43 protein-coding genes are annotated in these 57,671 nt (G+C 37.3%); 18 read left to right on the top strand and 25 right to left on the bottom strand.

What is annotated here, in order from left to right; genetic code table 11:
- The first annotated feature begins 50 nt into the window (after positions 1 to 50).
- The 4 genes from lon to ICG50_RS07305 all read left to right on the top strand — a co-directional run bounded on the left by lon (position 51) and on the right by ICG50_RS07305 (position 5,739).
- Complete coding sequence (lon, locus tag ICG50_RS07320; protein ID WP_187660254.1) at positions 51 to 2,504, top strand: endopeptidase La; 2,454 nt, start codon at positions 51 to 53, stop codon at positions 2,502 to 2,504.
- A gap of 132 nt (positions 2,505 to 2,636) precedes the next feature.
- Entirely contained in the window at positions 2,637 to 3,668 is a 1,032-nt protein-coding gene (porQ, locus tag ICG50_RS07315) for a type IX secretion system protein PorQ (RefSeq protein WP_187660253.1), read from the top strand.
- Between the two features lie 51 nt (positions 3,669 to 3,719).
- The gene (gene cmk, locus ICG50_RS07310; RefSeq protein ID WP_187660252.1) at positions 3,720 to 4,415 is read left to right on the top strand and encodes a (d)CMP kinase; all 696 of its coding nucleotides are present in this window, start codon (positions 3,720 to 3,722) and stop codon (positions 4,413 to 4,415) included.
- Positions 4,416 to 4,482: 67 nt separating this feature from the next.
- Positions 4,483 to 5,739, top strand: a complete 1,257-nt coding sequence (locus ICG50_RS07305) for a nucleoside permease (RefSeq protein WP_187660251.1) — start codon at positions 4,483 to 4,485, stop codon at positions 5,737 to 5,739.
- Positions 5,740 to 5,785: 46 nt separating this feature from the next.
- Here ICG50_RS07305 and ICG50_RS07300 read toward each other — a convergent pair whose 3' ends face one another.
- Positions 5,786 to 7,018, bottom strand: coding sequence for a cation:dicarboxylate symporter family transporter (locus ICG50_RS07300; protein WP_187660250.1), 1,233 nt, complete (start codon positions 7,016 to 7,018; stop codon positions 5,786 to 5,788).
- 352 nt (positions 7,019 to 7,370) lie between these two features.
- On the opposite strand from ICG50_RS07300, the gene rpsA reads away from it, so the two are divergent.
- Positions 7,371 to 9,146 (top strand): 30S ribosomal protein S1, encoded by a 1,776-nt coding sequence (gene rpsA / locus ICG50_RS07295; RefSeq protein WP_187660249.1) that lies wholly within the window; start codon positions 7,371 to 7,373, stop codon positions 9,144 to 9,146.
- A gap of 54 nt (positions 9,147 to 9,200) precedes the next feature.
- Here the strand turns inward: rpsA and ICG50_RS07290 are convergent, their stop codons facing one another.
- From ICG50_RS07290 to recG, 7 genes are all read right to left on the bottom strand, one after another.
- Positions 9,201 to 9,746 carry an ExbD/TolR family protein gene (locus ICG50_RS07290; protein ID WP_187660248.1) on the bottom strand — a complete coding sequence of 182 codons (546 nt, stop codon included), beginning with the start codon at positions 9,744 to 9,746 and terminating at the stop codon, positions 9,201 to 9,203.
- A 125-nt stretch (positions 9,747 to 9,871) separates the two neighbouring features.
- Positions 9,872 to 12,292, bottom strand: a complete 2,421-nt coding sequence (pheT, locus tag ICG50_RS07285) for a phenylalanine--tRNA ligase subunit beta (protein WP_187660247.1) — start codon at positions 12,290 to 12,292, stop codon at positions 9,872 to 9,874.
- Between the two features lie 103 nt (positions 12,293 to 12,395).
- Positions 12,396 to 13,259 (bottom strand): bestrophin family protein, encoded by an 864-nt coding sequence (locus ICG50_RS07280; RefSeq protein WP_187660246.1) that lies wholly within the window; start codon positions 13,257 to 13,259, stop codon positions 12,396 to 12,398.
- Between the two features lie 31 nt (positions 13,260 to 13,290).
- On the bottom strand, positions 13,291 to 14,598 hold the full coding sequence (locus ICG50_RS07275) for a TolC family protein (RefSeq protein WP_187660245.1): 1,308 nt from the start codon (positions 14,596 to 14,598) through the stop codon (positions 13,291 to 13,293).
- A 6-nt stretch (positions 14,599 to 14,604) separates the two neighbouring features.
- Positions 14,605 to 17,691 carry an efflux RND transporter permease subunit gene (locus ICG50_RS07270; protein WP_187660244.1) on the bottom strand — a complete coding sequence of 1,029 codons (3,087 nt, stop codon included), beginning with the start codon at positions 17,689 to 17,691 and terminating at the stop codon, positions 14,605 to 14,607.
- Positions 17,692 to 17,693: 2 nt separating this feature from the next.
- Positions 17,694 to 18,752, bottom strand: coding sequence for an efflux RND transporter periplasmic adaptor subunit (locus ICG50_RS07265; RefSeq protein WP_187660243.1), 1,059 nt, complete (start codon positions 18,750 to 18,752; stop codon positions 17,694 to 17,696).
- Positions 18,753 to 18,863: 111 nt separating this feature from the next.
- Positions 18,864 to 20,972, bottom strand: coding sequence for an ATP-dependent DNA helicase RecG (gene recG, locus ICG50_RS07260; RefSeq protein ID WP_187660242.1), 2,109 nt, complete (start codon positions 20,970 to 20,972; stop codon positions 18,864 to 18,866).
- Positions 20,973 to 21,062: 90 nt separating this feature from the next.
- Between recG and ICG50_RS07255 the strand changes: the two genes are divergently transcribed.
- The 3 genes from ICG50_RS07255 (at position 21,063) to ICG50_RS07245 (ending at position 25,658) form a co-directional block, all read left to right on the top strand.
- On the top strand, positions 21,063 to 23,144 hold the full coding sequence (locus ICG50_RS07255; RefSeq protein ID WP_187660241.1) for a M1 family metallopeptidase: 2,082 nt from the start codon (positions 21,063 to 21,065) through the stop codon (positions 23,142 to 23,144).
- On the top strand, positions 23,144 to 24,049 hold the full coding sequence (locus ICG50_RS07250) for a patatin-like phospholipase family protein (protein WP_187660240.1): 906 nt from the start codon (positions 23,144 to 23,146) through the stop codon (positions 24,047 to 24,049). The genes ICG50_RS07255 and ICG50_RS07250 overlap by 1 nt, the downstream gene beginning before the upstream one ends.
- A gap of 73 nt (positions 24,050 to 24,122) precedes the next feature.
- Positions 24,123 to 25,658: a YifB family Mg chelatase-like AAA ATPase gene (locus tag ICG50_RS07245; protein ID WP_187660239.1), complete on the top strand. Its 1,536-nt coding sequence runs from the start codon at positions 24,123 to 24,125 to the stop codon at positions 25,656 to 25,658.
- 55 nt (positions 25,659 to 25,713) lie between these two features.
- Here ICG50_RS07245 and ICG50_RS07240 read toward each other — a convergent pair whose 3' ends face one another.
- The 8 genes from ICG50_RS07240 to panB form a co-directional block, all read right to left on the bottom strand.
- Complete coding sequence (locus ICG50_RS07240; RefSeq protein WP_187660238.1) at positions 25,714 to 27,063, bottom strand: hydroxymethylglutaryl-CoA synthase family protein; 1,350 nt, start codon at positions 27,061 to 27,063, stop codon at positions 25,714 to 25,716.
- Between the two features lie 158 nt (positions 27,064 to 27,221).
- The gene (gene ypfJ, locus ICG50_RS07235; RefSeq protein ID WP_187660237.1) at positions 27,222 to 28,079 is read right to left on the bottom strand and encodes a KPN_02809 family neutral zinc metallopeptidase; all 858 of its coding nucleotides are present in this window, start codon (positions 28,077 to 28,079) and stop codon (positions 27,222 to 27,224) included.
- A gap of 12 nt (positions 28,080 to 28,091) precedes the next feature.
- The gene (locus ICG50_RS07230) at positions 28,092 to 31,991 is read right to left on the bottom strand and encodes a PAS domain S-box protein (protein WP_187660236.1); all 3,900 of its coding nucleotides are present in this window, start codon (positions 31,989 to 31,991) and stop codon (positions 28,092 to 28,094) included.
- Positions 31,992 to 32,156: 165 nt separating this feature from the next.
- Positions 32,157 to 33,488 carry an aldehyde dehydrogenase gene (locus ICG50_RS07225; RefSeq protein WP_187660235.1) on the bottom strand — a complete coding sequence of 444 codons (1,332 nt, stop codon included), beginning with the start codon at positions 33,486 to 33,488 and terminating at the stop codon, positions 32,157 to 32,159.
- Positions 33,489 to 33,546: 58 nt separating this feature from the next.
- Positions 33,547 to 34,893: a DUF5723 family protein gene (locus tag ICG50_RS07220; RefSeq protein WP_187660234.1), complete on the bottom strand. Its 1,347-nt coding sequence runs from the start codon at positions 34,891 to 34,893 to the stop codon at positions 33,547 to 33,549.
- Positions 34,894 to 34,974: 81 nt separating this feature from the next.
- The gene (locus tag ICG50_RS07215) at positions 34,975 to 35,667 is read right to left on the bottom strand and encodes an RluA family pseudouridine synthase (protein WP_187660233.1); all 693 of its coding nucleotides are present in this window, start codon (positions 35,665 to 35,667) and stop codon (positions 34,975 to 34,977) included.
- 19 nt (positions 35,668 to 35,686) lie between these two features.
- Entirely contained in the window at positions 35,687 to 36,040 is a 354-nt protein-coding gene (locus ICG50_RS07210) for a four helix bundle protein (RefSeq protein WP_187660232.1), read from the bottom strand.
- Positions 36,041 to 36,089: 49 nt separating this feature from the next.
- The gene (gene panB / locus ICG50_RS07205) at positions 36,090 to 36,908 is read right to left on the bottom strand and encodes a 3-methyl-2-oxobutanoate hydroxymethyltransferase (protein ID WP_187660231.1); all 819 of its coding nucleotides are present in this window, start codon (positions 36,906 to 36,908) and stop codon (positions 36,090 to 36,092) included.
- 126 nt (positions 36,909 to 37,034) lie between these two features.
- On the opposite strand from panB, the gene ICG50_RS07200 reads away from it, so the two are divergent.
- The 5 genes from ICG50_RS07200 to ICG50_RS07180 all read left to right on the top strand — a co-directional run bounded on the left by ICG50_RS07200 (position 37,035) and on the right by ICG50_RS07180 (position 40,083).
- Positions 37,035 to 37,541 carry a hypothetical protein gene (locus ICG50_RS07200; RefSeq protein WP_187660230.1) on the top strand — a complete coding sequence of 169 codons (507 nt, stop codon included), beginning with the start codon at positions 37,035 to 37,037 and terminating at the stop codon, positions 37,539 to 37,541.
- Positions 37,542 to 37,630: 89 nt separating this feature from the next.
- Positions 37,631 to 38,794: a sigma-54-dependent transcriptional regulator gene (locus ICG50_RS07195; RefSeq protein ID WP_187660229.1), complete on the top strand. Its 1,164-nt coding sequence runs from the start codon at positions 37,631 to 37,633 to the stop codon at positions 38,792 to 38,794.
- Between the two features lie 67 nt (positions 38,795 to 38,861).
- Positions 38,862 to 39,482: a DEAD/DEAH box helicase gene (locus tag ICG50_RS07190; protein WP_187660228.1), complete on the top strand. Its 621-nt coding sequence runs from the start codon at positions 38,862 to 38,864 to the stop codon at positions 39,480 to 39,482.
- A 70-nt stretch (positions 39,483 to 39,552) separates the two neighbouring features.
- A complete protein-coding gene (locus tag ICG50_RS07185; RefSeq protein WP_187660227.1) occupies positions 39,553 to 39,768 on the top strand; it encodes a putative signal transducing protein in 216 nt (71 codons plus the stop codon).
- On the top strand, positions 39,769 to 40,083 hold the full coding sequence (locus tag ICG50_RS07180; RefSeq protein ID WP_187660226.1) for a hypothetical protein: 315 nt from the start codon (positions 39,769 to 39,771) through the stop codon (positions 40,081 to 40,083).
- A gap of 1 nt (position 40,084) precedes the next feature.
- On the opposite strand, the gene ICG50_RS07175 is transcribed toward ICG50_RS07180, so the two are convergent.
- The gene (locus ICG50_RS07175) at positions 40,085 to 41,308 is read right to left on the bottom strand and encodes an MFS transporter (protein ID WP_187660225.1); all 1,224 of its coding nucleotides are present in this window, start codon (positions 41,306 to 41,308) and stop codon (positions 40,085 to 40,087) included.
- A gap of 99 nt (positions 41,309 to 41,407) precedes the next feature.
- Complete coding sequence (locus ICG50_RS07170) at positions 41,408 to 44,644, bottom strand: reprolysin-like metallopeptidase (RefSeq protein ID WP_187660224.1); 3,237 nt, start codon at positions 44,642 to 44,644, stop codon at positions 41,408 to 41,410.
- A 115-nt stretch (positions 44,645 to 44,759) separates the two neighbouring features.
- Between ICG50_RS07170 and ICG50_RS07165 the strand changes: the two genes are divergently transcribed.
- Together ICG50_RS07165 and ICG50_RS07160 are read left to right on the top strand one after the other, a co-directional pair.
- Positions 44,760 to 46,394 carry an ABC-F family ATP-binding cassette domain-containing protein gene (locus ICG50_RS07165; RefSeq protein WP_187660223.1) on the top strand — a complete coding sequence of 545 codons (1,635 nt, stop codon included), beginning with the start codon at positions 44,760 to 44,762 and terminating at the stop codon, positions 46,392 to 46,394.
- A 51-nt stretch (positions 46,395 to 46,445) separates the two neighbouring features.
- Positions 46,446 to 47,582, top strand: a complete 1,137-nt coding sequence (locus tag ICG50_RS07160; RefSeq protein ID WP_187660222.1) for a hypothetical protein — start codon at positions 46,446 to 46,448, stop codon at positions 47,580 to 47,582.
- Between the two features lie 53 nt (positions 47,583 to 47,635).
- On the opposite strand, the gene ICG50_RS07155 is transcribed toward ICG50_RS07160, so the two are convergent.
- The 5 genes from ICG50_RS07155 to ICG50_RS07135 all read right to left on the bottom strand — a co-directional run bounded on the left by ICG50_RS07155 (position 47,636) and on the right by ICG50_RS07135 (position 53,077).
- Positions 47,636 to 48,343, bottom strand: a complete 708-nt coding sequence (locus ICG50_RS07155; RefSeq protein ID WP_187660221.1) for an SIMPL domain-containing protein — start codon at positions 48,341 to 48,343, stop codon at positions 47,636 to 47,638.
- A gap of 134 nt (positions 48,344 to 48,477) precedes the next feature.
- A complete protein-coding gene (locus ICG50_RS07150) occupies positions 48,478 to 50,667 on the bottom strand; it encodes a VWA domain-containing protein (protein WP_187660220.1) in 2,190 nt (729 codons plus the stop codon).
- Positions 50,668 to 50,696: 29 nt separating this feature from the next.
- Positions 50,697 to 51,593 (bottom strand): hypothetical protein, encoded by an 897-nt coding sequence (locus tag ICG50_RS07145; protein WP_187660219.1) that lies wholly within the window; start codon positions 51,591 to 51,593, stop codon positions 50,697 to 50,699.
- 2 nt (positions 51,594 to 51,595) lie between these two features.
- A complete protein-coding gene (locus ICG50_RS07140; protein WP_187660218.1) occupies positions 51,596 to 52,096 on the bottom strand; it encodes an RNA polymerase sigma factor in 501 nt (166 codons plus the stop codon).
- 156 nt (positions 52,097 to 52,252) lie between these two features.
- A complete protein-coding gene (locus tag ICG50_RS07135; RefSeq protein ID WP_187660217.1) occupies positions 52,253 to 53,077 on the bottom strand; it encodes a DUF6929 family protein in 825 nt (274 codons plus the stop codon).
- A 129-nt stretch (positions 53,078 to 53,206) separates the two neighbouring features.
- Between ICG50_RS07135 and ICG50_RS07130 the strand changes: the two genes are divergently transcribed.
- Complete coding sequence (locus tag ICG50_RS07130; protein ID WP_187660216.1) at positions 53,207 to 54,082, top strand: PPK2 family polyphosphate kinase; 876 nt, start codon at positions 53,207 to 53,209, stop codon at positions 54,080 to 54,082.
- Between the two features lie 46 nt (positions 54,083 to 54,128).
- On the opposite strand, the gene ICG50_RS07125 is transcribed toward ICG50_RS07130, so the two are convergent.
- Complete coding sequence (locus ICG50_RS07125) at positions 54,129 to 54,677, bottom strand: hypothetical protein (RefSeq protein WP_187660215.1); 549 nt, start codon at positions 54,675 to 54,677, stop codon at positions 54,129 to 54,131.
- A gap of 217 nt (positions 54,678 to 54,894) precedes the next feature.
- Here ICG50_RS07125 and ICG50_RS07120 point away from each other — a divergent pair, with 217 nt between their 5' ends.
- Both ICG50_RS07120 and ICG50_RS07115 read left to right on the top strand, forming a co-directional pair.
- A complete protein-coding gene (locus ICG50_RS07120; RefSeq protein WP_187660214.1) occupies positions 54,895 to 56,271 on the top strand; it encodes an MATE family efflux transporter in 1,377 nt (458 codons plus the stop codon).
- Between the two features lie 22 nt (positions 56,272 to 56,293).
- The gene (locus ICG50_RS07115; RefSeq protein WP_187660213.1) at positions 56,294 to 56,521 is read left to right on the top strand and encodes a hypothetical protein; all 228 of its coding nucleotides are present in this window, start codon (positions 56,294 to 56,296) and stop codon (positions 56,519 to 56,521) included.
- A 65-nt stretch (positions 56,522 to 56,586) separates the two neighbouring features.
- On the opposite strand, the gene meaB is transcribed toward ICG50_RS07115, so the two are convergent.
- Positions 56,587 to 57,669: a methylmalonyl Co-A mutase-associated GTPase MeaB gene (gene meaB / locus ICG50_RS07110; protein WP_187660212.1), complete on the bottom strand. Its 1,083-nt coding sequence runs from the start codon at positions 57,667 to 57,669 to the stop codon at positions 56,587 to 56,589.
- Positions 57,670 to 57,671 lie beyond the last annotated feature (2 nt).

Genomic DNA, 57,671 nt, shown 5'->3' with positions numbered 1-57,671 from the left:
GTCAAGCATTATTTATTTTTTAATGTCAATTTGACTAATTCAAGTACCACATGTCAAACCACAATATTTTAACCCTTGACAGTCTGTCATTGCAAGAGTTCGACGAACAAACCGATTTAATTCCGCTTTTAACACCCGAGGATGAAGAGGAAATGAATAAGGAAGAATTACCCAATTCATTGCCTATTTTGCCCTTAAGAAATACCGTTTTATTTCCTGGAGTTGTAATTCCAATTACCGCCGGAAGAGATAAATCAATTAAATTAATCAACGACGCCAATGCCGGAAATAAAATTATCGGTGTTGTAGCTCAAAAGAATGAAGATGACGAAGATCCAACCAAAAATGATATTCATACCGTTGGAACTGTAGCCCAAATTCTAAGGGTTTTAAAAATGCCTGATGGTAACATTACCGTTATCTTGCAAGGGAAAAAGCGTTTTGAAATTAATGAAGTAACCACTGAAATTCCTTATCTAAAAGCGACTATCAAAGAAGTGGAAGAAAAGCGTCCGACCAAAAAAGACACTGAATTTCAAGCCATAGTCGATTCTATAAGAGAATTGGCTATTGAGATCATTAAGGAAAGTCCGAATATTCCAACCGAAGCAACATTCGCCATAAAAAATATCGAAAGTCAATCCTTCTTAATCAATTTTGTTTCTTCTAATATGAACCTTACGGTGAAAGAAAAGCAAGATTTGTTAATGATTAATGTTTTAAAAGATAGGGCTTTGGAAACCTTGCGCTATATGAACGTAGAATTGCAAAAATTGGAATTGAAAAACGATATCCAATCGAAAGTGCGTTTTGATTTAGACCAGCAACAGCGTGAATATTTCTTGCAACAACAAATGAAAACCATACAGGAAGAATTAGGTGGCGTTTCGAATGAGCAAGAAATCGAAGAAATGCGCGTGAAAGCCAAATCCAAAACTTGGGACGAAAAAACCGCCAAACATTTTGAGAAAGAAATTTCCAAAATGCAGCGTATGAATCCGCAAGCACCCGATTTTGGTATCCAAAGAAATTACCTGGAGTTGTTTTTAGAATTGCCATGGAATCATTTTTCTAAAGACAATTTCGATTTAAAACGCGCGATTAAAATATTAGACCGAGACCATTTTGGTTTAGAAGATGTCAAAAAAAGAATCATTGAGCATTTAGCCGTTTTGAAATTGCGAAACGACATGAAATCGCCAATTATCTGTTTGACCGGACCTCCGGGTGTTGGTAAAACGTCTATCGGAAAATCAATAGCCGAAGCTTTAGGGAGAGAATATGTTCGAATTTCGTTAGGCGGTTTGCGTGACGAAGCGGAAATCCGTGGTCATCGTAAAACCTATATCGGTGCCATGCCAGGCAGAATTATCCAAAGTTTGAAAAAAGCGGGAACGTCTAATCCGGTATTTGTGTTGGATGAAATCGATAAATTGTCTAACAGTCATCAAGGCGATCCATCATCGGCTTTGTTGGAAGTTTTAGATCCGGAACAAAACAATGAGTTCTATGACAATTTCCTCGAAATGGGTTACGACTTGTCTAAAGTCATGTTTATCGCGACTTCCAATAATATGTCTGCCATTCAACCGGCCTTAAAAGACAGGATGGAAGTCATCAAAATGACCGGTTATACCATTGAAGAAAAAACCGAAATCGCTCGCCAACATTTGTTGCCAAAACAATTGAAAGAACACGGGTTGACCACTAAAGATTTAACGATTGGCAAAAGACAACTGGAAAAAATTGTTGAAGGATATACTCGTGAATCGGGTGTGCGTAGTTTGGAAGCCAAAATCGCTCAGGTAATTAGAAATGCTGCCAAGTCAGTAGCCATGGAGGAAGAGTATAACAAAAAAGTAACTGACGAGGATATAGTAACCATTCTTCGGGCACCAAAATTGGCCCGAGACAAATCTGAAAGTAATGATGTGGCCGGAGTAGTTACAGGTTTGGCTTGGACGTCTGTCGGCGGCGATATTTTATTCATAGAATCTTTAATATCAGCCGGAAAAGGAACTTTAACCTTAACCGGAAATTTAGGAACGGTAATGAAAGAGTCGGCGACGATTGCTTTAGAATATATTAAGTCTAATGCGGAAATTTTTGGTCTCGACCCAGAAATGATTGGCAAATACAATATTCACTTACACGTTCCGGAAGGCGCTACGCCAAAGGACGGACCAAGTGCCGGAATTGCGATGCTGACTTCTTTAGTGTCATTATATACCCAAAAGAAAGTCAAGAAAAACTTAGCCATGACCGGAGAAATTACGCTGCGTGGTAAAGTACTACCGGTTGGTGGTATCAAAGAAAAAATATTGGCAGCGAAAAGAGCCAACATCAAAGAAATCATTCTGTGTCACGAAAACAAAAGCGATATCGATGAAATCAAACCGGAATATATCGAAGGTTTGACCTTCCACTACGTAAAAGAAATGAGTGAAGTGATTGATTTTGCCCTAACCAACCAAAAGGTGAAAAATGCCAAAACACTGAAATAAATCTCAAAATAAATAGGTATCGAAAAGGCATGAGCAAAATAACGCTGATGCCTTTTTTTATTAACTTTTTTCCTCCGATATAAAATAATATCTTCGCAATTCCGTTATAGTAATAGCCATAAGTCTATTTTGATGTTTAGAACAACAGTTTGTATTGTATTTTGCCTTGCCAATTTGGTCTCTTATGGACAAGTTGGAGGAAAGTCAGTATACCAATTTCTAAACTTAGTGACTTCACCAAGGCAAGCAGCTATTGGAGGAAAAGTGATTACTTTTTACGACCATGATGTCAACCAAGCCCATTTTAATCCGGCGTGTATTAATGCGGAAATGGACAATAAACTGTCGCTGAATTACGGCAGTTATTTTGGAGAAGTGACTTATGGAACGGCTTCTTACGCCTACACTTATGACCGACATGTGCAAACGTTTTTTGGCGGTGTAAATTATGTCAACTACGGAAAATTTGACGGTTATGACGAAAATGGCCAGCAAACGTCAGACTTCACGGGAAGCGAAATTGCCTTGTCTTTTGGTTACGCTTATAATGTTCCGTTTACCGATTTTTATATTGGTGCCAATGCCAAACTGATTTCTTCGACTTTAGAAAGTTACAATTCTTTTGGTGCAGCCGTTGATATTGGGGCTTTGTTTATTGATACCCGGAACGATGTCAATTGGGCCATTTCTATCCGAAATATTGGAACCCAAATTACGCCTTACGCAGAAACCCGAGAAAAATTGCCTTTAGAAGTATTGATTGGGGTGTCCCAATTAATGGAAAACGTGCCGATTCGTTGGCACCTGACTTTAGAAAATATGCAACAATGGCAAGTCGCTTTTGCTAATCCGAATAGAGCAGAAGGCAATTTGGATGGTGGTTCTACGCCTGAGAAAGTCTCTTTTTTTAATAACGCTTTACGCCACGTAATTGTGGGAGCCGAATTGTTTCCCGAAAAAGGATTCAACATTAGAGTGGGTTATAATTTCAGACGTGCCGAAGAATTGCGTATCTTAGAGCAGCGAAATTTCTCCGGAATCTCGGTTGGTTTCGGTTTGAAAGTCAATAATTTAAAATTCAATTACTCGTATTCCCGATACACTTTGGCGGCCAACACCAGCTTATTTGGCTTGACCATTGATTTTTCAGGAAACCGATATTAAAATACAAATAAAACCGAAGGTTTACGAACACCAAAAAATAATTTTAAAATTGTGAGTAATAAAATTACCATTGCCATTGACGGATTTTCCTCCACCGGAAAAAGCACTTTAGCCAAACAATTGGCCAAACACTTAGGCTATGTTTATGTCGATTCCGGAGCGATGTACCGCGCAGTAACTTACTTTGCCATGCAAAATGGTTGTATAACCAATGAGTTTTTTGACAAAGAAACGTTAATCAATAGCTTGCCGTTTATTAAATTACATTTCGAATTTAATCCGGAGTTGGGTTTTGCCGAAATGTATTTGAATGGTCTTAATGTCGAAACGGCCATCAGGACAATTGAAGTGTCAAATTTTGTTAGCAAAGTAGCTGAAGTATCTGAAGTCCGAGCCAAATTGGTGGAACAACAACAAGAAATGGGTAAAGAAAAAGGAATTGTAATGGACGGACGCGATATCGGAACCGTAGTTTTTCCGGAAGCTGAGCTCAAAATATTCATGACTGCCAGTCCGGAAACACGAGCACGTAGACGCTATGACGAGTTACAAACTAAAGGACAAAACGTGACTTATGAAGCGGTTTTGAAAAACGTGGAAGAGCGCGACCACATAGATACTCACCGAGATGATTCCCCTTTGGTTAAAGCTGATGGTGCTATTGAAATCGACAATTCATCGCTAACCCGCGAAGAGCAGTTTGAAGAAGTTTTGGCTTTAGTATACAAAGTTTCTAAATCGTTGTAACTATTTGTTTATCTCAATATAAATAGTAGATTTACGGGTTGATATTATAAAACCAAAAACCACTATTATGAGTATAAAAAACAGATTAATCGCCATGAACTTCTTTCAGTTCTTTGTTTGGGGTGCTTGGCTTATTACGATTGCCAACTTTTGGTTCGGAACCAAACAATGGGATGGAACACAATTCGGGTTGGTATTCGGAACAATGGGAATTGCCTCTTTGTTCATGCCAACATTAACCGGAATTATGGCTGACCGTTGGGTTAACGCCGAAAAACTTTATGGTGTTCTTCATATATTGTATGCCTTAGTTTTATTTTATCTTCCTCAAGTCACTACACCGGATAATTTTATATATGTGATGCTTTTGGCGATGTGTTTTTACATGCCAACGATTGCTTTGTCAAATTCTATTTCCTACACCGCATTAAAAAACAGTACAGACAGTGATGTCGTGAAAGATTTTCCACCGATTAGGGTTTGGGGAACGATTGGTTTTATTGCTGCCATGTGGTTGACTAATTTATCAGGCAATAAAGCCACCGCTTACCAGTTTTACATAGCCGGAATTGCCGCTATTTTGTTGGGATTGTATTCTTTTACGTTGCCTAAATGTAAACCGCAACATACCAAAAGCGATAAGTCTTCTTTTGTAGAATCTTTAGGATTGGAAGCCTTTAAATTATTCGGGACATATAAAATGGCGTTGTTCTTTATCTTCTCCATGTTTTTGGGTGGCGCTTTGCAGTTGACCAATGCTTATGGAGATGTTTTTTTAGATGAGTTCAAAAATGTTCCGGAATATGCTGATTCCTTTGTAGTGAAATATTCTACCATCATTATGTCGATTTCACAAGTTTCGGAGACGTTGTTTATTTTAGCGATTCCATTCTTTTTAAAGCGATTTGGAATCAAACAAGTGATGTTGATTTCTATGTTTGCTTGGGTTTTGCGTTTCGGATTGTTTGCTTACGGTAATCCAACCGATGGATTGTGGATGATTATCATGTCTTGTATCGTTTACGGAATGGCCTTTGATTTTTTTAATATCTCCGGTTCATTGTTTGTGGAAACTTCCACGGATGCTAAAATTCGTTCGTCAGCCCAAGGATTGTTTATGATGATGACCAATGGTGTTGGCGCGATACTAGGAAGTTTTACTTCAGGATGGGCGATTGAAAAGTTCTTTACTCATGATGGTGCGAGAGATTGGCACAGCATCTGGTTGGCTTTTGCCGCTTATTCGCTAGTAATCGCCATTGCATTTGCCGTTTTGTTCAAACACAAACACGACCCGAATGCGGTGGCGAATGTCACTCATTAAAAATACAAGCCTTTCCAATTTTGAAAGGCTTTTTTTTATTTGTCAATTAATCCAAATCCATAGGATGTTCCGGGTCAACAAATTCATTTTCGTTTTTAGAGATAACAATGGCAGCCACGCCGTTTCCTATAAAATTGGTGATGGCTCTGGCTTCGCTCATGAATTTGTCGACGCCTAAAAGAAAAGCCAAACCTTCCAACGGAATTTTGTGAATAGCAGTTAGCGTAGAAGCCAAAACAATAAAACCACTTCCGGTGACGCCTGCTGCGCCTTTGGAAGTAATCATTAAGAGTCCGATTATGGTAAGGATTTCCATGAAACTCAACTCAACGTTATACAGTTGTGCCAAGAAAATTATCGCCATCGAAAGATAAATGGCTGTTCCGTCTAAGTTGAAAGAATAACCCGTTGGCACCACCAATCCGACTACCGATTTACTGCAACCCATGCTTTCGAGTTTGTTCATTAAATTGGGCAAAGCCGGTTCTGAAGACGAAGTTCCGAGGACAATTAATAGCTCGGCTTTTAGGTATTTGATAAAATCCCAGATGCTTATTTTGTAGTAGCGAAGAATACTTCCGAGGATGACAAAAATAAAAATCGCCATGGTAACATAAACGGTCAGCATTAATTTCCCCAGTGGAATTAAAGTGTGCAAACCGAATTTTCCAACGGTGTAAGCCATTCCTCCGAATGCGCCCAGTGGAGCTAAATACATCACTATCTTTAAAGCCCTGAAAACGATTTTTGACACTTTGTACAAACCGGCAACAACGGTTTCTCGTTTGCTGTAATAATTTAATAGAATACCACAAATGATGGCGACTACTAATACTTGAAGCGTAAAGTTGCTCAGAAAAAACTCGAGCCAATTGAATTCAGCAGAAGCGCCTGAAGTATATTTACTGGCATCTTGAATATCTAAACCCGATTTGTCTATTTTTCCGGGTTGGATGATATAAGCGGCAACGACACCGATAGCTAATGCTAAAGTAGTTACGATTTCAAAATAAATTAAAGCTTTGATTCCGATGCGTCCGACTTTTTTTAAATCGCCTATTCCTGCAATGCCTAAAACGATGGTTAGAAAAATAATCGGTCCGATAAAGATTTTGACCAATTGGATAAACGAATCGCCTACGATTTTCATTTCTTGTCCGGTTTCGGGTTGGAAATGACCTAGTAATACACCACAAACAATAGCAATTAATACCCAAAAGGTGAGATTGGTTACGATGGTGAATAGAACGGATTCTTTTTTTGTTGTGTCGTTTGTCATTGGTTTTGTTGTTGGATTAAAGATACTATTTATTCATTACAAATCTAATCTAGCCCTGATTGTAGTGAAAATCAACTTTGTCAAAGTTTTGAACTTTGACAAAGTTATTGCAACGGAAAGCAGGAAAATGGAAACCAATGATTCCCAAGCCTTTCGCTCCTGAATAAAATACTTTTTTAGAGTAACTTTTCTGCTGTTAATTGTTTTGTAATTAAGAAATTATGTTTACTTTTGCAGTCCTTTTGGCGGAGTAGAGTTTCCATTAGGGAGTAAACAATTTATAGCTAACACTGTTGTGTTATCTTTCGCATCAAGAAACTCGAGAAGCACAGCATACAAATTTTTTATCAGCATGTCTGAATTAAACAAAGAACAACAAGCGTTTTTAAACGAATTTAACTGGCACAATTACGCAGAAGGAATTGATGCAGTAGATCAGAAAAACTTACAAGAGTTTGAAGATTTAGTAACTAAAACTTTCATCTCTACGGATCAAGAAGAAGTAGTAGAAGGTGTGGTAGTTAGAATCACTGACAGAGACGCCATCGTTGACATTAACGCGAAATCAGAAGGAGTTATCTCTTTAAATGAGTTCCGTTACAACCCGGCTTTAAAAGTGGGTGACAAAGTTGAAGTATTAATTGACGTTCGTGAGGACAAAACAGGTCAATTGGTATTATCACACAGAAAAGCTAGAACTATCAAATCATGGGATAGAGTTATTTCTGCAAATGAAACAGGAGAAATCGTTAATGGTTTCGTGAAATGCAGAACTAAAGGTGGTATGATTGTAGATGTTTTCGGAATTGAAGCATTCTTACCGGGATCACAAATTGATGTGAAACCAATCCGTGATTATGATGTATACGTAAACAAAATGATGGAATTCAAAGTGGTAAAAATTAACCACGAATTCAAAAACGTTGTTGTTTCACACAAAGCGCTTATCGAAGCTGACATCGAAGTTCAGAAAAAAGAAATCATTGGTCAATTAGAAAAAGGACAAGTATTAGAAGGTGTGGTTAAAAACATTACTTCTTATGGTGTGTTTATTGATTTAGGTGGTGTTGATGGATTAATCCACATTACTGACCTTTCTTGGTCAAGAATCAATCACCCAAGCGAAGTGCTTGAATTAGACCAAAAATTAAACGTGGTAATCCTTGATTTCGATGATGAGAAAACAAGAATTCAATTAGGTTTAAAACAATTAAACGCTCACCCATGGGATGCTTTAGACTCTAAATTAACTATTGGAGACAAAGTAAAAGGTAAAGTAGTTGTAATCGCTGATTACGGTGCATTTATCGAAGTGGCTGAAGGTGTTGAAGGTTTAATCCACGTTTCTGAAATGTCTTGGTCAACTCACTTAAGAAGTGCTCAAGATTTCGTTAAAGTGGGTGATGTCGTTGAGGCAGTTATCTTGACTCTTGATAGAGACGATAGAAAAATGTCTTTAGGTATCAAACAAATGACACAAGATCCATGGACAGATATCACATCTAAATATCCTGTAGGTTCTAAACACACAGGTATCGTTAGAAACTTTACTAACTTCGGTATATTCGTTGAGTTAGAAGAAGGAATCGATGGTTTAGTGTATATCTCTGATTTATCTTGGACTAAGAAAATCAAGCACCCATCAGAATTTGTGAACGTAGGAGACAAATTAGATGTAGTAGTATTAGAATTAGATGTTGATGGTCGTAAATTATCTTTAGGTCACAAACAAACTACTGCTAATCCTTGGGACAAACATGAAGATGCTTTCGCTGTTGGAACTGTTCACACCGGAACTATCGCTGAAATTGTTGACAAAGGTGCTACTGTAGATTTCGGAGATGATGTTGTTGCGTTTATCCCAACTCGTCACTTAGAAAAAGAAGATGGTAAGAAATTGAAAAAAGGTGAAGAAGCGGAATTCAAAGTAATTGAGTTCAACAAAGAATTCAAAAGAGTGGTTGCTTCTCACACGGCTATTTTCAGAGAAGAAGAAGAGAAAAATGTTAAAGCGGTTGCTGAATCAGTAGCTTCTAATAACAATGCTCCGGCTTCCACTTTAGGAGATAACAATGACATTCTTGCCGGATTAAAAGCAAAAATGGAAAAAAGCGAGAAAAAGAAATAATTCTTGTTTTTAGATAAATGAAAAGCCCCGAGAAATCGGGGCTTTTTTTATGGTTTATTTTGACGCTAATAATTTTACTTCTTCTGGAGTATAATCATTGATAATGGCATAAGTTTCAATTTTGGTTATAGCCATTTCATCCAATATGTCTACCAAGTTGCCGTAGTTGCATTTTTTGCTGGGTTTGATGATGACAATCAAACCTCTATTACTGAAATCGGAGTCTTCTTTAATTGTTTTGTTTTTGGATATTAGTTCTTTTCGAATCCCATCTTTACCAAAATTCAATTTTTTAGGTTTTTCATTAGGATAATCTAGCAATCCGAAATAGCTAATTACTTTATTATCATCATCTAAAAGCAAAGTTAATGTTCTTTCAAATCGTGGGCCGCAATAAATTGTTCCCGAATCGCTTTCATCACCACAACTGGGCAATCCCAAATCCATAGCTTGTGGTTTAGACAGTTCATTAGTTACCATAAAGAAAATGATTAACAAAAAGGAAACACTAACCATAGCGGCTAAATCAATTTTAGGATGTAGTTTTTTGCTTCTGGGTTTGTTTCTGATTAGCTTAAAATCGTTGTTGTCTTCACTCATAATTTCTTGCTTTAGGATTAGACTCTTAATTATAACGCAATATTGAGTGTTTATATTGTATAAAGTTCAAAAAAAAGACCTCTAATGATATATTAGAGGTCGATTATTATATAATGGGGAAATTATTATCTCAAACTCGCACCCAATTCATTTTCCATATTCTTCTGCAACTTGCTCATGATTTTGTCAATCTGCTCATCAGTTAAGGTTTTGGAATTGTCTTGTAAAGTGAAACTCACGGCGTATGATTTCTTGCCTTCCGGCAGATTTTTACCTTGGTACACATCAAATAAATTAATGTCTTTTAAGAGCGATTTCTCTGTTTGACGAGCAATGTTGTAAATCGCATCAAAAGCCACTGAGTCGTCTACCAAAAGCGCTAAATCTCTGCGTACTTCAGGATATTTTGGAATATCAGTGAATTTGATTTTGCTGCCAATCAGTTTTAAAATTAAGTTCCAATTGAAATCAGCAAAGAATACTTCTTGTTTGATGTCAAAATGTTTCAAAATCGATTTCTTCACAGTACCGAATTCCACTAAGGTATCATTGCCCGAAGCCATTGCCAAACCTTCAGCAAATACATCCGAAGTTACCGGTTTGTTTTGCACTTTAGTAATGCCCAATCTATCCAAAACCGAATTTACATAACCTTTAAACAAAAAGAAATCGGAAGGTTTTTGAGCATTCGTCCAACTTTCTTCATTGCGGTTTCCGGTAACGAATAACGTTAAATGTTTTGGTTCATTGTAACCATTAAGTTCTTTATGATAGGTTTTCCCTAATTCGAATAATTTCAAATCACCATTTCTGCGGTTGATATTATACGAAACAGCTTCTAAACCGGAGAATAGCATCGACTGACGCATAGCCGACAAGTCATTGCTCAACGGATTCAACATCATGACATTGTATTCTTCTTTCAGCATTTCGGATAGACCAACATAATCAGGCGTAGTCAATGAATTCGCCATCATTTCGTGGAAGCCTAAGCCGTTCAATTGTGACGCGATAATATTTTGTACTTTATAATCTTCTGTTCTGGCCGAATTGGAAACAGTAGCGTTTAATTTTTTCGTAAAATTGATATTGTTATAACCGTAAACTCTCAAAATTTCCTCAATAACATCCACTTCACGTTGCACATCCACACGGTAAGACGGAATGATTAATCCCAAACCGGCATCAGAAACACTGTTCACTTTAATATCCAAAGAAGCCAAGATTTTCTTGATGGTTTCTTTCGGTAATTCTTGCCCGATGAGTTTAGTCGTTTTATCAAAATTCAAGAAAACCGGGAAGTCTTCAATTTTTTTAGGATAAATGTCTACTATGTCCGAAGTGATTTCGCCACCGGCCACTTCTTTGATCAAAAGCGCGGCACGTTTCAAAGCAAATTCGGTAATATTAGGATCGATTCCTCTTTCAAAACGGAAAGAAGCGTCAGTATTCAACGCATGTCTTTTGGCCGATTTTCTAACGTTAACCGGATTAAAATAAGCACTTTCCAAGAAAATAGAATTCGTAGTTTCAGAAACGCCTGAACCTTTTCCGCCAAAAACGCCGGCAATACACAATGGCCCTTTTTCGTCACAAATCATCAAATCTTCTTCGTGCAAAGTTCTTTCTACATCGTCTAAAGTGGTGAATTTAGTTCCGGCAGCGACCGTTTTTACAATAATTTTTCCGTTGATTTTCGCGGCGTCAAAAGCATGTAAAGGTTGTCCTAAATCGTGTAAAATATAATTGGTAACGTCAACGATGTTATTTTTTGGCGTAAGCCCAATCGCTTTCAAACGGTTTTGCAACCATTCCGGCGAAGGTTTTACGGTTAAGCCCGAAAGCGTAACACCACAATATCTCGGTGCCAATTTGCTGTCTTTAACATCAACGTCAATTTTTAAAGTTCGTTTGTCAATTCGGAAAGTACTCACCGAAGGCGTAATCAATTCGATATTACTGTTTTTTTGCAACAAACTCGCACGCAAATCACGGGCAACACCATAATGCGACATCGCATCGGCACGGTTAGGCGTTAAACCAATTTCGAATACTTCGTCATTTTCTATATTGAATACTTTGGCACAAGGTGTTCCCGGTTTTAAAGCTGCGTCCAAAACCATAATACCGTCGTGACTTGTTCCCAAACCTAATTCGTCTTCGGCACAAATCATTCCGTGACTTTCTTGTCCGCGGATTTTTCCTTTTTTAATTTCGAATTCAACGCCTTCTTTGTCAAACAATTTGGTTCCGATTGTCGCTACAGGTACTTTTTGTCCGGCCGCTACATTGGCAGCACCACAAACAATTTGTACCGGAGAACCTTCGCCTAAATCAACGGTAGTAATTTTCAAACGGTCGGCATCAGGATGTTTTTCGCAAGTCAATACGTGACCAACTACAACACCTACTAATCCGCCACGAACCGATTGGTATTTTTCCACCACTTCCACTTCCAAACCTAAATCGGTCAAGATGGCTGCCGTTTCTTCTGATTTTAAATCTATTTTAATGAATTGTTTTAACCAATTGTAAGAGATTCTCATGTATTCTTCTTTAAGGCAGCAAATATAAGGATTGCTGATGAGAGATAAAACAAAATTGTGTCGTTTATCGATGATTGTTTAGATTAAGAAGACGAAAGAATCTTTACAAGATTTCCTCTACATGTCGTTTGATGTTTTCAGCGATTTTTCCGGTTGGTAAATCGTTGGCATCAGTACCAAAAGGATCTTCGATTTCTTCTGCAATTAATTCAAGCGAAGCCAAAACATAAAAGATAAAAACCACTACAGGAATTACATAATAACCCAAACTGAATACATAGCCAAAAGGCAAAGTCATCACATAAAAGAAAATAAATTTCTTGATGAATGCACTGTAGGAGTAGGGAATAGGGGTATTTTTGATTCGCTCACAAGCGCCACAAACATCGGTAAATGATTGTAATTCAGCGTTCAAAATAATCAATTGGTCCCCTGAAATTTTACCACTTTGGTGTAAGTCATGTATTTTTTGGAACAAAACCTGCGCCACTTGGTTGGGTTTGTGCTTTTGGTGGTTGATTTTCAATTCGACGTCTTCGAACAGGATTTGGCCAACTTCTTCATTGCTTAAATGTTTGGATAAAATGGAAGCATAAGTTGGAATTAAAAACCGCAAGTATTTTTTATCGTGTTCGTCTTTTAGTATGGCTGAAAGTTTGATGGCTAAATTGCGGCTGTTGTTTACCAAAGAACCCCAAAGTTTTCGGCCTTCCCACCAACGATCATATGCGGTATTGGTTCGGTAGGCCAACAACAAGGAAATGACAAAACCTAACATGCCATGCATGATGGAAATGTTTTTGACATGGCTTTCTTGTGAGAGTTTCCAATACTCGACTTCTAAATAACAAATTCCTACAGAATATAGTCCAATGAATATCATCATCGGAAACAATTGGCGGAAAGTATCGGCTTTGTGAAATCTGAAAATAAAAGTAATCCAGTCTTTTGGGTCGTATTTTACCATTTTGTTTTGTTAATTTGAGTCCAAAAATACATTAAAAACTCAAATTACCGGCCAATTCTTTTAAGGTGATTTCATGAATTTTAGTCAGATACATCGCATTGCTGTAACGTACTTTAGCATCAAGAAAATTTTGTTGCGCAGTTCTAAATTCAATGGGTGTAATGGTTCCGATTTTGAATTTAGATAAAGTGATGTCTAAATTTTGTTCGGCTATTTCCAAATTTTTGCTTTCTACTTTACTTAGTTCCAAATTGGTTACATAGCTTGCAAAGGCAGCATTCAATTGACTTTCCAAACTCCTTTTTTGAAGTTCCAAAGTGATATTGGCGTTGTCTAATTGCACTTTGGCTATTTTTTCATTGCGATTTTGTAAGTTTCCGTTGAAAATGGGTACCGAAGCATTAATCCCATAAAATATCCCTCGTCCGTATGACTGTGTGACAAACCCCAAGGAAGCTTCTGAACGGGTAAAATTATAGGCAGAAGTAATTCGGACTACAGGATAACGTCCGGCTTTGACTTGTTTTAGTTCTTGTTCGGCGATATTTTTGGTCAGTACTTGTGCTTGTATTTGTGGATTTTGTTGGTCAGCAACAGATTTGAGTTCGTCATATTTCAGTTGTTCGTCAACAGCAATTTCATCAGTAACTATAAAATCGGTTTGGACATCACGGGCCAAAATTTCGTTCAAACGAATCTTGGCGGTTTTGATTAATTCAATTTGTTTCAACCGCAAACTTTTGTCAACGTTTAGGTCTACTTGAGCGTTTAAAACTTCTAATTTTGCTGCTTTACCAATACTGTAACGGTTTTGTGCGGTAATGACTCTTTCTTCTGAAATTACAATCGCAGTATCAATGGCCGCTAATTGTTGTTGCTGTTGCACCAAGTCGAAATAGTTTAAATAAACATCACTGATTCTGGTTAGGATAGCTAATTTCAATTCGGCTTCGCCTTGCTTTTGTAAAAAGTTTAATTGTTCTTTTCGAGCAAACATTCTCATACCGTCAAAAACGGTCCAATCTAAGCCTACACCATAAGTTAAGTTTAAATTTCGGGCGCCATCTAAAGTTCTTTCTGAGCCATCTATTTGGGTTTGTGTAGTGTTTAAAATGTTATTATTATTGACAACTGAAGCACTAATAGTAGGCAACATTCCGGCATTTCCTATGGTATTGCCGAGTTCGTCAATTTTTAAATCATTTTTGGCTAACTTGATTTGATAGTTATTTTCTAAAGCTATTTTGACAGCATCTTCCAGTTTTAATAGTTCCTGAGCTTTTGCTTGTTGGGCGAAGCCAATGAAAATTATGAGGATGTATAATGATTTACGTTTCATAGTTTTTTACTTTTCTAAAGTATTCAAGTTGTCGAATTCAGGTCGGTGTTTCTTCGCTTTCGACCACATTAAATAGAAAGCCGGAATTACGAATAATGTCAGAATCAAAGAGAAAATCGTTCCGCCGACAATTACAACACCCATTCCGATTCTACTAGTGGAAGCTGCACCAAGTGACAACGCAATAGGTAACGCACCTAAAGCAATCGCTAAACTGGTCATCAAAATCGGTCGCAAACGCGCTTCTGAAGCTTGTATGATTGCATCGTATTTAGACAAACCTTGTTCACGCAATTGATTCGCAAATTCGACGATTAGGATTCCGTTCTTCGTGACGAGTCCAATTAACATTACGGTTCCAATTTGGCTAAAGATATTCCACGTTTGGCCAAACAACCAAAGCGAGAATAATGCTCCGGCAACCGCCATTGGCACGGTCAAAATGATAATAAACGGATCGATAAAACTTTCAAATTGCGCTGCCAAAATTAAATAAATCAACAGCAAAGCCAATGCAAAAGCGAATATCGTATTCGAACTACTTTCTACGAAATCGCGTGATTCTCCGCCTAAATCAGTTGTGAAAGTGTCGTCTAAAACTTTGGCTCTAATTTCGTCCATCGCTTCAATACCATCAACCATACTTTTTCCCGGTGCTAAACCTGCTGAAACCGTTGCCGACATATATCTATTATTGTGATACAATTGTGGCGGATTGCTTTGTTCATCAACTTTCACGACGTTGTCCAGCTGAATCAATTCGCCTTTGTTATTTTTGACAAACATGGAGGTTAAATCTAATGGTTCATCTCTATCTTTTTTGTCAAATTGGCCAATGACTTGGTATTGTTTTCCGTTGCGCATGAAGTAACCAAAACGTTGTCCACTTAAGGATAATTGCAATGTTTGCGCTACATCTAAAACCGAAATGCCTAAGCTTTCTGCTTTCTCTCGGTCGATGGTCACATTGATTTCAGGTTTGTTGAATTTCAAGTTGACATCTACGTTGGAGAAAGTTTCATTTTTATTGGCTTCTTCCATAAACTGCGGAATCTTTTCGCGCAATTTTTCAAAATTCTGTGCCTGAATAATATACTGAATCGGCAAACCACCACGACGGTTTACGGCAATAGTGGGTTGTTCGGAAACGGTTACTTTGGCTTGCGGATATTTTTTGGTCCATTTGGTAAAATCATCGGCGACTTCTTTTTGAGATTTCTCTCGATCTTCCGGATCTTTTAAGGCCATTCTGATTCTTCCGGTGTTTACGGAAGACGACATAAATCCCGGCGAAGTGATTACCAAGGCAATTCTTTTCTCCGGAATACTGTCGTTGATGAGTTTTGACAAATCTTGCATGAATCGGTCAGTGTAATCAAAAGTGGCGCCTTCCGGAGTTGTAACACCAACGATTACCAAACTTCTATCATCATAAGGCGCGGTTTCTTTCGGCAGAATAGAGAAGAATAAACCAATCAATCCCAAACAAACAATTACGATTGGGAAACTTAGCCATTTCTTTTGCATAAAACGTTCTAATGAAGAAGCATAACCTTTGTTTAATCCCACAAAATAAGGTTCGGTAAAGTTGTAGAACTTGGTTTTCTTTTGTTCGCCGCCTTTCATTAAATACGCGTTCAACATTGGCGTAAGCGTTAAAGAAACAAAGGCCGAGACCAAAACCGCCGCACCAATGACGACGCCGAACTCTCGGAACAATCTGCCCACGAAACCTTCTAAGAAAATGATGGGTAAAAATACTGCTGCCAGTGTTATGGAAATTGAGATGACCGCAAAGAAAATTTCGTTCGAACCTTTAATCGCTGCTTCAATCGGCGACATGCCTTCTTCGACTTTTTTGAAGATGTTTTCTGTGACTACGATTCCGTCATCAACCACTAATCCTGTGGCTAGAACGATAGCTAAAAGCGTCAAAACGTTTACTGAGAAACCGCACAAATACATGATGAAAAACGTGGCAATCAACGAAACCGGAATGTCAATCAACGGTCGGAAAGCGATTGACCAATCTCTGAAGAATAAGAATATAATTAAAATCACCAAAACAATCGAAATCAAAAGCGTTTCGGCAACTTCGACTATCGATTTTTTGATAAAAAGGGTATTGTCTGAACCGACATTGATTTTGATGTCTTTGGGTAAATCTTTTTGAAAAGCCTCGTATTGTTTGTAAAACTGTTCGGCAATATCCAAATAATTGGTTCCCGGTTGCGGAATTACGGCCAAGGAAACCATCGATTGATCGTTGGCTTTAAACTCAGTTTCCAAATTCTCTGAACCCAATTCGGCCCGACCGATATCACTCAAACGAACGACTTTATCTTCATTGGCAACAATAATAATGTTGTTGAATTCCTTTTCATCAGAAAGATTCCCAAGTGTTTTTACCGTTAATTCGGTATTCGCACCGGTTAATTTCCCCGAAGGCAATTCGACGTTTTGTTTTTCTAAAGCCATTCGGACATCGGAAACGGTTACGCCGTATGAATTCAATTTTATCGGGTCGATCCAAATGCGCATGGAGTATCTTTTTTGTCCCCAAATTTGAACACTACTCACACCGGGAATCGTCTGCAAACGCTCTGCGATTACATTTTCGGCATAATCACTCAAGGCCAAAGCGTCTCTGGTATCACTTTGAACGGTCATCGTAACTATCGGGTCAGAATCGGCATCAGCCTTAGAAACTACCGGCGGTGCATCGATATCTTGAGGCAAACTTCTAACCGCTTGTGATACTTTATCACGTACGTCATTCGCCGCTTCTTCTAAGTTTTTTTCGAGTTTAAATTCGATACTAATATTGCTCGAACCTTGGTTACTCGAAGAAGTAATATTTCGAATTCCGTCGATGGAATTGATGGCTTTTTCTAAAGGTTCGGTGATTTGCGACTCGATAATATCAGCATTTGCACCGGTGTAATTGGTACGCACCGAAATTTGCGCCGGATCAATCGAAGGAAATTCTCTTACGCCCAAATAACTGTAACCAATAATGCCAAAAAGAATAATGGTCAGATTGACTACAATGGTAAAAACTGGTCGTTTGATGCTTAAAGTGGATAAACTCATAATTATTTAAGTTTTACTTTAATATCGGCTTCGTCTTTCAACGACATCACACCCGAAGTCAACACAGTGTCTCCGATTTTCAAACCTGAAGTAATGACTACGTCTTTATCTGTTCGGGTTAGTGTGGTTACTTTTACTTCTTTGGCTTTACCGTTATTGGCAATAAACACTTTTTTGCCATCTTGAATCGGGACAATCGCTTCAGTTGGAATGATGATGGCGTCTTTGATGTTTTTCAAAGGCAATTCGATATTCGCAAATGTGCCCGGAAGTAATTTTCCACTGGAATTATCGGTCAAGGCTCTGATTTGTAAAGTTCTTGTAGTCGCTTCAATCGCCGGTTCTAATGCGTAAATTTTGGCGGTGAAGGTGTCAGCTACATTAGGAACGGTGAAGGTGATTTGGTTGTTTTTGTTAATTTCAGTTGCGTATTTTTCAGGAATAGAGAAAGTAATTTTTAGTGGATTGGTGCTAACTAATTTGGCAATCAATGTCGTTGGCGTGACATAAGTTCCGGGAGAAATACTTCTTAAACCAATTTTTCCCGAAAATGGCGCTCTAACCGTAGTTTTGCCAATTTGCGCCTGAATCAACTGTGTTTGTGCTTTAGCTGTTCTATAATCTGCACTGGCGATGTCGTATTCTTCTTGGCTGATGGCTTCTTTTTGCAAAAGCAATTTGGCTCTTCTTTCGTTTTCTGAAGCCAAACTTTCTCTGGTTTTGGCTTGTGCCAATTGCGCTCTGAGTTCTATGTCGTTGACTTTGAATAAAACTTGTCCTTTGCTGACATTGCTGCCTTCCGTAAAAGATATTTTTTCTACAATTCCGGAAACTTCACTTCTGATTTCAATTTGCTCGTTGGCTTCAATAGAACCTGAAAGCGAAATGGTATTCGAGAATTCTTCCCCTTTTACCACAAAGGCATTAACACTAATCGGCGGTTTTTTGCCGTTTTTGTCGTTTCCTTTTTCGTTTTCGGCTTTGTTTTTGGTAATTCTGTAGACAATCATTCCTCCGAGAGCAATGACTAAAATGGCGATTACAATATTCTTTACTTTCATTGAAATTCTAGGTCTAAATTAGATGATAGTTGTCAATGCAAATCTAATTCTTACCAATGAAAGCGTTTGTACAGTTAGTTTTTATTTAACATTTGTAGGTACAAATATTAGCTAGCTAATGTAATTCCAGATGTTTTTCTTTTTAGTCAGCTCAATAAACACAGCCCGAAGGGTTTGGTGTTCCGGTAAGGTCATTGAAGCATCTTTTTTCAGAAGTTTGAGTGCTTCGTGTCGGGCCAAAAGCAAAATGTCTTTGTCACGAACCAAATCGGCTATCTGTAAATTCAACACACCGCTTTGTTGTTTGCCCATGATATCGCCCGGACCGCGGAGTTTTAAATCGACTTCCGCTATTTCGAAACCGTCATTGGTTTTGACCATCGTTTCCAAACGAGTTTTACTATCGCTCGACAATTTAAAAGAAGTCATCAAAATACAATAGCTCTGTTCGGCACCACGACCCACACGACCGCGTAATTGGTGCAATTGGGATAAACCAAAACGTTCGGCACTTTCAATAATCATTACACTCGCGTTGGGAATATTGACCCCAACTTCAATCACCGTTGTAGCGACCATAATATTTGTTTTGCCTTCAGCGAAGCGCTTCATTTCGGCGTCTTTATCGGCAGGCTTCATTTTGCCGTGAACGATAGAAATGCTGTATTGCGGCAACGGAAAATCTCGTGAAATACTTTCGTAACCATCCATCAAATCTTTGTAATCCATTGTTTCACTTTCCTTGATTAACGGATAAACAATGTAGATTTGGCGACCTTTGGCGATTTCGTCTTTAATGAATTTCCAAACTTTCAAACGATTGCTGTCATAACGATGTACGGTTTGAATGGGTTTTCTTCCCGGAGGCAATTCGTCTATAACAGAAATGTCCAAATCGCCATACAAACTCATCGCCAACGTACGCGGAATAGGCGTAGCGGTCATCACTAAAACGTGTGGTGGAATGTCATTTTTTTGCCAAAGTTTGGAACGTTGCTCCACGCCAAAACGATGTTGCTCATCAATAATGGCCAAACCTAAATTATGGAACTTAACTTTGTCTTCCAGTAAAGCATGTGTTCCGATTAAGATATGCAAACTGCCATTTTCTAACGCTTCGTGAATGATTTTACGCTCAGCAGTTTTGGTTGAACCGGTTAGTATTTTGATGTTGATGTTTAAATCTTTCGCCAATTCGGTTAAACCGTTGTAATGTTGGTTGGCCAAAATTTCCGTCGGCGCCATCAAGCAACTTTGGAAACCGTTATCCAACGCAATCAGCATCGCCATTAAAGCGACTATTGTTTTTCCTGAACCGACATCACCTTGTAATAAACGGTTCATTTGGGCATTCGTACCCATATCGTTTCGGATTTCTTTGAGTACTTTTTTCTGCGCATTGGTCAGTTCAAACGGCAAATGATTTTGGTAGAAATTATTGAAATTTTCCCCAACTACCGTAAACGGATGGCCTTTGATCTTATGTTTTCGAACCAAATTTTTGGTAATCAATTGCAATTGGATAAAGAAAAGTTCTTCAAATTTTAAGCGGAATTGGGCTTTCGCCAAAAGGTCAGGGCTTTTAGGGAAATGAATGTTGAATAACGCGGCATTTTTCGGAATCAGCTTTAATTCATCGATTAAATATTGAGGAAGCGTTTCGGCAAATTTAGCTTGGGTTTCCAAAAAAACTTGTTGCATCATTTTATTGACTACCCGATTAGAAATCCCGCGATTGGTTAAGGTTTCCGTCGATGGATAAACCGGTTGCATGGCCGAGCGCAAGCTTTGTTCGTGTTCGTTTTGCAATTCCATTTCGGGATGCGCCATGTTGTAATGGCCGTTGAATGAAGTGACTTTGCCGAAAATCACATAAGGCGTATTGAGTTTTAAGGTATCGCGAATCCATTTGTGGCCTTGGAACCACGTGAGTTCCATTTGTCCTGTTTCGTCCACAAATACAGCGACCAATCTTTTTTTGGCTTTGCCGAATTCAACGGTTTTAATGTTGATGATTTTGCCGATGATTTGGACTTCAGCCGGATTATTATTGAGTTCGTTAATTTTATAATAACGTGTTCTGTCTATATAACGATTCGGATAAAAATTTAGTAAATCTTCGTATTTATGAATGCCAACTTCCTTGCGTAACAATTCTCCGCGTTGAGGACCAACGCCTTTGAGGTATTCTATTGGAGTTTGGAGAAGATTGTTAGACATGGTAAGAAATTGTTAAAGCGAAGATAGTTTTTAATTGGTAAATTTGAAAATACATTACCTTCGTAATATTGAAAACCTACGATTCAAAACATGAGATATCTTTTTCTTCTTTTTTCCATTTTTACTTTCGCCCAGCAAACGCAAAAAGTGGATTTTATAATGTGCAAAGCTTCGGTCTTCCCAGAAATGGTAACTAATAAAGTAAGTGGCGTTGTTACCTATGAATTCAAAGTGATTTCAGCTATAGATTCTATTAGAATTGATGCGGTGAACATGACTTTTAGTGAAGTTGAAATTAATGGAAAACCGGTAAAGTTTAAAAATAACAAGAAAGAGTTAGTCTTGTTCGAAGGTTTTGTAAAAGGAAAAAACAAAGTCCAATTGGCTTACCAAGCTTTTCCAAAACAAACCATGTATTTTAATACCGGAAGCCAACAAATTTGGACACAAGGTCAAGGAAAGTACACCAGTCATTGGTTTCCGAGTTTTGACGATGTGAATGAGAAAGTGATTTTTAAAATGAATATCTCATTTGATAAAGATTATAATGTATTGGCAAATGGCATTTTGAAAGAAACGTTTCCGGATAAAGACAAAAAAATATGGCTTTATGAAATGCAAAAACCAATGAGCTCTTATTTATTAGCAGTGGTCATAGGCGATTTCAGAAACAAAGTCATCGCTTCTAAATCGAGCATACCATTGCAGTTTTTTATCCAGCCGAAAGACACGGCGAAGTTTGAATCGACGTACAGGCATTCGAAGAAAATATTTGATTATTTAGAGAAAGAAATCGGTTTCCAATATCCATGGCAGATATACAAGCAAGTTCCCGTTGAAGATTTTTTATATGCCGGAATGGAGAATACTAGTTGTACGATTTTTGCCCAAGATTTTGTAGTGGATGACATCGGTTTTAACGACAGAAATTATGTAAACGTCAATGCACATGAGTTGGCACACCAATGGTTTGGCGATTTGGTTACGGCAAAATCAGGCAAACACCATTGGCTGCAAGAAGGTTTTGCGACTTATTACGCTTTGTTGGCGGAACGCGAGGTTTTTGGCGAGGATTATTTTTACCACCAACTTTATCGAACTTCTTTGCAACTAAAAAATGCCGCCAAAACCGATTCAATTCCGGTGATGCATGAAAAAGCGAGTTCGTTGTCGTTTTACCAAAAAGGCGCATGGGCTTTGCACATTATTCGCGAAGCTATTGGTCCGAAGTTGTTCCAAAAAGCAGTGAAATCTTATCTTAAAAAGTATCAATATAAAAATGTGGAAACCAATGATTTCTTGTCCGAAATTAAGAAAGTATCACCAACCTTCGATACCGAAAAGTTCAAGAAAACTTGGCTGGAAGATTATCGTTTTCAAACTGAAGAAGCGAATACTTTGCTAAAGAAAAATGCTTTTATTCAAACACTTTTCGAAGCGCAACAATTGCGCAAAAAGTCATTGGCAGAGAACAAGCAAAAGTTCACAGAGTTATTGAAATCCAATGTTTTTTATCCGGTAAAAACAGAGATTTTGTACCAATTGAAAGAAGTTCCCTTTAATGATAAAAAGGAGTTTCTGATATTGGCATTGCAAACCAATAATATTAAAGTGCGTCAAGCTGTTGCAGAGTTTATGGAAGAAATTCCGACTGAATTTAAGTCGATGTATGAATCTTTATTAGACGATGCTTCTTATGAAACCAAAGAAATTGCTTTTATGAATCTGTGGAAAAATTTTCCTGAAAGCAGAAGTGTTTATTTGGCGAAAGCCCAAGATTGGAAAGGCGGAAATGACAAAAGTTTGCGAGTGCTGTATATCATGGCATTTTTAAATTATGTCGATTCACAAGAAATTGAAGATCAAAATCTATCCATTACCTATTTACAATTGCATTCAGAATTGGTTCGTTATACTTCGCCACAATATGAAAGTTCAGTGCGTCAAAATGCTCTGATAAACGCCTTAACCATCATGAGCAAGAATCCTGATGTTTTGAAAAATCTGGTCAATGCGACGACGCATTATAAATGGCAATTCAGCAAATTTGGTCGGGATAAAATTCGCCAATTATTGAAAGATGACAGTTATCATGTCTTATTTGAGTCTTTGTTGCCAACTTTACCAGAAAGTGAAAAAGTCCAATTGCAGAAACTGTTGAGCGAAAAATAATGAGAGCTTTAGTAATTTCGGGCGGCGGCAGTAAAGGTGCATTTGCCGGTGGTGTAGCGCAATATTTGATGCAGGAGAACCGGCATGAATACGATATACTTATTGGTAGTTCTACCGGAAGTTTACTCATTCCGCATTTGGCTTTGGGTGAAGTGGATAAGATTTATAATATTTATTCTAATGTTGATATGCGTAGTATTTTTGACATTAGTCCGTTTGTAGTCAAAAATAAAAATACGCCGCAAGAAACGGTTTCCATCAACCACTGGAATGTATTGAAGCAGTTTTTAAAAGGCAAAAGAACCTTTGGCGAAAGCCACAAACTATTGGAATACATAAAGGAAAATTTCACTAAAAATGAATTTGCTTTACTCAAAGCAACCGCTTGTGAAGTGATTGTTACGGTGACCAATCTTTCCAAAAATGAAGTCGAATACAAGTCGATTAAAGACTATGATTACGATGAGTTTTGCGAATGGATTTGGATTTCCTGTAATTATATTCCGTTTATGTCATTGGTGACCAAAAACGGCTACGAATATGGCGATGGCGGATTTTCGAGCTTGGTTCCGATTAGAGAAGCCATTAATCGCGGTGCGACTGAAGTAGATGTAGTGATTTTGGAAACTGAAGTCCAAACCCGACCGAAAAAAATTGGCCGAAACCCATTTTCATTGATGATTGATTTGTTTCAAACGCTTCTGACACAAGTAGAGAAACACGATATCACCATCGGAAAATTGGCAGCCAAGAATAAGAATGCCAAACTTAATTTATACTACACACCAACACAACTCACCGACAATGCTTTGATTTTTAACAAAGACCGTATGAAAGATTGGTGGCATAAAGGCTATCAATATGCTAAAAATAAAAGTGAGTTGATGAGTGACAACGTACAATAAATCAATAAAAATATTCTTATAAAACTATTTATTTGTAACTATTTTACTATTTTTATTTTTTAAAAAGTAAGATATGTTGGTAAAAGTTTTTGGTAGCGCAGTCTTTGGAGTAGAAGCGACTACTATAACTGTTGAGGTTAATATTGACAAAGGCGTTGGTTATCATTTGGTGGGATTGCCGGATAACGCTATCAAAGAAAGTAGTTATCGCATTGCAGCTGCTTTAAAAAACAACGGTTACAGTTTACCGGTAAAGAAAATCATCATCAACATGGCGCCGGCTGATTTGCGAAAAGAAGGTTCGGCATACGACTTGACTTTAGCCATTGGCATTTTGGCAGCGACCAATCAAATCAAAGCAGCGGAAGTCGATAAATATGTTATTATGGGTGAATTGTCTTTGGATGGAGGTTTACAACCGATTAAAGGAGCGTTGTCAATTGCCATCAAAGCTAAAGAAGAAGGATTTAAAGGTTTCTTTTTACCGATTCAAAATGTAAAAGAAGCAGCTATTGTTGATGGACTTGAAGTGTATGGTGTTGAGAATGTGTTGCAAGTAATTGACTTTTTTGAAGGCAGAGGAACGATTGAACCAACAGTGATAAATACCCGTGATGAATTTTACAAAACCTTAGATTTTCCCGAATTTGATTTTGCAGATGTCAAAGGACAAGAGAGTATTAAGCGCTGTATGGAAATCGCGGCTGCCGGTGGTCATAATATTATTCTCATTGGTCCGCCAGGTTCCGGTAAAACAATGTTGGCCAAAAGATTGCCGAGTATTTTACCGCCAATGACATTAAAAGAAGCACTGGAAACTACCAAAATCCATAGTGTTGCCGGGAAAATAAAAGACGCCGGATTGATGAACCAAAGGCCTTTTCGTTCGCCACATCATACGGCTTCGAGTGTGTCACTTGTCGGCGGTGGCAGTTATCCGCAACCCGGAGAAATCTCTTTAGCCCACAATGGTGTTTTGTTTTTAGACGAATTGCCTGAGTTCAAACGAGAAGTTTTAGAAGTGATGAGACAACCCTTGGAAGACCGAGAAGTAACAATTTCGCGAGCCAAATTTACGATTACTTATCCGTCATCCTTCATGTTAGTGGCAAGTATGAATCCGAGTCCGGGTGGCTATTTCAATGATCCCGATGCACCGGTAAGTTCGTCTCCAGCCGAAATGCAGCGGTATTTGAGCAAGATTTCCGGACCGTTGTTAGACAGGATTGATATTCACATTGAAGTGACTCCGGTACCATTTGAGAAACTCACCGAAACCAGACCGGCAGAAAGTAGCGTGTTAATTCGGGAACGCGTAACCAAAGCCAGAGAGATTCAATCACAACGTTTTGAGGAATTTGATAACATTCACTACAATGCGCAAATGAGCACCAAACAAATCAGAACTTATTGTGCTTTGGATGAGGTTTCGTTACAACTTTTAAAAACCGCGATGGAAAGATTAAATCTATCGGCACGAGCTTATGACAGAATTCTGAAAGTCTCCAGAACCATAGCCGATTTAGAACAAGCAGAAACGGTCAGTTCCAATCACATTGCGGAAGCGATTCAATACCGAAGTTTGGATCGTGATGGTTGGTTGGGATGATGGAGTTTTCAGTCCCAGTCTCAGTATGCAGTTATTAATCTGTTAACTACGACTGTTAATTATATTTGTAATACCTAGCGCCAATTAAAACAGGATTTTCTTTTTCAATTGATTCCAAATAGAATTCGTTTGTCGGAGCCAAAACCGATTGTTTTAATTCTTTTTTATGCAATTTTTCATAGGTTGAGAAATTGATAGCTGTAGCTTGTTCCAAAGTTTCAAAAAGTTTTACTTTTTCGATGACTGATTGCCAATCAGCAGCAACTTCAGCTTCGAAGACTTTTGATTTGGAACCACTTCCGTAAGCAATGAACCCGAATTTTTTATTCGTCAAATCAGATTTTTGTTGGAAATGATAACACAACGTGGATAACAATCCTAAGAAAATGGAACCGGTGTAAATGTTGCCAATTTGTCCCGAAGCGATTTCGGACGGCAATATTTTTGTATTGACTAAGGCTAAATATTCCGGACTTTTGGCTAAGGCTTTGAGTTTGTCTTTGGTTGTTTCTCCGATTTGAGTTTCTAGTAATTCTGTATTTTCTTTGGCAAAAATTTCAATAAAGGTTCTTCGACCTTGAAAACAATAGGGAAGATGCATTAAAATATTTGACCAGTTTTCATAAACTTTACCGCTTTGGTTACTTTCGGATTTGTAATGTTGGTAGGCTTCCGAAATTCGGTTGATGTAACACTGATTCGAATATTGTCCGTCGAAAACCGGTTGTTCTTTGTAAATCGCTATTTCGCATTCTAAAACACCATGCCATTCCGGATTATGCTCTAATTGTAAATCTTCTTTGCTGACAAATCGACGAGGTTTGAAGAAATCAAATACGCCTTGTGTTGAAACACCAACTTCATTTGAAAAACTCAAAATCCTTGGTTCAGAAGTGATTAGCATAGCTATTGATCCAGCGCCTTGAGTGTATTCTCCGGTTGAATTCAAATCGTATTTAGCATTGTCAGAAGCAATTACCATCGCTTTTTTAGTTGGGTTTAACCGAATGTAATCGAGGCAATTTTGCAATGCATCAATAGCGCCAATACAGGCAAAAGTCAAATCGACTACATCACAATTTTTGAAACTACCTTCGCCTAAAACATTTTCTAAATTAGATAAAACGTAAGAAGCTACGGGTTTCGAACTGTCGATTCCGCTTTCGGTTCCAACGTATATTCGGTTAATTTCTGAAGGATTCAGGTTTTCTTGTCGGATAAGTTTTAATGCTGCATTCGAAGCCATAGTCACTACATCCTGATGAACATCAAGGAAGCTCATTTTGTGCAACCCCAAACCTTTGATAAGCTTGTCGGCTTCAATGTTTCGGTTTTCGGCTAAAGTGGTTATGGGAAGGTATAATTGTGGAATATCAAATGCGATACTGTCGATGCCTGCTTTCATTTTTTTTACAATTTTGCTTTGCAAAATTAAAAAAGACAACCTCAAAATGACTTGAAATTGTCTTTAAAATTAACGTGTTAAACACGATTTATGATAAATGCAAAAAAGCATAGTTTTAATTTTCGAATTGTGATTTTTGCTGCAACTTACTGGTTTTTTTAATCCAAAAGTGCTGAAAATGTATCTCCTTGTTTAATATCTCCCGAGTTGTAACCTTTTTTAAACCAATACATTCTTTGCTCTGACGTTCCGTGCGTGAAACTATCGGGTGTAACTTGACCTTGCATTTTACTTTGAATAGCATCGTCACCTACAGCATGTGCTGCGCTCAATGCTTCTTCAATATCACCTTCTTCTAAAAGATTTTTGTTATAATGTGCCCAAACGCCGGCGTAGAAATCGGCTTGTAATTCTAAGCAAACGGACAATTTATTGGCTTCAGTTTTGCTTTTACTTTGTTGCAATTGACGTACTTTTCCGGATGTTCCTATGATGGTTTGCAAGTGATGTCCCATTTCATGAGCAATCACATACGCAATGGCAAAATCACCGCCTTCAGCACCAAAACGGGTTTTTAATTCTTCGAAGAAACGCAAATCCATATAGATTTTTTTGTCACCCGGACAATAAAATGGTCCTGAAGCAGAAGTAGCACTTCCACAAGCGGTATTTACGCCGTCATCAAAAATAACCATTCCGGGTTCTTCAAAATCCATGTTGTTTTCTTGGAAAATTTTGGCCCAAGTTTCATTGTTGTATACAAAACAAGATTTTGAAAACTCACCAAGTTCTATTTCTTCCGCCGATAGTTCTCGGGTTTTAGTTCCTTCAGTTTGTGTTTCAGTCCCTTGGGTTTGTTGTATTATATTGCCAATGGTTTGTCCTGTTTCTCCACCAAACATTTGGAGTAACAACACTACAATACCAATTACTCCACCACCCAAAAGCGCTTTTCCACCTCCGGACATTCCTCTTCGATCTTCAAAATTACCACTTTCTTTTTTTTGCCATTTCATGATATTTATGATTTAGTTTAACTTCATTAAATCTCGAATAATTTTTTCTAATAATTCTTTGTCTATGGGTTTTGGGATATAATCATTCATCCCGTTTTCAATACATTTTTCTTTTTCTCCTACCACTGTTCCGGCTGTTAAGGCAATGATTGGAATATTGGCTGTATTGGGTAAACTTCTAATAGCAGTAGTTGATTCATAGCCGTTCATTATTGGCATTTGGATATCCATTAATATTAAATCGGGCACCAAAGTTTGTACTTTTTCATAGGCTTCCTTACCGTTTTCGAGTTCGATGATTTCGGCATTTGGTAAAATTTGTTTGACTAATGTTTTGGCCAAAAGCATGTTGATTTTATTGTCTTCAACAATAAAAATAATTTTTTTTGCGGTACTGATAATTGTAGAGGATTCGCTTGATTTGGTCGTTTTTTCGACTGATTTATCATTTTCTGTAGATAAATTAGAATACGTTACATCTAAAATAAAGCTAAATTCACTTCCTTTATTAGGTTCGCTGCTTAATTCCAATTTACTGTTCATTAAACCCAACAATTGGTTTGAAATGGAAAGGCCTAAACCGGTTCCGCCAAATCTTTTAGAAGTTGAATTGTCTTCTTGTGAGAACGCTTCAAATATTTTTAATTGGTTATCTTTTTTGATTCCGATTCCGGTGTCTTTTACGGCAAATTGTAACTGAATGCTATCTTCATCAATTATTTTAAAAGTTTTTACGGTTAAGTCAATTCCCCCTTTTTCAGTGAATTTTACGGCATTGCTTAATAAGTTGATTAAGACTTGTTTCAGGCGGATGTAATCTACCCAAATAAATTTTGGAGCCTCTTTTTCGATGACTAAATTGAGCTTTAAATTTTTGAGATTGGCTTCATACTGAATTAAATCTACTACTTGGTTGAGCAATTCTGTTATGTTTATTTTATCAACATCGAGTTCGAGTTTACCCGATTCAATTTTGGAAAAATCGAGGATGTTATTAATTACTTCCATCAAGGAATTCGCCGATTGGTTGATGGTGTCCATGTATTTTTTTTGGATGTTTTCCAAATTGGTATTCATCAAAAGTTCGGTAAATCCAATGATACCATTCAAAGGAGTTCTGATTTCATGACTCATATTGGCTAAAAATTCCGATTTGGCTCTGTTGGCAGCTTCGGCATAATTTTTTGCTTTAATGGCTTCTTCAGCTTCCATTCTGGTGGTGATGTCGATGAAAATCCCAACAATGTATACGATTTCATTGTTTTTAAAAATAGGCTCGCCAAATTCTTCTACCCAGATAGATTGCCCTGATTTATTGACTATTCGATAGATTAAATGAACTTTTTGTTTGCCTTTAAATAATTCATCAGCTTTATCACGTACAATTTTAATATCATCCGGATGTACCAAATCGATATAGAATATTTTATTGGAAAGGAAATCTTCTTTGGGATAACCGGTTAGTTTTTCTATTTCATCATTTAGGTAAATTTTTGACCATTTTTCATCATATTTTGATAGGTGAACGGTTCCCGGAATGTTATTGGCCAAAAGCCTGAATTTCTCTTCGCTTTCTTTGATAATTCCTTCATTGATATTTCTTTCAAAGGCAGAGGAAATGTTGTTGGCTAGGGATTGCAAAATTGTAATTTCATCAATAGACCATTCTCTCTCGAGGGTTGAATCATCAAAGACTAAAAAGCCGTGCAACTCATTTTTAACAAATATAGGTAGAAACAAAACCGATTTAATCTCAAATACTTCGAGGAATTTTCGAGTGGTTTCGTCTTTGATTTTTCTTACTATAGCAGCATAATAATAATTCTCTTCCATATGCTTCATCACAAAGGAAAGCATCTCGGGAGTTATATTTTGCAGTGCTTCTCTAGGCTGAGCGAATCCTTTTTCAGCAGCAAGCCAGCGGTGTTTTTGATAGAAAAGTGTGTCTTTATCATTTTTAGCGAAAAATGAAATCCTATCTACTTTTAATACCATACCAATTTCATTAACAATGCCTTTTAAGATTTCATCGGTATTTTTGTTGAGTAAAAATTTGTCAATGTTTTTACTGATTACAGTCAAGATTTCACTTTTGTAAGACAGTTTTTTATCTGATTCCAATAATAATTGTGCTTCAATGGCAATCGCTATTAAATCAGCGATTGATCGGGCAAAATTTATGTCTTCATTGTCCCATTCAAAAGAGGCATCTGTTTTCTCAAAACACAAGATTCCGATTATTTTCCCATTGATGAATATTGGAGTGTCCAACAAAGACATGATGTCATTCTTGGGAATATAATCATAACATAGCTCTTGGGTTATACTGTTGTTATAAACGTTAGAAGCTACAATTTGCAACCCGGTTTCGATGTTTTCAAAGTAAATGGGATAGGCTTCTCTGCCTAAGAAAAAGTTTTTTTCAAAACGGTCGCCTTTCAAGTAGTAAATGCTTTCACATTTCAATCCTTCAGGAATGTAAGACCAATAACCGACTCTTTCAATGGTACAATTTGTTGCTGCTACTTTGAGTATGTTTTTAAGAATTCCGCTGAAAGTGTCTTTGTTAGAATAACTTTGTGAAGTTAATATTTTTAATGTTTCGTTGTGAACTCTAACTTTTTTACTGCGATTGTAATGTTCGATTTCAAGATTTTTAACCAAAGTTATATCTCTGGCAATGGCTGAATAACCGATGACTTCACCAAAATCATTTTTCTTGAGCGTTACTTTTTGAGAAACCCAGATGGTTTCCCCTTCTTTTTTTAATAACGGAAACACCAAATCATTGTATTCTCGTGTCTCGGGTATTTCTTTATAAAAATCGGTGACATATTCCAAATAATCGGTTCTGACAAAATTGGAAAAATGTTTGCCTAAAATATCTTCTTTTTCATAATGAAGTGTTTTTACGGCAAATTGGTTGACATAAGTTACCACGGCTTTTAAATCTATTTCATAGATTAAATCGGCAGCTGATTCTATTAAGCTTCGGTATTGGTCTTTGATTTTTACTTGCTCTGTAACATCTTGTCCTATACCGATAACTACATCATCAGCGTATTTTTTATCTTTCCATTGGATGAATTTATAGTCGCCGTTTTTGCATTTCAGTTTTCTGACATACGTTCGCTCATCCACAAAGCTTTGGTGATATGCTTCTCCAATAAACTCGGGATCTTCGGTTAATTTCCAAAACCCCATTCCCATAACTTCTTCTACAGTATAACCTAAAATAGTTTCCACGGATTCGCTGCAAAACGAGACTTCCCCTTTTTTATTGGTAGTCATAATCAACGAATTTCCATTATTGACAATGATGTCTGAAAAGAGGAATTTATTTTTGGTTTCCAATAGGGCCAAATGTCTTGAAATATGAATTGCTACAGTAGACAGAAAGGTACAAACCAACAAAATGGTCAATTTACTTTCGATTAATTCTGTTTGGTAACTAAAGATTAAAAAAGCAAAAATACTTAAGACAAAAACCCAGTATTGAAGGATATTTTTTATGACAAAATAGGACAGAAAAAAGGCAACAATAAAACTGGCATAAGAGATTAATTCATAAGGTGTAAAAAACAAATTGTAGCCAATGAAGCAAAAATAGCAAAGGTAAAATAGCGGGAAAACGAGGGTGATTTTTTTATAAAAATAGTCATATTTACTACTTAAAAAATAGAGCAAAAGCATCAATGCACCAACTGTAAAATTGACAGCAACATGATGTCTGGCACGTAATTCAAATACATCTACTATCGTTTCAATTAAAGGAATAGTAATCCCGAAAAAGAGAAAATAGATTCGGAATTGTTCTTCTTTAGGTTCAAAATCAGAGTATTTTTTACCAAGATTTAGTTTTTTTTGTAAAGTTTTGTGAATAGCCACATAGAATAATAAAGAAATAATCAATAATAAACAGATTATTATATAGCTATTAATATTGGTAAATGAAAAAAGATAACTCAAGGTATAGTAGATATTTTTGACCAATTAAACAATTTAAATTTAAATAATAACTTTTGCATTACAATATACACAAAAATAGGAATACTGCTCACTTTTTGAAAAGCATATTCAAGAAAACCACTTCAATAATTTTTTGATGGTATTCAGTTTCCCTCTATAGGGTGCATATCTTATTGGGATGTCGAGCCAATTGGCTTTTTTTACGATGGCTTTTTGGTGTGAAAAAAGATCAAAACTCAGTTTTCCATGATAAGCTCCGATTCCGCTGTGCCCAACACCACCGAAAGGCAATCGCTTGTTGGCAAAGTGAATCATAGTATCATTAATACAACCACCGCCAAAGGTATATTTTGAGATTATTTTTTTGGCAAAAGTGTTATGCTCAGTAAAAACATAAAGTGAAAGTGGTTTTTCAAATTTGGTAATAATTCGTTCCAAATCGGGTTCAGATTCATAACTCAAAATCGGCAATATCGGACCAAAAATTTCTTCTCGCATGACCAAACTTTCCAAAGATGGATTGTCGAGTATAGTGGGAGCGAGATAATAATCTTCAGCGTTTGATTGGCCACCAATAAGAACTGTCTGATTTTCTAAAATCGCTAACAGTCTTTTCCAGTTTTTTTCATTGATAATACGCGCGAAATCAGTTGATGTTTCAGGGTTTTCGCCGTAAGCCAAAATGATTTCTTCTTTTAGAAAAGCGATGAGTTTGGTTTTAATACTTTGGTGCACCAAAAGATAATCCGGAGCAATACAAGTTTGTCCCGCATTTAGGAATTTGCCCCAAACGATTCTTTTTGCAGTCAGTTTTAGATTGGCACTTTGTTCAATGATGCATGGGTTTTTTCCGCCTAGTTCTAAAGTGACCGGTGTTAAATGTTCAGCAGCGGCTTTGGCCACAATCTTTCCAACAGCAACACTGCCTGTGAAGAAAATATAATCCCAGCGTTGAGCCAATAAAGTTTGGGCCACTTCAGTGCCTCCTTCAATGCACTCGACATGGTTTTTATCAAAGGTTTCGCGGATAATTTCGGCAATGATTTTTGAGGTATTCGGGGTAAGTTCTGAGGGCTTTACGGTTACTTGATTTCCGGACGCAACCGCTGCGATTAATGGCGCTAATGTCAATTGGTACGGATAATTCCAAGGGGCAATAATCAATATTTTGCCATAAGGTTCTTTATAGAGATAATCGGTAGAAGGAAAATTTAAAAGAGAAGGCAAAACCCATTGCGGTTTTGCCCATTTATTCATGTTTTTAATCGTATGTTTTAATTCCGCTAAGATGTAATCAGTTTCTGTAAACACGGCTTCAAAACTTGGTTTTTTGAAATCGTCATGCAAAGCTTTGATAATGTTTTGCTCCTGTTTTTGAACGGTAATTAGTAATTTTAGTAACGATTGCTTTCTGTAATCGAGGTCCGTTTTAAAAATCATGATTGGTACTATTAGCTAGGCTAATATATGATTTTTTTTACAGACGAATTAAATTTTGTTACAGAAAAGCCCAACGGAATCCGGTGTAAATATCCCCTTGTTTGCTGTCGCTGATTAAAGCTGATACCAAGGAACTTGTTCCAAGATAGAAACCGCCTAATCTAAATCCGAAACCAATATTAGTTCCCGAAATTTCATTAAAACTGACCGGGATATAAGTTTCAAAGAATCCTAAATTTACCCTTGGTGTAATACTGAAAATATTGGGCACCGTAATTTGATCATTCCCATTATCTTCGTTTAATTTTTGTTGCCAATAAGCCGTAACATATACTTTAGAAATGATTCTAAAATCGGCATAAGTGGAAAGCACCGTTGGCAATTTTACTTTGAAATTGGTTTGTCCACTGGTTTCAGTTAAGTAGCCATTGTTAGATAGAATTTCCTCCACGTCACTCAAATTGTCCACATTTTCAAACAAACTCAAATCCAATCCTTGTGGGTTTTGAATAGTTGGTTGGATGTCTAAAACATAATTGGTTGATGCATTGTTGCTGTCATCAAACGACATGCTTCCGATGTTTCTGATGGCCAAACCGGCATTCAACTTATAATCTTTTCCTTTTTTCCATTGGTAATTAAAACCTATATCTCCGGCAAAACCATTTAATCCACCGAAAATGGATTTACTGTAATCATCAAAGTTGGTAAAACTATCCGCCAAATTACCTGAATAGGCGATGTTTAGAGTGGCAGGCGAATTGGTTGTTAAATAGGCACCGCTGGCATTTTCTGTTACCGTTCCGTTTAATTGACTTAAACCAAAGTTAGAGTATGAACCCGGAAATAATATTTTAAGTGTTACGCCTGCACTAAAGCGGTGGTTTTCGTTTTCAAAAACAGTTCGCGCCGCTGACAAACCCACTTCTCCATAGGAAGTTCCGCTTAATCGTTGGTTATTCGGACTATCTAAAAGGGTTGTGTTCAAAAGGATATTATCATTGGTTATTGCATTACCAATAGTTGGGTCAATGTCAACCATATCAAATTTGGCATGGGCTTTTGTGGTAATGGCAAAACCCCATTTTTGCCAACGCATAGCAAATCCGGGACCGAGTATTTCGGTATCTATTCTGGCGTTTACCGGACTTGAACCTTGAAAAAGCAGTTGCTCAAAATCGGTATCCGAATTAAAATCACTGAAGGCAATTTTATTATTGGCCACATTAAAACTTAACCCATAAATATTGACTTCAAATTTTTTAGACAAATTGGCTAGTTCGGCCGGATTGATATTGGCATTCAAAATACCTATACGGCTGGAAGTACTGATGCCTGAAAAGTGGTCTTGAGCAAAAGTGCTAAGTCCAACAAAAAGACTGACGGTCAAAATGATTTTCTTCATATTTGGATAGATTTAGGTTTATAACAGTTGGGATTTCAAAAACCCTAACTTAACTATAAACGTAAAAGTAGTTATTTTAGTTTACAAAGCATTCCAAATCACTTCATTTGGTGTAGGCGCAATGATTTCAAGGGTTTTCTTGGTTACCGGATGGATAAAAACCAATTTCCGGGCATGAAGATGAATGCCACCATCAGGATTACTACGGTCAAATCCGTATTTTAAATCGCCTTTAATTGGGCAACCAATAGCCGACAATTGTGCTCTGATTTGATGGTGTCTTCCCGTGTGAAGTTTGATTTCTAAAGCAAAATAGTTGTTGAGCTCCTTAATGATTTTATACTCTAAACTTGCTTTTTTACTTTCAGGAACCTCTTTGAGATGTGCTTTGGAAGTGTTGTTTTTTTCATTTCTTTTCAGAAAATGAATAAGATTGTCTTCTGTTCTTGGTGGTTTGTTTTTTACAACAGCCCAATACGTTTTCTGCGTTTCTCTGTTGCTGAACATTTCGTTTAATCGGGTTAAAGCCTTACTGGTTCTGGCAAAAACAACGATTCCTGTAGTAGGTCGGTCTAGTCGATGAACCACGCCAAGAAAAACGTCACCGGGTTTATTGTACTTTTCTTTGAGGTATTCTTTAACAACTTCAGAAAGCGGTTTGTCTCCGGTTTTATCGCCTTGAACGATATCACCAACACGTTTGTTCACCACAATGATGTGATTGTCTTCGTGAAGAATTTGGAGGTTATCTTTATTTGAAAATAGCTTAGACATTTTAGACTTCTTAGAAAGGTTAGATTTTTAACGTCGTGCGGAATCGAGAAATCATTTTGATGATTTCATTTAACTCATTAGCAATAATCTCTAATTCTTCAGTATTGACAAAGCCTAAATCAGAAGCAATTAAAAGTTGTGTTTCAACTTCATAAGCTGAACCAATGGCAATTTCTAAAAATCTGGAAAAATCTTTATTTGAACTTCTTGAAGAACCTTCAGCGATATTCGATGGAATAGAAACTGATGCACGACGCAATTGATTGGTTAAACCAAACTTTTCATCACTAGGAAATTTAGAGGTTATAGCATAAATCTGAGAACAAAATAATCTGCTTTTCTTCCAAATCTCCAATTCCTTATATCTATGCATATCTGATTATCTAAGAAGTCTAACAATCTAACTTGTCTAAGAAGTCTAATTAATATTGCTCGTTCTTATTAGGAAAATCACTCGACTTCACATCGGACACATAATTCCCAATAGCCGAAGTCATTTGTTCGTATAAGTTTAAGTAACGTCTAAGGAATCTCGGACTGAATTCATTGTTCATCCCCAACATATCGTGTATCACCAAAACCTGTCCGTCAACACCACCGCCGGCTCCAATTCCAATTACAGGAATCGAAATCGTTTTAGCTACTTTCTCCGCTAAAGAGGCTGGAATTTTTTCCAAAACTAAGGCAAAACAGCCTAGTTTTTCTAATAATTTGGCGTCTTCAATTAATTGTTCTGCTTCAGCTTCTTCTTTGGCACGAACGGTATAAGTTCCGAATTTGTATATCGATTGTGGTGTTAAACCTAAATGACCCATAACCGGAATTCCGGCGTTTAAGATTCGTTTAATACTTTCTTTGATTTCGCTTCCACCTTCTAATTTTACAGCATGTCCGCCACTTTCTTTCATAATTCTGATGGCTGAACGCAACGCTTCTTTTGGGTCACTTTGGTAACTTCCAAAAGGCAAATCGACTACAACCAAGGCTCTTTCAATGGCTCTAACAACTGAAGAGGCGTGATATATCATTTGGTCTAAAGTGATGGGCAAAGTCGTTTCGTGACCGGCCATTACATTACTCGCAGAATCACCTACTAAGATTACATCAACGCCCGCCGTATCTACAATCTTAGCCATGGTATAATCATAAGCTGTAAGCATCGATATTTTTTCGCCATTGGCTTTCATGTCAAAAAGTGACTTGGTGGTGATTCTTTTGTAATCTTTTTTTGCTGTTGACATCGCTATATTTTTATAAAGTAAAGTTAATAAAAAGGAATTGTAAAATTTCATCAATTCTCTTTCTTACAGTTAGCAAAGGTGTAACTATTTTTTTAAGTGGTGTACTAATTTGAAAAAAAAGTAGTCATGGAACCAAATCGAAATTGGAAAAAGATAGCCGAAGGAAAATACCTTTTTTTAGTAGGAGAAAAGAAGATAGGAGAATTAGAACTGCAGTATTCCAACTGGAAACGAGGAGCGATTTTCAATATTGAGGGTCAAATATACACCATTGAACATTTTGGCTTTTGGAAAGATAAATTTCAAATAGCAGACTACAAAGGTGTTAGTGTTTTAAAAGGCTATACTGATAAATGGTTTTCCAGTCAGACTACCTTGGACTACCAAAACACAAAACTGCTACTTAAAATCAGAAATAATCCTTTAGCCGAATTTGTGATAACTAATGAAGATTCCGATTTGCTTTCTTATAGTTTGGAAACCAATGGTGGAACGATAGTAACAAAGATTATTTCGTTACCGGAAAATAAAGAGTACTTATTGGATTTCCTACTTTGGTATTTGTTTCAACCCATAGCTCAAGAAAATGCAGGCGACCATTTGGTTTTTCAAAGTTTACTAATGTCTTTATAATCAAATAAAATTACTTGATTCTTGTATTTATATAGTGATAAAATGCTTTACATGATTAACTTTGCATTCTTATCCAATTAATCACTACAATGCCCAAAATATTAATCATTGAAGACGAAGCCACCATCCGAAGAGTATTGATCAAAATACTTTCCGAAGAAAGCGACACTTATATAGTAGAAGAAGCCGAAGATGGAAAACTAGGTTTCGAAAAAATTAAAAATGAAGATTACGACTTGGTTTTGTGCGACATCAAAATGCCCAAAATGAGTGGTGAAGAATTACTCGAAGCCGTAAAAAAAATCAAACCCGAAATTCCGATGGTGATGATTTCCGGTCACGGCGATTTGGAAACGGCTGTAAATACAATGCGATTAGGCGCTTTTGATTATATTTCAAAACCACCCGATTTAAATCGGTTATTAAATACGGTTCGCAATGCTTTAGACAAAAAGCAACTGGTTGTTGAGAACAAAATCCTTAAGAAAAAAGTTTCTAAAAACTACGAAATCATAGGCGAAAGTGAACCCATCCATCAAATCAAACAGATGATTGATAAAGTAGCATTAACCGACGCTCGTGTACTAATTACGGGACCAAACGGAACCGGAAAAGAATTGGTTGCTCATCAATTACACGAAAAAAGCGAAAGGGCTAATGCGCCGATGATTGAGGTTAACTGCGCTGCCATTCCATCCGAATTAATTGAAAGCGAATTATTCGGTCACGTAAAAGGAGCCTTTACCTCTGCTGTAAAAGACCGAGCCGGAAAATTTGAAGCGGCTGATGGCGGAACGATTTTCTTGGATGAAATTGGCGATATGAGTTTGTCGGCACAAGCCAAAGTACTACGTGCGTTACAGGAAAGTTTGATTCAAAGAGTCGGTGCTGATAAAGACATAAAAATCAATGTACGTGTTGTTGCAGCAACGAATAAAGATTTGAAAAAGGAAATAGCCGAAGGTCGTTTCAGAGAAGATTTGTACCATCGTTTGGCCGTAATTTTAATCAAAGTGCCTTCCTTAAATGACAGGCGTGATGACATTCCTTTGTTGATAGAACATTTCGCAGTTAAAATTGCAGAAGAACAAGGAAACGCCCCAAAAGTATTTTCAAAAGACGCCATCAAATTATTGCAAGAATACGACTGGACCGGAAACATCCGCGAACTAAGAAACGTAGTGGAACGCTTGATTATTTTGGGCGGAAGCGAGATTTCGGAAATGGATGTGAAACTGTTTGCCAGTAAATAAAGAGATAAGGGAATAGGGATAAGGCATAAGTCTAATCCCTATTCCCTTTTAATTTATCCCTTAAATAATGAACTTAAAAAAAATAAACCCACTACTCCAACAAGCACTCATAGAACACGGACTAACCGAAGCCAATGAAATGCAACAAGAGACGTTTTCAACCATTAAAAGTGGTGCCGATGGTGTAATTCAATCGCCGGGTGGAACAGGTAAAACGACCACCATTGTTCTAAATGTAATCCAACGTATGGAGAAATCCATAGGTGAAAGTACCCGGGTTTTAATTTTGGTAGAAAACAAAGAACGCGTGTTGGAAATGGAAGAAATGTTTCTGAAATATGGCACTTATCATGATTTAAGTATTCTTGGCGTACATGATAAAGGCGATATCGATTATGACAAAAATGTCATTTCCATGGGGTTAGATATTCTTATCGGAACTCCCAATAAAATTAATGCCATGTTTTCTTCGGCCGGTTTTAATATCAACACGATCAAAATGTTTATCGTAGACGATGCCGAAATATTATTCAGAAACCGAATGGATGCTGTTGTGTTGAGATTATCCAACAGTATCGAAAAAACACAGCGTCTATTCTTTTGTTCCCAAATAACAGAAAGAGTAGAAGTATTGGCCGAAAAAGTAATGATTGAACCGCTTTTCTTCGAAATGGAGGAAGAGGAATAGTGCTCAGTGTTTAGTCCCGAAGCTTCGGGAGTGTTCAGTAAAACGGACTCATAACTTATAACTAATAGAAATGGGATTAATAAAAATATTTTCAGGGGAAGCGATTCTTGCTTTTACTTTAAAAGAAAAACTCGAAGAAGCCAGCATTAATGTGGTAATCAGAGATAACAATCAAGCCAATGTATTGCCGAGTATTCAAACGAGTAAACCGGTAGAATTATTTATTCAAGAAATTGACTACGGCAAGGCGAATCCGGTAATTGAGGATTTTCGATTGAGTATTTAGATGAAAAACCGAGTTAAAATAATACCAATCTTTCTTTTTGTATTGACCATTTTGGTTTTAGATAGGTTTCTATTTTTGCCCGGTAGAATGGAAGGGACATGGGATTATGAATACGGAACTTACATTGGTGATTCCATTTCATTTACCCAAAACATTGATATTGTCAATAATTTTGAGGTAAAAATTCAGGACAACAAAAAATTGGATTCGTTTTATCTTGTCGGATGTTACTTCGGAAACTTGTATTTGATTAACAAAGAAACCTTTGAATACACCAAGTATGTAGCCTATGAAAGTAATGCCGATAGGTTTTGATTTATTTGAAAATCTTCAATCTGAACACTAATAAAGAAATAAATACGCCAAAAACCCCAATTATTGCGAACGAATACCTCAAACTCGTTACTTCAGCAATTAAACCAATTATTGGCGGACCAATTAAAAAGCCAAGGAAACTAATACTGGTAACTACTGTCAAAGCAATACCGGTTGGGACATTTTTATTATTTCCGGCGATATTGAAAATAATGGGAACGATATTCGAAACGCCAAATCCAACCAACATAAAAGCTATCATACACGGGATGATATAAGGCAATAAAACAGCCATGTACAATCCGCTTGAAATGACTAATCCGCTTATGATAAGGACTTTTTTAGCACCGTATTTAGCCACTAAAAAATCGCTTAAAAACCTACCTGAAGCCATGCTAATCATAAAAGTAGTATAGCCTAAAACTACCAAAGCTCCGGGCGCTTTAATAATTTCCTTGAAATAAACACCACTCCAATCAAACATAATGCCTTCGCTGGCCATGCCACAAAAACAAATAACACCCAACCAAAGCAAGGTTTTATCCGGATTTTTCCAAAAGGAATAACTCGATTTTTCTTCTTCTTGTATCGATTTGGTTTTGATGATGTATTTGTAGTTGGTTAAAATTATAACCACGACAAATGCAAAAGCTAAAACAAAATGTTGGAACGGCGTTAATTCTAATGTCAGCATAAGCAAGCCTACTAAAGCACCAAAAAATCCGGCCAAACTCCATGAACCGTGAAACGAACCGATAATAGGTTTGTCAAACAATTGTTGGGTATAAACCCCTTGTGCATTTACCGCAATATTGCAGAAGTTGCAGAAGAAACCAAACAAAAATAATCCGGTTGCTAAGTGCCAACTTTGGGTTGATAATCCTATAAAAATCAAACAAAATGCATAAAATAATAATCCTAAAATAGAGATGTTTCGACTACCATATTTAGTTACAATTTTACCCGTAAACGGCATCGCTACCAATTGCCCAAACGGTAAAGCAAAAAGCATCGTTCCCAATTCGGCTTCGCTCAATTGCAATATCGATTTGATATCCGGAATTCGGCTCGCCCAAGTCGAAAAACAAAATCCCATGCCAAAGAAAAACAATGAAGTAGCTAATCTAACTCTATTGAGATAAGATTTTTTGGCTTTTCTATAACCTTTCTTAATCTTGGCTTTGGGTAAAATTTTGGCTAAAAAACTATAATCTAATAAAGGCATATTTTTTAAATCTTAGTTTAAAAGTAACCAAATCCTTTTTGAAAAGAAAACATTCTTTGCGGTAAGTCGCGTTTTAAACCAATTACAACGTTATTGTTATTATTTTACAATGAATTTTTTTACCGCCTTTGTGCCATTGCCTAATAATTCAATCAGATACATTCCGGTTTGTGCTTGCAACTGAATATTTTCTACCCCATTTTCACCATTAAAAATCGGTTGGCTATGGTAAATTTTACGGCCTCGGATATCATAAACCGTTAATTCATATACTCCACTCAAGTTATTGGTTTGAACAGAAAAAGATCCGTTATTTGGATTCGGAGAAATGGTGAAATCAATTGCGGCTGTAAAACTATCTGTTGACAATGCTGGTACCACGCGACAAAGGTTCAAACTCCAAGAATTAATAAAACCACCGTCTAATGGAAATTCATCATACACTTCAAGTTGCCACACTCCAAAACTTGATTCGCCGGTCAGTGTGCTCAAAAGTGTTTCCGGTTTTATTGTTCCTGAAATTACCGGTGTTCCATTGCAACTCAAAATCACACCATTATCTGTAAAAGTAGCTGCAGCGTCATCGGCATCTCCACATTTGTGACTAAAGAGATTGATTATTGTTCCGGATGGACTAATTAATTTAACCGCAATGTCAGTCATCCAAGTGTGTGAGATATCAAGTGAAACGGTAGCCCTTTCAATATCAAAATTTTCTGCAATGTTTAAACTGGTATTGACTGTTGCCGCATCATCTGAAGGAATAACTACTGGAACATTTGCTGAAACAAAATCAGTACAAACAAAATCACCTGTAGTAAATTGAGAAACAGCACTTAAATTTCCGTTACAAGCAGTATTTTCGGGACGAACACGCCAATAATACAAAGTGGCTTCATTCAATCCGGATGTTGTATAAGTGTTTGTTGAGGTAATTGCCGAAGTGATAATATTAGTAAACCCAATATCGGTGGCAATTTCAATGGTGTATTGAGACGCATTGGCATCAGCTGACCAGGTAAAATCAGGCGAAAATCCTATTCCGGTTGCGTTGTTTAACGGACTATTCAAAACTAAAGTTCCAAAAGTATTATTAAGAAGATTCAAATAAACCGAAGCCGTTTTGGTTATAGAACCCGATACCGCAGAAACAGTCAGCAGATAAAAACCAACAGGTGCATTTTGTGTGTTGGTTAAAGTCAAGGTAACCGTTCCGTTTTCACTGATTGAAGTTGGAGTAAAAGTAGCAGTTATTCCCGATGGTATACCTGAAACGGAAAAATTAGTTGTACCTGTAAATCCGGAAATAGTTTGGTAATCAAAGGTATAATTCACTATCGCTCCTAAACATGCAGCAACATTTTGTTGACCATTAGCTTCTAATAAAAAGGTTGCTGTAGATGCGGATATAGTAAAATTTTGATTGGATACATCATAAAAAATATTACCGTGTCCGCGCACCATTATTCGATTGGCATTTCCTAATAAATTGGGAACAGTAATCGTTTCACTTCCATCATTTGGAACATTCGTTGCCAGCGGAATCGAAAAAGTAAGTCCGCCATTGGTTGATAATAAAATGTCTACATTCGCAGCATTGACACCATTGGCAGTAGTTCCGGCCACATTCCAAGTAACGACTTGATTGGAAGCCGCAACCCAATTCACAGCAGTGTTTGGTGCTGTAATTATAAAAGGTCCGGCGGTATTTGATACTGTGACTTTCATAAAATCGGTCACAGATTCGCCTCCGTTTATGTTGTTGTCACGCACAGTAAAAGCAAAATTATATTCGCGTCCCACATTGGAAATTACTTCCCAAGTTGGCGCTAAATTGTTGGCCAAAACATCTGAAAGTTTTGGCAAGTAACGCACAGGAATATCAGTAATGACCTGCGGTTTAAAATTTGGTCCTACAGTTGCAGTCGCTACCGGTGGCTGTACAGAAATTTGGCGGTCATATTGTTCCCAAGTATAAGTTAGTGCATCATTATTAGCATCGGTTGCGTTTCCGGTTAATATAAAAGCGGTTCCTTTCGGAATGGTATAATCAGAACCTGCATTAATGATTGGTGGAGTATTTTGGTTTGAAGTGCTTGTAATGCAACTGCCACCACCACTATTGATAGTATTGCGTATTTGTGCGATGCTACCAGCGAAAAATTGGGCATCTGAATTGCTTTGGATATTGGGATCACAAATTCCGGCGTATGCCATTATAGAACTTCCGCTCCCTGGTTCGTATGACCAGTTACTGTCGCGATTGCCACCACATTCGTTGTTAAAAGTATGGGCAGCACCAAACTGATGTCCCATTTCGTGTGCCACATAATCAATATCAAAAGGATCTCCAACCGGAGAACTAAGACCGGTAGCACCAAATGCTTTTGCACCATCAGCACAGGGTTGACCACCACCTAATCCACCGCCGGATGTGCCTACACCATGCCCGAAATCATAATTAGCTGTACCAATAATGACATCAAGGGTTTGCTGTGTTTCCCCAATAAGAGCCCCAACATTGTCATTAGTCAAATCATCGGTATCAATAAAAATTACGTCATCTTCATTGGGAATCAATTGTAAAAAAACCGATAAATCACGTTCGAACATCGAGTTGACTCGCGTAACGGTAACAGTCACCGCAGCTAAAACCGCCGCTTTTTTTTGGGCCAAAGTCCCCGACTGAAGACCGGCTGCAGCAATGTGAAATGCCGAATACTCCACTGTAGTTACTATACCGGTGCGATACGTTCTGTAAACACCATTGTCTTGCGGTTGTGCACTGATTTCATCAATACTTAATTTAGATTGTAAGTCAGCTGTGTGGCATTGAAATAAAGCAGAAGTTGTCAATCCTTCACGCAAATAACTCACATAATAATTACCGTCTTTTGAATAAGGTTCGATATACGAAGTGCCATTATTGACTGCTAGAGTCATAGTGTGAAGTCCGAATAAAGTTACGCTAAAGCGAATGACAGCGGAACGATTTTCAACGCCTTGTCCAACATACGATTTATTATCAGGATAGCGTGCAGCCAAATCAGGATGCATTACCGGTGCTTCGTAAATGCGAAAATTTTGCATTTTTCCATTCCCATCCGGAAAAGGTAAAACTAGCGTTGAGTTTTGTCCTCGCATTGGGGCATTTAGAAGTGCTTGTTTAAAAGCAGTAAGATCGAGTTTGAAGTAATGTTCCGTTTTAGGAATAGCAACTCTTTCCTTTTTACCCGAAACTGAGGCTTCGGTTGGCGAAACTTTTTGCCATATTTCTTGGGCATTTGCATTCAATATCAAAAGAAACAACAAAAGCGTAAGTAGATTTTTTTTCATTTTAAGTTTTTTGAAGAAACTAAGATATGAATTTATGTTGATTTTCATGATTAAATAAACATTGTCAATACTAGTTTCTATACTATCTTTGCCGCTTCAAAATTCAACAATTCACATGATTACAGTTAACGATATAGCCGTAGAGTTTGGCGGTACTACTTTATTCAGCGAGGTAACTTTTGCCATCAATGAAACGGATAAAATTGCCTTAATGGGTAAAAACGGCGCGGGAAAATCAACCTTACTTAAAATTGTAGCCGGTGAAAATAAACCCACTCGTGGGATGATTTCAGCTCCAAAAGAGGCGGTGATTGCCTATTTGCCTCAGCATTTATTGGCTGCTGATAATTGCACGGTAATGGAAGAAGCTTCCAAAGCGTTTGCTGAAGTTTTTAAAATGAAAGCCGAAATTGATGAAATCAATGAGCAACTAACCATTCGCACTGATTATGAAAGTGATGCTTATATGAAGTTAATTGAACGCGTTTCGGAATTAAGTGAAAAATATTATTCAATAGAAGAAGTCAATTACGAAGCCGAAGTAGAAAAGGTGTTGAAAGGATTAGGTTTTGAAAGAGAAGACTTTAATCGACCAACATCAGAGTTTTCCGGAGGTTGGAGAATGCGCATCGAATTAGCCAAAATTCTTTTGAAGCAACCCGATTTGATTTTGCTCGATGAACCAACCAATCATTTGGACATGGACAGTATTCAATGGTTGGAAGATTTCTTAATCAATCAGGCGAAAGCGGTGATGGTGATTTCCCACGATAGGGCTTTTGTAGACAATATTACCAATCGTACTATTGAAGTGACGATGGGCAGAATTTACGATTACAAAGCCAAATATTCTCATTATTTGGAATTGAGAAAGGACAGAAGAGTGCACCAACAAAAAGCCTACGACGAGCAGCAGAAATTTATTGCCGATAACCAAGCTTTTATTGAACGTTTCAGAGGCACTTTTTCCAAAACTGATGCCGTCCAATCGCGTGTTAGAATGTTAGAAAAAATTGTTCCGATTGAAGTGGATGAAATCGATAATTCAGCCTTGAAGTTGAAATTCCCGCCTTCGGTTCGCTCCGGACAGTATCCTGTGATTGTACGAGATTTAGAAAAATCCTACGGTGATCATTTGATTTTTAAAGATGCCAATATGGTTATTGAACGTGGTCAAAAAGTAGCTTTCGTCGGAAAAAACGGAGAAGGAAAATCGACCATGATTAAGGCGATCATGAAAGAAATCGAAATCAATGGCGGTAATGTTGAAGTAGGTCACAATTGCCAAATTGGCTATTTTGCCCAAAACCAAGCCGCATTGTTAGATGAAAATGCGACTATTTTCGAAACGATTGACAATATTGCAGTGGGTGAAGTGCGAACCCAAATCAAAAACATTTTAGGTGCTTTTATGTTCCATGGTGATGATATTCAGAAGAAAGTCAAAGTGCTTTCCGGTGGAGAAAAAACGCGTTTGGCGATGATCAAATTGTTATTGGAACCGGTAAATTTGCTCATTCTAGATGAGCCTTCGAATCACTTGGATATGAAAACCAAAGACATCATCAAAGAAGCGTTGAAAGACTTTGACGGAACGCTGATTTTAGTATCACACGACCGTGATTTCTTAGACGGTTTGGCGGAAAAAGTATTTGAATTCGGCAACAAAAGAGTCAAAGAACATTTTGAGGATATCAAAGGGTTCTTGGCCCACAAGAAAATGGAGAGTTTACGAGAGATAGAAAAATAATATTTTTCAATAACTTTTTTTTGTATTTTAGATTGTCTAAAATATATATTTATGAGAAAAGGGTATTGTTTGATTTTATTATTTAGTGCTTTTATGGGCATAAATTTTGCTTTCTCGCAAAGCAATAACGAACCGGAAGCACTAGGTTTACCTGGGGATAATTTAAGTTTATATGCTGTTTTAGAAGTTTTTCAAAAGTCGAAAACCATAGAAGATTTTGAAAAATCGCTCAATGATAAAGAAGGAAATGTAAACAACCTTGATTTAAACAACAATGATGAAACTGATTATATAAGTGTAATTAGTGAAAAAGATGGAGATAATCATTCCATCATACTTCAGGTAGCCGTAAATGAAAAGGAGAATCAAGATATCGCTGTAATTGAAGTTTCTAAGAATAAATCGGGAAAGGTTGTTGTTCAAATCATAGGTGATGAAGAGTTATATGGTAAGGATTATATCGTTGAACCTTCAAATGAAGTTGTTGGCGGAACACCTAATCCCGGTTATACAGGCGGTGACACAGTAATTATTAATAACAATACGACCAATAACTACAACACTACCAACACCACTAACAATACCTCAAATAATAATGGTGCATCTTATGTGGAACCAAGCGGATGGTCAGTTGTGATGTTCTTGTTTTCTCCAGTTTATGTAGTTTACAGATCTCCTTTTTATTGGGGTTATTATCCTTCATATTGGCATCCTTGGAGACCAATTTATTACCATAGTTATTGGGGATACCATGGCCATTACCACCACCATCATCATTACAGAAGAACAACGATTATCATAAACCATAACCATTACCACAATAATTATTATGGCAGAAGAAAATCCTCCATGATTGTTGCTAATAACAGAAGAGACGGTCGTTATAACGGTATTTATGACGGACGAACTTATAAGAAACCGACAGTACCTTCAAGACCTGATTTAAATATTAAACCTTCTCGACCTGTTACTAAACCTGCGGTGCGTCCTTCAAAGCCTTCTACAAAACCGGAAGTTCGTCCTTCGAGACCCTCAACAACAAGACCGGTCGTTACGCCATCAAGACCAACAAAACCCCTAAAAAAACCAAGCTATAAACCTGCTTCAAAGCCCATGAATAAGCCGGTTACAAGACCAGCTATTAGACCGGTTAAAAAAAAATCAGTGCAAAGAAGCACTAACAGATAAAAAAAAAGGGATACTATTTTATCCCTTTTTTTATTTAATCATTAGATCTTAGACTATTGTAAGGCAAAACAAACACTAATTTCACTTGAGATTTTTATTTTTTCGAATTCGATATTGGTATTATAATCAAGACTTTTAGTTTCATAATTTGCACTTACAGTACTTGCCCCACGAATTCTAATTTGATTCCCATTACCTCTGTAAGCTAAATTTTTATTTTGATTGATAAATATAGCTTTTCCAATATTTTGCCCCAATGGTTTGGAGAAACTTACAGCATTAGCTTTTGCATTTTCCATTGATTTGGCATTCACTATCAATTGGAGTTTGTCTTCCTCAGAATGCTCAAGTTTGTCAATTCTTACATTTGAAATATTAATTTCCTCTAAACCAATGAAAACTTTAGCGGTTGTCTTGGCATCATAAACTAAAATCGAAAAGGATTTTGCTTTTTGAATATCAGTTTGTTTTAAAAAGAATTTTTTGAAATTACTCATCATGTCTTGCATGGTGACATTTTTTTCGGTGTCAATGCCTAAAGATTTTAGTTTGGTCAACATTTCGCCTTCTAAATCTTCAACCGATTTTTTGCCTTTGGTATCTTTTTCAGAAATCAAAACATCGATGTAAATTCGGTTAGGCGTAACCAAAGTATCGGCTTTGCCTTGTACTTCAAGATAAGGTTGGTCAATAAAGTTTTTTTCCTGACTAAAAGAAGAAACACCAATAAGCATGGCAGTTAATAAAATGATTTTTTTCATAGAAAGAAGTTTTGATTGATTTATATTGTAAACGCATTTTTGTTGAATTTAGTATCTATTGAATCAAAAACCCTGTCTGTGTGCATCCGGACAGGGTTTCCTCATCAATCAAAAAAAACACCCAACTTAACATATTATTGCACTGCTTCCACTAATCGAATAAACTCGGCTTTGTAACCATCGTTGTCGTAGGCCAAGCCTTCAAGTGCTAATTTTTTTATAGCTGCGGAAGATTTATTGGTCACCAATTTAGAGTCTCTTAATTTCAAACCAAACCAAGCCACAGCGGTACTGAATTTGAATCCGCTTGAAGCAGTTTCCAAAGCGTTTGCTTTGTTATCAATTACTTGAACCATCTCAATGCTTTTATCGCCATCCGGTTTTTTGTAGCGGAATTTTATAGTGGCCAGTTCGTCATTGAATTTGGTTTTAGACGGTTCAACTTTTGTGTATTTCAACTCATCGGTATCCACAAATAAAGGACTATTGGCATTGGTCGGTATGATTTCGTATAAAGCGGTTACGGTATGTCCGCTGCCCAATTCTCCTGCATCGATCGCATCATTTTTAAAATCTTCCGGACGCAATTTTCTATTTTCATAACCAATTAATCGATAGGCTTTTACATGCGCCGGATTGAACTCGATTTGTATTTTAACGTCTTTCGCGATAGCAAACATTGAGCCTTTGAATTCTTTCCCTAAAAAGCGATTGGCTTCTTGAATGTTATCGATATATGCGTAATTGCCGTTGCCTTTGTCGGCCAAAGTTTCTAATTTACTATCCTTGTAATTGCCCATGCCGTACCCTAAGCATGTTAAGAAAACACCCGATTTTCTTTTGTCTTCAATCAACGTTTGCATATCGGAATCCGATGATGCACCTACATTAAAATCACCGTCAGTAGCCAAAATCACTCGGTTGTTTCCGCCTTTGATAAAATTTTCTTCTGCGGTTTTGTAAGCCAATTGAATTCCGGCACCTCCGGCCGTACTTCCACCGGATTGTAATTGGTCTAAAGCCTTGATAATAGTTTGTTTTTCGCTACCTGATGTTGAAGGTAAAACCAAACCGGCTGCACCGGCGTAAACTACGATAGCTAATTTATCTTCCTCTCTTAATTGGGCGACCAAAACTTTCAAAGATTCTTTTAACAACGGTAGCTTGTTCATATCACTCATCGAACCGGATACGTCGATTAGGAAAACCAAATTGGATTTTGGTAAATTATCGGTTGGAATATCTTTGCCTTGCAAACCAATGCGAACCAATTTGTTTTGGGTATTCCAAGGACATTCGTTGTATTCTGTGTTGATCGAAAACGGATGAGGTCCGGTTGGTTGTGGATATTGGTATTTGAAAAAATTGACCATTTCTTCTACACGAACGGCATCTTTTGGAACCGTTTGCCCGCTATTGATAAAACGACGCACATTGGTATAGGAAGCATTGTCAACATCAATGGAGAAAGTAGATAGCGGTGCAGTTTTAGGGCTTTCAAAAGCATTTTCTACAAAACTGTCATACTCTTCATTGTTAGGCTCAACCACGATAGGTGTAGTAGCCTTGTCGATTTCTTTGAATCTCTTTTTCAATTCTTTTTCAGTCAGGTTTTGTTGCACGCCGGTTTTGGTTTTAATCACAACTACACCGCTTGTGGCTCTATTGCCATAAATAGAAGTGGCAGCCGCATCTTTTAATACATTGATAGAGTTAATATCGTCTGCTTTTATCATTCGAAAATCTTCTTCTTTAACGGGAACACCATCAACTACATATAAAGGTGCAGTTTTATTCCAAGTGGAATTTCCTCGAATGACAACTGTTGTGCCCGGAGCACCTGTACTATGATTTATCTGCAATCCTGCAACTTGACCTTGTAATGTTTGACTGTATGAGGCGTTTGGTCTGTTTTGAATGGTTTTTCTTGAAACGGTTGATTGTGCTACTACTGTACTTGATTTGGTAGTATTGCGATAGCCTTCAACCACTACTTCATCTAATCTTACACCGTCTTCCAAGATTACATTTATAGTGGTTGATTTTCCCACTTTGACTGATTTCGTATTGTATCCGGTAAAACTAAAGATCAATAGTTCTCCTTCCATGGCATTGATGGAATATTTTCCGTCAAAATTAGTTTGTGTTGATCTTTGAGTACCTTTAACTATTACATTGGCTCCCGGAAGCGGACCGGTTTTATCACTAACGATTCCGGTGATGGTTTTTTGCTTCGCCGGTTCGTTTGTGCTTGGGTCTTGCCCAAAGGTTAGGAAAGTTATAAGCATAGCGATGCCTAATGAAAACTTTTTTAGATTTTTCATGACGTTGGATTTTAAAGGGTTAGACTGATTTATTTCTGTTTTTTGGCAGCCGGTTTTCCGTTTTTAGTCGAAATGATGACGACGCCTTTTTTGCCTTTTTCACCATAAATAGAAGTCGCTTTTTCATCCTGCAGTATGGAAATGGAGTCGATTTCTTGTTCGTTTAACGGTGTATAAGGACTGGTTGGGTTTGGCCCAAATAATTGTTTTTCGGTGTATTCAACACCATTGATTATATAGAGAGGATCTGGAAGTACAATGATGGATTCGATTTCGTCCATTTCCACTTCTTTCACCGTTTGTTTATTCCTTACTTTGTCGTCAAAAACCAGTAAAGGTTTTTCTTTTTTGGCACTCGATACTTTATTTTCTTTATTGAGAAAAAGTTCTACGTCATCGGATTTTGCGTTTCTTTCCTCTCGTTTTTCTGAATTGATATACCCTTGGTTAGTTTGTGGAACCGAATTTATATATGGTTTGTTGATTTCTTCTTCAACATTAGTTCTGAGGCTTTTATTTTCTACTATGGTATTGTTTTCTTCTAAAGCAACTTGATTTGATATTACAATTTGATCCTTTAAAATACTATCAGCGTTTTTCTTGATATCCGGATGAACAGTCTCTGCTGTAACTACGGCCTCTTTATTTGGAGAGGTTACTTGTTGAACAGTGTCTTTTTGGACAATGGTATTGTTAGTGTTAATTTCAGTACTGTCATTTTTTAAAAATTGGTAACCCAAAGTAGTAACCAGTAAGAGAGAAGCTGCGACTGCGATTTTTTTCCATAGCGTAGTGGCTTTTTTCAGTTCGGTTTTGTCCAGTTTTTCCTCGACGCGGTGCCAGACTTTATCCATCGAAGCAAAATCGGGCGATTCGGCGTTGTTGGCGGCTTTTTTAAATTGGTTAAAAATATCTTGATTTTCCATGATTACTTTGCTTTTTGATAATAAAGATTGTTGACTAAATCTTTTAATTTGGTCTTCGCGGCATTCAATTGTGACTTCGAAGTGCCTTCGGAAATGTTGAGCATAGCGGCTATTTCTTTGTGTCCATAACCTTCAATAACAAAAAGGTTGAAGATGGTTTTACAACCTTCGGGAATCAAGTTGAGCAAGTTGAGCAAATCTTCTTCTTCCAATGGCGTTTCTTGTGGACTTTGAGGCTGAATACTAAATGCCGTTTCTTCCAAATACAAATTGAAATTCACCTTGCGTTTCAATTGTAACAAACATTGGTTTACCGTAATTTTTCGTGCCCAAGCTTCAAAAGCACCTACTTCTTTTAACTGATCTAATTTGGTGAAAATGGTATAAAAAGCATCGGCCAATACTTCTTCTATTTCTTCTTCCTTTTTTAAATAGCGTTTGCACGTTCGGTACAACTTAGGTGACATGTATTCATATACTTGCCGCTGCGCTTCCCGTTGCATTTTTTTACAGGCTGATATGAGTATTTCGTTTATCACAATGGGTGTCTTTATAGGTAAAGAGGACTATTGGTTTGAAAAGGTTGGGAAGAGGTGAAAAAAAAGTAAAAAAAAGTATAAAGGGAATAGGGATAAGGCATAAGTACTTTTCCCTTTTCCTTAATCCTTTATGACTAATTTATAAATATTTGACTCTAACAATTCCGAATCTGTGTCTTCACAAAGTAAAAACTCCATTTCTTTTTCGGATTGTTTGTATAAAGTTAGGCCTTCAAATTTATGGGTGCTTGAAATTTGTTGGGTGAATTCGACTTTTAAAGTTTTTAAATCCATGCGTCCGATGATGCTTCCTAAAACTTCTCCGTCGAGGTAAGTTGACTCGGTATCTTCGGCGGAAGCCAGAAAGTAAATTTTATCATCTACTAAAATGGCGTCGGTGAAAGTGGTAGCTATATTTTTTATTTTGGGCAAATCGATTGGGACATATTCGAATTGTTGATTTTGTGGCGTGTCTTTGCTGAAGATTATCGCATTTTTACCTTGAATACCATTGCCTCTTTGGAAGAAATAAATATGGTCTTGGTTCATGATTAACCCTTCAATATTTAACTCATCGTCTGTAATGGCGAACTCATTCTTGATTTTTTGGTAGATTACGCCAATGTTGTTTTTTTGAATTTTTCCGGTTGGAATGGCATAATTGAAAATCAAGTTTCGGTTTTCGGTTGAGCCGGAACCTAAAAGAATTAAATCAGTTCCTTTGATAGCGATGGCCTCAAAATCGGGTTTGTCTTTTTTGACGATGTTGTCTTGGGCGTTTTCTACCAAAGCTATTTTGTTGAGCTTTTCGGTTGGAATAACATATTCGTATAGAAAAGTACTGTTGTCAGAAATAAGATAAAGTTTGTCATTATGGTAAACCAAACCGGAAGCAGAACCAATGCCGATGATTTTAAAGAGTACCGAAAGTTGAAATTTTCCCATGAGTTGTTAGATTAGTTTAGCCCGGATTGTAGCGGCATCCTTTTTCCTTTTTTTAAAGGGAAAAGATATAGCGTAAAGCCGGAAATAGCTCCCAAAAATTATTATTTTTACAAATATAAAACTTGTACCATGAAAAACATCAATCCCGAAGATTTTAGAGTGAAAGGCCAAATTGAGTTGTCAAAGTTACCAACGCGTTTAGCCATTGATACGGATAAAGCGGAAGAAGAATTGGCTTTGGATAAGGTGCAAGTCAAGTTGAGCAAAAAGCAAGACGCGATGTATGCGCACAACCGACATGCGTTTTTGATTTGTCTGCAAGGCATGGATACTAGCGGGAAAGACAGTTTGATTCGAGAAGTTTTTAAAGAATTCAATCCGCGTGGTGTGGTGATTCACAGTTTTAAAACACCGAATTCTACCGAGTTGGAGCACGATTATTTGTGGAGACATTATTTGGCTTTGCCCGAAAAAGGGAAATTTGCGGTATTCAATCGAACGCATTATGAAAACGTTTTGGTGACTCGCGTGCATCCGGAATATATTTTATTCGAAAATTTACCCGGTATTGAAAAAGTAGAAGACATTACGCCGCAGTTTTGGGCGAATCGTATGGAGCAAATTAATAATTTTGAAAAGCATATAGCACAAAACGGGACAACGGTTTTGAAGTTTTATTTCCACATGAGCAAAGAGGAGCAAAGAGAACGTTTACTCAAGCGTTTGGAAAATCCGGAAGACAACTGGAAATTCTCGACCGGTGATTTAAAAGAGCGTGAACGTTGGGACGATTATATGAAATACTACGAAGACGCGATTAACAACACCAATAAAGACCATGCGCCTTGGTATGTGGTTCCGGCCGACGATAAAGGCGTAGCGCGTTATATTGTAGCCCAAACCATTTGGGAAGCTTTGGAAAAACTGACGGACATCACCGAACCTGAATTAGACCCAAAAGTAAAGGCTAACATTGATGTTTACCGAGAGCAATTGAAAGGATAAAAAAAGGCGCTAAATTTTAGCGCCTTTTTGTATAAAAATTGTTGATTTACAGTTCGAAACCGTACGCCAAACGAACGCCCAATTGACCAATTCCTTTGCCAACGGTTCCGTTGTTATTCAGTTTTGGGAAATCAGTGTAATGTTCGTAACGCAAACTAATGTCAACGTATTTGGTAGCATAACCAATACTTGGAGCAATTAACAAAGAGGTTTTGTCATAATCATTGGTCACGGCAATGGCAGCTCCAACTTCACCCATTATATAAAATTGGTCGTTCCAAATAAAGGCTTTGAAACCGGCTTTTACCGGAATAAATCCTAAGTCATTGTCATCACCACTAACAAAAAGGTTAGAAAAACCGGTAGTTAATGTCAAAGAGTTTCTTTTTGACAAATCATATTGCAGTCTGGCATCCACGCCAAGCGCCAATTTATAAGGTTCTTGAAAAACATAACCACCACTAATTCCGATGCCTAGTTTGAATTTTTGATCATAGTTTTCTGTAGGTGTAGTTTCTTGGGCGATAGTTTTAGTTGCTGAACCTAAAGTCATTGCTAAAACCACAAGCATTTTAATTGTTGTTGAAATTTTCATAAATGTTTAATTTTTGTTTTTTGTCTTAGTTTGAAAACCATAAGTGGTATCCATTTGACGGTGCAAAAGTATTGGTATCGGCAACCGACTTTGTTATACATTTATGGTTGTTTGTTACATAATTCTTTCCCGTTTATGCACAGTTATCATTATTAAATAAAAGTTTGTTGCTTTATTTCAGTTAACCTAAGTACTTTTGCAGTCAAATTTTTGCAAAGTGAATTTAGCACAATACACCAAAGAATTCCGATACAATTTACAATTGGCTTATCCCGTAATTTTGGGAATGCTCGGTCATACCTTGATTGGTATAGTCGATAATATCATGGTAGGTAAATTGGGTAGTACCGAATTGGCCGCTGTTTCTTTGGGTAACAGTTTGATTTTTGTGGCGATGTCACTCGGCATAGGGTTTTCTACTGCAATTACGCCAATAGTTGCCGAAGCAGATGCTGAAAAAAACGTTGGAAAAATCCGTTTGGCTTTTCACAACGGTTTGTTTTTGTGTGTCATTTTAGGCTTTATGTTGTTCTTTTTGGTGGTTTTGGCCAAGCCAATAATGGAAATGTTGCACCAACCTAAAGAAGTCATTGCTTTAGCCAAACCTTTCGTGGATTGGGTTGCTTTTTCATTGGTTCCGCTGATTATTTACCAAGGTTACAAACAGTTTGCCGATGGTTTATCGATGACCAAAATCTCGATGTATGCCATTATTATGGCGAATGTTTTGCATGTGATTATCAATTACCTTTTGATTTACGGGATTTGGTTTTTTCCAAAAATGGGAATTATCGGCGCGGCATTGGGAACGGTGATTTCCAGAATTGCAATGGTGACTTTTATGCACGTTATTTTATCCCGAAAAGAAAAATTGAAACCTTATTTTCAAGATTTTAGTTTTGATGAAATCAAGAAATCAACCCTAAAAAAGATAATTAATTTAGGACTGCCTTCTGCTATGCAAATGTTGTTTGAAGTTGTTTTGTTTACGGCAGCGATTTGGCTTTGCGGGAATATTGGTAAAACCAGTCAGGCCGCGAATCAGATTGCGCTGAGTTTGGCTTCGATGACGTTTATGTTTGCTATGGGATTGAGTGTGGTTTCAATGATTAGAATCAGCAACCAAAAAGGATTGAACGATTACAAGCAGTTAATTGTCGTAGCGCGGTCTATCTTTTTATTGGCGATTATTATCGAGATTCTCTTCGCAGTGATGTTTGTGGCTTTGCACCAAATTCTGCCTTATTTGTTCCTCAATATGGACAATAAAATACAATTGTTAGACAACGCCGAAGTGATTTCGATTGCCGGAAAATTGCTTTTAGTGGCAGCCGTTTTCCAAATTTCTGACGGGATACAAGTCGTAGTGCTTGGCGCTTTGCGTGGTTTGCAAGATGTTAAGATTCCAATGTATATTACTTTTGTGGCTTATTGGGTTGTTGGTTTTCCAATCTCTTATTATTTGGGACTCAAAACCGATTTAGGCGCGGTAGGTGTTTGGATTGGATTATTGGCCGGATTAACAGCGGCCGCAATATTTTTGTATCTTCGTTTTCACTATTTAACCAAGAAGTTGTTGAGACAAAATTCATAACTCATAATTTATAACTCAAAAAATGGAATTACCAAAATTCGTACTAGCAGATAACTCAGATTACCCGGATGATATTTTTGTCATTCACCTTGATTTTCCTCGCTTTATCATCAATTTAAAAGACGATGAAGTAGAATTTATGGAAGATTTAGAAGGCGAAGACGAAACCGAATTAGAAGCTGAAATGGAGCATTTAATTACACTCGCCGGAGAGTTTTACGACAAAGAAATGGAAGGTTACGAGGAGTAGTTTTTAGTGTTCAGTTGGCATTGTTCAGTAGAAAACTGCGACTGCGACTGCGACTAAAAAAGATACTATTTAAAATACTTCTCCAATAAAATCATAGCCGCTGCAAAAGGTGATAATTCATCATTTTGCACGGCTTTTTTGTTTTGTTCCAATAAAGCAATGATTTCCGGGTGATGGTAGAAGTTGTTTTTTAACTGCTCGTTAATGGTTTCCATCATCCAATATTGGTTTTGGTCTTTGCGTTTTTCTTCAAAGTAATGATTGGTTTTTACCAATTCCAAATAGTCGGAAATCGTTTGCCAAACGGCATCAATTCCGGTTTTTTCATAAGCACTGCAAGTGGAAACCGTCGGAATCCAACCCGAACTTTTAGCCGGAAATAAATGCAATGCTCGATTGAATTCGGTTTTCGCCAATTTGGCTTTGTTGATGTTATCACCATCGGCTTTGTTAATGACAATGGCATCGGCCATTTCCATAATCCCGCGTTTGATACCTTGTAATTCATCGCCCGCACCGGAAATTTTCAGCAGTAAAAAGAAATCAACCATACTGTGAACCGCAGTTTCGCTTTGACCAACGCCAACCGTTTCAATCACAATCGTGTCAAAACCGGCGGCTTCGCAAAGGATAATCGTTTCACGTGTTTTTCGAGCTACACCTCCAAGGGTTTCTCCTGAAGCACTTGGTCGTATATAAGCATTTTTGTCTTTGACCAATTCTTCCATGCGGGTTTTGTCGCCCAAAATACTCCCGTGAGAAATCGTACTACTCGGGTCAACGGCTAAGACCGCGACTTTTTTGCCTAAAGATGTTAGGTGTTTTCCAAAAGCCTCGATAAACGTACTTTTTCCAACACCGGGAACGCCTGTAATTCCGATTCGGACTGATTTATTGGCATGAGGTAAACAGGCATTAATGATTTCATTGGCTTTCGCCAAATGGGTAACATTGGTGCTTTCTACCAAAGTAATCGCTCGACTCAGCGCAGCAATATCGCCTGCCAAAATTCCGTTTACCAGTTCTTCCGAACCGGGTTGGATTTTGCGACTGCGAACTACTTTTTCCAAAGCAGATTGGCTAAAGCTTTCCGGTTGCGGAATACCGTCTTTTTCGTGTAGTGCCGATTTTTTCGAATTCTTTTCCAAAT

The sequence above is a fragment of the Flavobacterium buctense genome (genome assembly GCF_014486695.1).
GTDB lineage: Bacteria > Bacteroidota > Bacteroidia > Flavobacteriales > Flavobacteriaceae > Flavobacterium > Flavobacterium buctense.
This window is presented reverse-complemented; position numbering and strand designations above follow the sequence as displayed.

Bases quoted from the DNA above. Each gene is read 5' to 3' on its own strand.
- ICG50_RS07160 (WP_187660222.1), top strand. From the start codon at position 46,446: ATGAGAAAAGGGTATTGTTTGATTTTATTATTTAGTGCTTTTATGGGC.
- ICG50_RS07195 (WP_187660229.1), top strand. From the start codon at position 37,631: ATGCCCAAAATATTAATCATTGAAGACGAAGCCACCATCCGAAGAGTA.
- ICG50_RS07125 (WP_187660215.1), bottom strand. From the start codon at position 54,677: ATGAAAATTTCAACAACAATTAAAATGCTTGTGGTTTTAGCAATGACT.
- ICG50_RS07200 (WP_187660230.1), top strand. From the start codon at position 37,035: ATGGAACCAAATCGAAATTGGAAAAAGATAGCCGAAGGAAAATACCTT.
- ICG50_RS07265 (WP_187660243.1), bottom strand. From the start codon at position 18,752: ATGAAAGTAAAGAATATTGTAATCGCCATTTTAGTCATTGCTCTCGGA.
- ICG50_RS07175 (WP_187660225.1), bottom strand. From the start codon at position 41,308: ATGCCTTTATTAGATTATAGTTTTTTAGCCAAAATTTTACCCAAAGCC.
- ICG50_RS07220 (WP_187660234.1), bottom strand. From the start codon at position 34,893: ATGAAGAAAATCATTTTGACCGTCAGTCTTTTTGTTGGACTTAGCACT.
- ICG50_RS07240 (WP_187660238.1), bottom strand. From the start codon at position 27,063: ATGAAAGCAGGCATCGACAGTATCGCATTTGATATTCCACAATTATAC.
- ICG50_RS07135 (WP_187660217.1), bottom strand. From the start codon at position 53,077: ATGGGAAAATTTCAACTTTCGGTACTCTTTAAAATCATCGGCATTGGT.
- ICG50_RS07180 (WP_187660226.1), top strand. From the start codon at position 39,769: ATGAAAAACCGAGTTAAAATAATACCAATCTTTCTTTTTGTATTGACC.
- ICG50_RS07210 (WP_187660232.1), bottom strand. From the start codon at position 36,040: ATGCATAGATATAAGGAATTGGAGATTTGGAAGAAAAGCAGATTATTT.
- ypfJ (WP_187660237.1), bottom strand. From the start codon at position 28,079: ATGAAATGGCAAAAAAAAGAAAGTGGTAATTTTGAAGATCGAAGAGGA.
- ICG50_RS07255 (WP_187660241.1), top strand. From the start codon at position 21,063: ATGAGATATCTTTTTCTTCTTTTTTCCATTTTTACTTTCGCCCAGCAA.
- ICG50_RS07250 (WP_187660240.1), top strand. From the start codon at position 23,144: ATGAGAGCTTTAGTAATTTCGGGCGGCGGCAGTAAAGGTGCATTTGCC.
- recG (WP_187660242.1), bottom strand. From the start codon at position 20,972: ATGTCTAACAATCTTCTCCAAACTCCAATAGAATACCTCAAAGGCGTT.
- ICG50_RS07150 (WP_187660220.1), bottom strand. From the start codon at position 50,667: ATGAAAAATCTAAAAAAGTTTTCATTAGGCATCGCTATGCTTATAACT.
- ICG50_RS07275 (WP_187660245.1), bottom strand. From the start codon at position 14,598: ATGAAACGTAAATCATTATACATCCTCATAATTTTCATTGGCTTCGCC.
- lon (WP_187660254.1), top strand. From the start codon at position 51: ATGTCAAACCACAATATTTTAACCCTTGACAGTCTGTCATTGCAAGAG.
- ICG50_RS07280 (WP_187660246.1), bottom strand. From the start codon at position 13,259: ATGGTAAAATACGACCCAAAAGACTGGATTACTTTTATTTTCAGATTT.
- ICG50_RS07305 (WP_187660251.1), top strand. From the start codon at position 4,483: ATGAGTATAAAAAACAGATTAATCGCCATGAACTTCTTTCAGTTCTTT.
- ICG50_RS07115 (WP_187660213.1), top strand. From the start codon at position 56,294: ATGGAATTACCAAAATTCGTACTAGCAGATAACTCAGATTACCCGGAT.
- ICG50_RS07130 (WP_187660216.1), top strand. From the start codon at position 53,207: ATGAAAAACATCAATCCCGAAGATTTTAGAGTGAAAGGCCAAATTGAG.
- ICG50_RS07185 (WP_187660227.1), top strand. From the start codon at position 39,553: ATGGGATTAATAAAAATATTTTCAGGGGAAGCGATTCTTGCTTTTACT.
- ICG50_RS07225 (WP_187660235.1), bottom strand. From the start codon at position 33,488: ATGATTTTTAAAACGGACCTCGATTACAGAAAGCAATCGTTACTAAAA.
- ICG50_RS07300 (WP_187660250.1), bottom strand. From the start codon at position 7,018: ATGACAAACGACACAACAAAAAAAGAATCCGTTCTATTCACCATCGTA.
- rpsA (WP_187660249.1), top strand. From the start codon at position 7,371: ATGTCTGAATTAAACAAAGAACAACAAGCGTTTTTAAACGAATTTAAC.
- ICG50_RS07140 (WP_187660218.1), bottom strand. From the start codon at position 52,096: ATGCAACGGGAAGCGCAGCGGCAAGTATATGAATACATGTCACCTAAG.
- ICG50_RS07145 (WP_187660219.1), bottom strand. From the start codon at position 51,593: ATGGAAAATCAAGATATTTTTAACCAATTTAAAAAAGCCGCCAACAAC.
- pheT (WP_187660247.1), bottom strand. From the start codon at position 12,292: ATGAGAATCTCTTACAATTGGTTAAAACAATTCATTAAAATAGATTTA.
- ICG50_RS07245 (WP_187660239.1), top strand. From the start codon at position 24,123: ATGTTGGTAAAAGTTTTTGGTAGCGCAGTCTTTGGAGTAGAAGCGACT.
- porQ (WP_187660253.1), top strand. From the start codon at position 2,637: ATGTTTAGAACAACAGTTTGTATTGTATTTTGCCTTGCCAATTTGGTC.
- ICG50_RS07215 (WP_187660233.1), bottom strand. From the start codon at position 35,667: ATGTCTAAGCTATTTTCAAATAAAGATAACCTCCAAATTCTTCACGAA.
- ICG50_RS07290 (WP_187660248.1), bottom strand. From the start codon at position 9,746: ATGAGTGAAGACAACAACGATTTTAAGCTAATCAGAAACAAACCCAGA.
- ICG50_RS07190 (WP_187660228.1), top strand. From the start codon at position 38,862: ATGAACTTAAAAAAAATAAACCCACTACTCCAACAAGCACTCATAGAA.
- ICG50_RS07170 (WP_187660224.1), bottom strand. From the start codon at position 44,644: ATGAAAAAAAATCTACTTACGCTTTTGTTGTTTCTTTTGATATTGAAT.
- ICG50_RS07155 (WP_187660221.1), bottom strand. From the start codon at position 48,343: ATGAAAAAAATCATTTTATTAACTGCCATGCTTATTGGTGTTTCTTCT.
- ICG50_RS07270 (WP_187660244.1), bottom strand. From the start codon at position 17,691: ATGAGTTTATCCACTTTAAGCATCAAACGACCAGTTTTTACCATTGTA.
- panB (WP_187660231.1), bottom strand. From the start codon at position 36,908: ATGTCAACAGCAAAAAAAGATTACAAAAGAATCACCACCAAGTCACTT.
- ICG50_RS07165 (WP_187660223.1), top strand. From the start codon at position 44,760: ATGATTACAGTTAACGATATAGCCGTAGAGTTTGGCGGTACTACTTTA.